The 57671-nt window shown below is 72.2% G+C and carries 52 protein-coding genes (1 of these 52 running past the window's edge); 26 read left to right on the top strand and 26 right to left on the bottom strand.

Annotation, left to right across the window (positions count from 1 at the left end):
- The 4 genes from ACNAW0_RS18065 to ACNAW0_RS18050 form a co-directional block, all read right to left on the bottom strand.
- On the bottom strand, positions 1-374 hold the 5' portion of the coding sequence (locus tag ACNAW0_RS18065) for a phosphatase PAP2 family protein (protein WP_416289066.1). Its footprint begins 178 nt before the window's first position; only the first 374 of its 552 coding nucleotides appear in the window; the start codon lies at positions 372-374; the stop codon falls past the left edge of the window.
- Between the two features lie 127 nt (positions 375-501).
- Entirely contained in the window at positions 502-1038 is a 537-nt protein-coding gene (locus ACNAW0_RS18060) for a hypothetical protein (protein WP_416289065.1), read from the bottom strand.
- A gap of 76 nt (positions 1039-1114) precedes the next feature.
- Entirely contained in the window at positions 1115-1831 is a 717-nt protein-coding gene (locus ACNAW0_RS18055) for a hypothetical protein (protein WP_416289064.1), read from the bottom strand.
- Complete coding sequence (locus ACNAW0_RS18050; protein WP_416289063.1) at positions 1824-2468, bottom strand: RNA polymerase sigma factor; 645 nt, start codon at positions 2466-2468, stop codon at positions 1824-1826. The genes ACNAW0_RS18055 and ACNAW0_RS18050 overlap by 8 nt, the downstream gene beginning before the upstream one ends.
- Before the next feature lie 9 nt (positions 2469-2477).
- On the opposite strand from ACNAW0_RS18050, the gene ACNAW0_RS18045 reads away from it, so the two are divergent.
- Complete coding sequence (locus tag ACNAW0_RS18045; protein ID WP_416289062.1) at positions 2478-3731, top strand: YncE family protein; 1254 nt, start codon at positions 2478-2480, stop codon at positions 3729-3731.
- Positions 3732-3752: 21 nt separating this feature from the next.
- On the opposite strand, the gene ACNAW0_RS18040 is transcribed toward ACNAW0_RS18045, so the two are convergent.
- The 3 genes from ACNAW0_RS18040 to ACNAW0_RS18030 form a co-directional block, all read right to left on the bottom strand.
- Positions 3753-4202, bottom strand: coding sequence for a VOC family protein (locus ACNAW0_RS18040; protein ID WP_416289061.1), 450 nt, complete (start codon positions 4200-4202; stop codon positions 3753-3755).
- Between the two features lie 97 nt (positions 4203-4299).
- Complete coding sequence (locus ACNAW0_RS18035) at positions 4300-5169, bottom strand: DMT family transporter (protein ID WP_416289060.1); 870 nt, start codon at positions 5167-5169, stop codon at positions 4300-4302.
- Positions 5170-5197: 28 nt separating this feature from the next.
- A complete protein-coding gene (locus ACNAW0_RS18030) occupies positions 5198-5935 on the bottom strand; it encodes a phosphatase PAP2 family protein (RefSeq protein WP_416289058.1) in 738 nt (245 codons plus the stop codon).
- Positions 5936-6077: 142 nt separating this feature from the next.
- Here ACNAW0_RS18030 and ACNAW0_RS18025 point away from each other — a divergent pair, with 142 nt between their 5' ends.
- From ACNAW0_RS18025 to ACNAW0_RS18010, 4 genes are all read left to right on the top strand, one after another.
- The gene (locus tag ACNAW0_RS18025) at positions 6078-8723 is read left to right on the top strand and encodes a wax ester/triacylglycerol synthase domain-containing protein (protein ID WP_416289057.1); all 2646 of its coding nucleotides are present in this window, start codon (positions 6078-6080) and stop codon (positions 8721-8723) included.
- Positions 8714-9463: an SDR family NAD(P)-dependent oxidoreductase gene (locus ACNAW0_RS18020; RefSeq protein WP_416289056.1), complete on the top strand. Its 750-nt coding sequence runs from the start codon at positions 8714-8716 to the stop codon at positions 9461-9463. Before ACNAW0_RS18025 ends, ACNAW0_RS18020 begins: the two co-directional genes overlap by 10 nt.
- A 160-nt stretch (positions 9464-9623) precedes the next feature.
- The gene (locus ACNAW0_RS18015) at positions 9624-10196 is read left to right on the top strand and encodes a TetR/AcrR family transcriptional regulator (RefSeq protein ID WP_416289055.1); all 573 of its coding nucleotides are present in this window, start codon (positions 9624-9626) and stop codon (positions 10194-10196) included.
- Between the two features lie 20 nt (positions 10197-10216).
- Positions 10217-11515 (top strand): FAD-dependent oxidoreductase, encoded by a 1299-nt coding sequence (locus tag ACNAW0_RS18010; protein ID WP_416289054.1) that lies wholly within the window; start codon positions 10217-10219, stop codon positions 11513-11515.
- Positions 11516-11660: 145 nt separating this feature from the next.
- Here the strand turns inward: ACNAW0_RS18010 and hpnH are convergent, their stop codons facing one another.
- The 8 genes from hpnH to ACNAW0_RS17970 all read right to left on the bottom strand — a co-directional run bounded on the left by hpnH (position 11661) and on the right by ACNAW0_RS17970 (position 22206).
- Positions 11661-12662 (bottom strand): adenosyl-hopene transferase HpnH, encoded by a 1002-nt coding sequence (hpnH, locus tag ACNAW0_RS18005; RefSeq protein WP_416289053.1) that lies wholly within the window; start codon positions 12660-12662, stop codon positions 11661-11663.
- Positions 12659-14212 carry a 4-hydroxy-3-methylbut-2-enyl diphosphate reductase gene (gene ispH / locus ACNAW0_RS18000; RefSeq protein ID WP_416289052.1) on the bottom strand — a complete coding sequence of 518 codons (1554 nt, stop codon included), beginning with the start codon at positions 14210-14212 and terminating at the stop codon, positions 12659-12661. The genes hpnH and ispH overlap by 4 nt, the downstream gene beginning before the upstream one ends.
- The gene (shc, locus tag ACNAW0_RS17995; RefSeq protein ID WP_416289051.1) at positions 14209-16161 is read right to left on the bottom strand and encodes a squalene--hopene cyclase; all 1953 of its coding nucleotides are present in this window, start codon (positions 16159-16161) and stop codon (positions 14209-14211) included. The genes ispH and shc overlap by 4 nt, the downstream gene beginning before the upstream one ends.
- Positions 16161-17165, bottom strand: coding sequence for a polyprenyl synthetase family protein (locus ACNAW0_RS17990; RefSeq protein ID WP_416289049.1), 1005 nt, complete (start codon positions 17163-17165; stop codon positions 16161-16163). The genes shc and ACNAW0_RS17990 overlap by 1 nt, the downstream gene beginning before the upstream one ends.
- Positions 17162-18529 carry a hydroxysqualene dehydroxylase HpnE gene (gene hpnE, locus ACNAW0_RS17985; RefSeq protein ID WP_416289048.1) on the bottom strand — a complete coding sequence of 456 codons (1368 nt, stop codon included), beginning with the start codon at positions 18527-18529 and terminating at the stop codon, positions 17162-17164. Before hpnE ends, ACNAW0_RS17990 begins: the two co-directional genes overlap by 4 nt.
- The gene (hpnD, locus tag ACNAW0_RS17980; protein ID WP_416289047.1) at positions 18526-19395 is read right to left on the bottom strand and encodes a presqualene diphosphate synthase HpnD; all 870 of its coding nucleotides are present in this window, start codon (positions 19393-19395) and stop codon (positions 18526-18528) included. The genes hpnE and hpnD overlap by 4 nt, the downstream gene beginning before the upstream one ends.
- Positions 19392-20249 carry a squalene synthase HpnC gene (hpnC, locus tag ACNAW0_RS17975; protein WP_416289046.1) on the bottom strand — a complete coding sequence of 286 codons (858 nt, stop codon included), beginning with the start codon at positions 20247-20249 and terminating at the stop codon, positions 19392-19394. The genes hpnD and hpnC overlap by 4 nt, the downstream gene beginning before the upstream one ends.
- A gap of 502 nt (positions 20250-20751) precedes the next feature.
- Positions 20752-22206 (bottom strand): RNA-guided endonuclease InsQ/TnpB family protein, encoded by a 1455-nt coding sequence (locus ACNAW0_RS17970; RefSeq protein WP_416289045.1) that lies wholly within the window; start codon positions 22204-22206, stop codon positions 20752-20754.
- 87 nt (positions 22207-22293) lie between these two features.
- On the opposite strand from ACNAW0_RS17970, the gene ACNAW0_RS17965 reads away from it, so the two are divergent.
- On the top strand, positions 22294-23139 hold the full coding sequence (locus ACNAW0_RS17965; RefSeq protein WP_416289044.1) for an SAM-dependent methyltransferase: 846 nt from the start codon (positions 22294-22296) through the stop codon (positions 23137-23139).
- Between the two features lie 108 nt (positions 23140-23247).
- Here ACNAW0_RS17965 and ACNAW0_RS17960 read toward each other — a convergent pair whose 3' ends face one another.
- Positions 23248-24192 carry an MBL fold metallo-hydrolase gene (locus ACNAW0_RS17960; protein ID WP_416289043.1) on the bottom strand — a complete coding sequence of 315 codons (945 nt, stop codon included), beginning with the start codon at positions 24190-24192 and terminating at the stop codon, positions 23248-23250.
- A gap of 237 nt (positions 24193-24429) precedes the next feature.
- On the opposite strand from ACNAW0_RS17960, the gene ACNAW0_RS17955 reads away from it, so the two are divergent.
- Together ACNAW0_RS17955 and ACNAW0_RS17950 are read left to right on the top strand one after the other, a co-directional pair.
- Entirely contained in the window at positions 24430-25407 is a 978-nt protein-coding gene (locus ACNAW0_RS17955; protein WP_416289042.1) for a helix-turn-helix domain-containing protein, read from the top strand.
- Positions 25408-25439: 32 nt separating this feature from the next.
- Positions 25440-26471, top strand: coding sequence for a hypothetical protein (locus ACNAW0_RS17950; RefSeq protein WP_416289041.1), 1032 nt, complete (start codon positions 25440-25442; stop codon positions 26469-26471).
- 13 nt (positions 26472-26484) lie between these two features.
- Here ACNAW0_RS17950 and ACNAW0_RS17945 read toward each other — a convergent pair whose 3' ends face one another.
- The 4 genes from ACNAW0_RS17945 to ACNAW0_RS17930 form a co-directional block, all read right to left on the bottom strand.
- On the bottom strand, positions 26485-29409 hold the full coding sequence (locus ACNAW0_RS17945; protein ID WP_416289040.1) for an FAD-binding and (Fe-S)-binding domain-containing protein: 2925 nt from the start codon (positions 29407-29409) through the stop codon (positions 26485-26487).
- A 138-nt stretch (positions 29410-29547) separates the two neighbouring features.
- Positions 29548-29958, bottom strand: a complete 411-nt coding sequence (locus tag ACNAW0_RS17940) for a hypothetical protein (protein WP_416289039.1) — start codon at positions 29956-29958, stop codon at positions 29548-29550.
- The gene (locus ACNAW0_RS17935) at positions 29955-30527 is read right to left on the bottom strand and encodes a hypothetical protein (RefSeq protein ID WP_416289038.1); all 573 of its coding nucleotides are present in this window, start codon (positions 30525-30527) and stop codon (positions 29955-29957) included. The genes ACNAW0_RS17940 and ACNAW0_RS17935 overlap by 4 nt, the downstream gene beginning before the upstream one ends.
- Positions 30528-30585: 58 nt before the next feature.
- Positions 30586-31761, bottom strand: a complete 1176-nt coding sequence (locus ACNAW0_RS17930; protein WP_416289037.1) for a beta-propeller fold lactonase family protein — start codon at positions 31759-31761, stop codon at positions 30586-30588.
- A 262-nt stretch (positions 31762-32023) separates the two neighbouring features.
- Here ACNAW0_RS17930 and ACNAW0_RS17925 point away from each other — a divergent pair, with 262 nt between their 5' ends.
- Positions 32024-34852 carry a M14 family zinc carboxypeptidase gene (locus tag ACNAW0_RS17925; RefSeq protein ID WP_416289036.1) on the top strand — a complete coding sequence of 943 codons (2829 nt, stop codon included), beginning with the start codon at positions 32024-32026 and terminating at the stop codon, positions 34850-34852.
- 73 nt (positions 34853-34925) lie between these two features.
- Here the strand turns inward: ACNAW0_RS17925 and ACNAW0_RS17920 are convergent, their stop codons facing one another.
- On the bottom strand, positions 34926-36113 hold the full coding sequence (locus tag ACNAW0_RS17920) for a D-alanyl-D-alanine carboxypeptidase family protein (RefSeq protein WP_416289035.1): 1188 nt from the start codon (positions 36111-36113) through the stop codon (positions 34926-34928).
- Between the two features lie 112 nt (positions 36114-36225).
- Between ACNAW0_RS17920 and ACNAW0_RS17915 the strand changes: the two genes are divergently transcribed.
- The 14 genes from ACNAW0_RS17915 to hypE all read left to right on the top strand — a co-directional run bounded on the left by ACNAW0_RS17915 (position 36226) and on the right by hypE (position 48631).
- A complete protein-coding gene (locus ACNAW0_RS17915; RefSeq protein ID WP_416289034.1) occupies positions 36226-38430 on the top strand; it encodes an ATP-dependent RecD-like DNA helicase in 2205 nt (734 codons plus the stop codon).
- A 222-nt stretch (positions 38431-38652) separates the two neighbouring features.
- On the top strand, positions 38653-40101 hold the full coding sequence (locus tag ACNAW0_RS17910) for a hypothetical protein (protein WP_416289032.1): 1449 nt from the start codon (positions 38653-38655) through the stop codon (positions 40099-40101).
- Positions 40098-40679, top strand: a complete 582-nt coding sequence (locus tag ACNAW0_RS17905; RefSeq protein WP_416289031.1) for a hydrogenase maturation protease — start codon at positions 40098-40100, stop codon at positions 40677-40679. The genes ACNAW0_RS17910 and ACNAW0_RS17905 overlap by 4 nt, the downstream gene beginning before the upstream one ends.
- On the top strand, positions 40672-41028 hold the full coding sequence (locus tag ACNAW0_RS17900) for a hydrogenase/urease maturation nickel metallochaperone HypA (protein WP_416289030.1): 357 nt from the start codon (positions 40672-40674) through the stop codon (positions 41026-41028). Before ACNAW0_RS17905 ends, ACNAW0_RS17900 begins: the two co-directional genes overlap by 8 nt.
- Positions 41028-41567, top strand: a complete 540-nt coding sequence (locus ACNAW0_RS17895; RefSeq protein ID WP_416289029.1) for a hemerythrin domain-containing protein — start codon at positions 41028-41030, stop codon at positions 41565-41567. The genes ACNAW0_RS17900 and ACNAW0_RS17895 overlap by 1 nt, the downstream gene beginning before the upstream one ends.
- Positions 41564-42685, top strand: a complete 1122-nt coding sequence (locus tag ACNAW0_RS17890; RefSeq protein WP_416289028.1) for a hydrogenase expression protein HypE — start codon at positions 41564-41566, stop codon at positions 42683-42685. The genes ACNAW0_RS17895 and ACNAW0_RS17890 overlap by 4 nt, the downstream gene beginning before the upstream one ends.
- Positions 42682-44481, top strand: a complete 1800-nt coding sequence (locus ACNAW0_RS17885) for a nickel-dependent hydrogenase large subunit (protein WP_416289027.1) — start codon at positions 42682-42684, stop codon at positions 44479-44481. The genes ACNAW0_RS17890 and ACNAW0_RS17885 overlap by 4 nt, the downstream gene beginning before the upstream one ends.
- Positions 44474-45088 (top strand): hypothetical protein, encoded by a 615-nt coding sequence (locus tag ACNAW0_RS17880; RefSeq protein ID WP_416289026.1) that lies wholly within the window; start codon positions 44474-44476, stop codon positions 45086-45088. Before ACNAW0_RS17885 ends, ACNAW0_RS17880 begins: the two co-directional genes overlap by 8 nt.
- On the top strand, positions 45085-45696 hold the full coding sequence (locus tag ACNAW0_RS17875) for a DUF5947 family protein (RefSeq protein WP_416289025.1): 612 nt from the start codon (positions 45085-45087) through the stop codon (positions 45694-45696). The genes ACNAW0_RS17880 and ACNAW0_RS17875 overlap by 4 nt, the downstream gene beginning before the upstream one ends.
- 14 nt (positions 45697-45710) lie before the next feature.
- Complete coding sequence (locus tag ACNAW0_RS17870) at positions 45711-45914, top strand: hypothetical protein (protein ID WP_357099919.1); 204 nt, start codon at positions 45711-45713, stop codon at positions 45912-45914.
- Between the two features lie 33 nt (positions 45915-45947).
- Positions 45948-46049 carry a DUF6893 family small protein gene (locus ACNAW0_RS17865; protein WP_416289024.1) on the top strand — a complete coding sequence of 34 codons (102 nt, stop codon included), beginning with the start codon at positions 45948-45950 and terminating at the stop codon, positions 46047-46049.
- Positions 46050-46070: 21 nt separating this feature from the next.
- A complete protein-coding gene (locus ACNAW0_RS17860) occupies positions 46071-46343 on the top strand; it encodes a HypC/HybG/HupF family hydrogenase formation chaperone (protein WP_416289023.1) in 273 nt (90 codons plus the stop codon).
- 12 nt (positions 46344-46355) lie between these two features.
- Positions 46356-47483, top strand: coding sequence for a hydrogenase formation protein HypD (gene hypD / locus ACNAW0_RS17855; protein WP_416289021.1), 1128 nt, complete (start codon positions 46356-46358; stop codon positions 47481-47483).
- Positions 47480-48631 carry a hydrogenase expression/formation protein HypE gene (gene hypE / locus ACNAW0_RS17850; RefSeq protein ID WP_416289020.1) on the top strand — a complete coding sequence of 384 codons (1152 nt, stop codon included), beginning with the start codon at positions 47480-47482 and terminating at the stop codon, positions 48629-48631. The genes hypD and hypE overlap by 4 nt, the downstream gene beginning before the upstream one ends.
- A 96-nt stretch (positions 48632-48727) precedes the next feature.
- On the opposite strand, the gene hypF is transcribed toward hypE, so the two are convergent.
- The 5 genes from hypF to ACNAW0_RS17825 are packed head-to-tail and all read right to left on the bottom strand — an operon-like array spanning position 48728 to position 52923.
- On the bottom strand, positions 48728-51013 hold the full coding sequence (gene hypF, locus ACNAW0_RS17845) for a carbamoyltransferase HypF (protein ID WP_416289019.1): 2286 nt from the start codon (positions 51011-51013) through the stop codon (positions 48728-48730).
- Between the two features lie 9 nt (positions 51014-51022).
- Positions 51023-51688, bottom strand: coding sequence for a D-sedoheptulose-7-phosphate isomerase (locus ACNAW0_RS17840; protein ID WP_416289018.1), 666 nt, complete (start codon positions 51686-51688; stop codon positions 51023-51025).
- Entirely contained in the window at positions 51685-51924 is a 240-nt protein-coding gene (locus ACNAW0_RS17835) for a HypC/HybG/HupF family hydrogenase formation chaperone (protein ID WP_416289017.1), read from the bottom strand. The genes ACNAW0_RS17840 and ACNAW0_RS17835 overlap by 4 nt, the downstream gene beginning before the upstream one ends.
- Positions 51921-52535, bottom strand: a complete 615-nt coding sequence (locus ACNAW0_RS17830; protein WP_416289016.1) for a D-sedoheptulose-7-phosphate isomerase — start codon at positions 52533-52535, stop codon at positions 51921-51923. The genes ACNAW0_RS17835 and ACNAW0_RS17830 overlap by 4 nt, the downstream gene beginning before the upstream one ends.
- A 10-nt stretch (positions 52536-52545) precedes the next feature.
- Complete coding sequence (locus ACNAW0_RS17825) at positions 52546-52923, bottom strand: helix-turn-helix transcriptional regulator (protein WP_416289015.1); 378 nt, start codon at positions 52921-52923, stop codon at positions 52546-52548.
- 148 nt (positions 52924-53071) lie between these two features.
- Here ACNAW0_RS17825 and ACNAW0_RS17820 point away from each other — a divergent pair, with 148 nt between their 5' ends.
- The 3 genes from ACNAW0_RS17820 (at position 53072) to ACNAW0_RS17810 (ending at position 57612) form a co-directional block, all read left to right on the top strand.
- Positions 53072-55348 (top strand): hypothetical protein, encoded by a 2277-nt coding sequence (locus ACNAW0_RS17820; protein WP_416289014.1) that lies wholly within the window; start codon positions 53072-53074, stop codon positions 55346-55348.
- 117 nt (positions 55349-55465) lie between these two features.
- Positions 55466-55852: an MmcQ/YjbR family DNA-binding protein gene (locus ACNAW0_RS17815; RefSeq protein WP_416289013.1), complete on the top strand. Its 387-nt coding sequence runs from the start codon at positions 55466-55468 to the stop codon at positions 55850-55852.
- 320 nt (positions 55853-56172) lie between these two features.
- On the top strand, positions 56173-57612 hold the full coding sequence (locus ACNAW0_RS17810; protein WP_416289011.1) for an RICIN domain-containing protein: 1440 nt from the start codon (positions 56173-56175) through the stop codon (positions 57610-57612).
- The last annotated feature ends 59 nt before the right edge of the window (positions 57613-57671 follow it).

The raw sequence follows: 57671 nt of genomic DNA, 5'->3' as shown, positions 1-57671 counted from the left end.
AGCGCCGCCCCCCAGCGCCAGGACAGAAACGCCCCGACCGCGAAAGCCACCGCGAACGCCGCCGTGGCGTGATCGCTGGGCAGTGACGACCCCGGGTCGTGCGAGATCAACTGGTGCACGGCATGGGTCTGGAACGGTCGCACCTCGGTGCTCACGGCCCCCACCACCTGCCCGGTCACGAACGCCACGCCGAGCACCGCCGCGACGCGTACCACCGCCGCCGCCCGCGCCTGGCGCAGACCGCCCAGCACGGGCACCGCCGCGGCGACGCCGAGCACGTAGATCAACCAGACGGCCGCCCATTCGAAGGCGTCGTCGACATGGTCGTTCTGTCCGGCTGCGGCGTTGATGAGCTGGAACAGGTGATAGTTCATCGCGTCGTCGGCTCCACGGCTGATCCGGCTCCCCCCATACGGCCGGCTGCCTCAAGCGTGCCCCCTGACAGCTGAGAGAAGCCTGAAACGGTGGATCCCATCGCGACGAGGGCCGCGGGCGGCCGGTTCAGGAGCCACCCGACGCGGTCCGGCCGTCGGCGTAGACCAGATCCATCGTGTCGGTACGCCCGGACCAGCGTAGGTCAAGGTGCCAGCAGCCCGCCTGCGGCAGATCGATGATCGACGGGCCCGGCCCCCCGGGGACCTCCCGGGTCACCCGCGTGTCGGTGCCGTCGAGGGTCGCGGTGATCAACAGGTCGGCCGCCGACGTCGGGTCGGACGGCGTCGGGGCGGGGCGGGAGACCCAGAGGATCTTGTTGTTGATGCCGTCGTTCCGCTCCCAAACCAGCGGATGCGCGAACAGCACCGCGACGATCTCGCCCTGCGCGCCGAAGACGTGCGGGATCGTGGCGGGCACGTTGCTGAACCCCTCGTCCGCCCAGTCGGGCAGGGCCCCCGTCTCGACCCGCGACGCACAGCCGGTCGCGGCGGGCACCGCCGGGCTCGCCGCGGTGGTGGTGGCCGGCGTCGCGGACGGGGCGGCCGTCGTGCACCCCGCCGCCAGGACCACCGACCCGAGCACCACCCTGCCCCATGTCCTCATCGCGCCCCCTCTACCTGCGTCCTGCGCCCACTGTCAGGACACCGGCCGGACGCCCAGGGATCCATCCGTCGTACGCCTAGTCCAGCGAGTTGGCGATCTCGATCGCCTCGGCCATGGTGAGGTCGCCCTCGAGCCGATAGCTCACGCCGGCGTCCTGCCAGATCAGGGTTGAGGCGGCGAGCCGGGCGGTCTCCACGCGGACGGTGCCCGTCCGGTCCACGTAGGCCACCGCGTGTGGACCGTCGATCCAGATGGCGAAGCCAGCGTCGACCTGGGCCCACTCCAGCCCCGGCCCGCTGGCCTGCTTGTGGAAGGCCGGGTCGAGACGACCGTCGAAGGCGTCGATGCGCAGCGCTCCCCCGCGATACAGCAGGGTGGCCACCCGGCAGGCGCCCGTGGAGTCGGGGTCGGCGACCAGCACCTGCTCGGGCGGGCCCAGCTTCGCCGGGAGCCGGATCGGGAAGAGCACCTTCCGCTGCGCCTCGGGCAGGGCGGCAGGTCGCTGCGACGGCAGCGGCGACGGTGCGCCGGTGGGCAGCGCCGGTTCGGACGACGTGGCGATGGTGATCCCGGCGAAGCGCAGCAGCCCCGCCACCGCGTCGGCGATGGCGGCCCGCCCCGGCGGCAGCACCGCCACCAGCAGGGCGACCAGCACCGCGACGAGGTAGCGCCACCGGCGTCGCCCGCGCCGGGGTACGGTGAGCCGGGCCCGTACCCGGGCGGCCACATCGGGCGGTTCGGGGGTCTGCAGCCAGCCGGCGAGGTCGCGCAGCTCCCGCTCGAGGTCATCCACGCCGCACCTCCTCGCGGTCGAGCAGGCCGCGGAGCTTCGCCAGCGCCCGGGAGGTCCGCGACTTCACCGTGCCCCGCGGCCAACCCAGCATCGACACGGTCTCGTCCTCGCTGAGGTCGAGGAAGAACCGGCAGACGATCACCTCACGGTCCCGTACCGGCAGCAGGCGCAGCGCCTGTACCAACGCGGCACGACGCTCCCCGGCGAGAACGGCCTCGACCGCGACGTCCCCGGCGGCCTCCGACATTGGGTCGGCCGCCACGGCGCGCAGCACGAGCCCGTCCCGCCGGCTGCGTGACCGGTGCAGGTTGCGGGTCTCGTTGGCCACGATCGCCAACAGCCACGAGCGGAAGGACGACTCTCCGCGATACCGGGAGAGGTTGCGGTGTCCCTTCACGAACGCCTCCTGGATGACGTCCTCCGCGTCCGGGCCCGCGCCGAGCAGCACCGCCGTCCGGTACGCGGACGCGGTGTGCCGGGCGACCAGGAGCTCGTAAGCCTCCAGGTCACCGGCCCGGGCGCGGATGACCAGCTCTTCGTCGTCCAGGACAACCTCCGATGGGGACGAACTCATGACACCGGCCGCGCCGCACGGGTTCCACCACCCGCGGAACCCCAGCCGTTCGACCGGTGTCACCCGGGCATGATGGCAGGACAGAGCATCTCGCGGCGTACCCTGCTGACCGCGCTCGCCGGCACCGGCGCCGCTGCGCTGATCGGCTGCGAGCCGGCCCGCAGCCGGCAACCGAACACGGCCACCGCGATCCCCGACGCGCTGCTCGTCCAGGTCGACGGCGGACTCGGCGTACTGAGCGGCGGCGAACGGCTGACGATCCCGCGCGGCGTCGCCACCGCCGACGGGCAGGCGGTCTACGCGACCGCACCCGACGGCGCGGGCACGGCCTTCTGGCGGATCGACACCGCCACGGGCCGCACCTCCACCCGGGTCACCCTGCCCGGACAATGGCTGCCGCAGGCGGTCTCCGCCGACGGTACGAAGGTCGCGCTCACCTCGAACGCCACGAATGCCACGAACGGACGCCCGCAGGGGCGGGACGTGAGCCCGGTGCTGATCGCCGATGTGACCGGGGTCCGGCACCGGCTCGAGCTACGGGGCAACTTCGTGCCGGAGGCGTTCACCGAGGACCTCGCCGGACTGTTCGTCCTCGAGTGGCTGCCGGCGCGGGCGCCGGACCGCTACCGGGTCCGCGTCGTCGATCTCGCCACGAGCGCGCCCGGCCCGCTGTCCACCCGGGCCAAGACACCCGTCCCGCCCGGCGCCGAGGAGGAGATGCGCGGCGACGGACGCCAGGCCGTGCTCGCGCCGAATCGCACCACCCTCTACACGCTGTACACGCATCAGCCCGACCACCGGCACACCCGCGACCTGGTCAGCGGCCGGCCGGGCAACGCGCACGCGTTCGTACACACCTTGAACCTCGTCGAACGATGGGCGTACTGCGTCGACCTGCCGCACCCGTTCGGGGCGGCGTCCGCGAGCGGACACGCCCTGGCGGTCAGCCCGGCCGGAGACCGGCTCTACGTCGTCGACGTCGCCTCGGGCAGCGTCGCGGAGATCTCCACGGAGGAACTCGCGGTGCGCCGGACCGTCACCCTGGCGCGGGCCACCGGCAGCGCCCACGCCGCCGCCGGCCACGACCGCCTCTTCGTCGGCGCCGGTACGGCGGTACGCGCGATGGACGGCGAGCGCCTCGGCGCCGCGACCGGCTGGTCGGTCCGCGAACCCGTCACCGGCCTCGTGCTCAGTCCCGACGGCAGGCGTCTCTACGTGGGCCAGACGGATGCCGTGAGCTGGCACGACTCGGCCACGGGCGAGCAACTCGGCCGCGCCGAGGTGCCCGGCCTGGTGGTCGTGCACGGACTCGCCGGGCGCAGCTGACCCTGCCTGGGCCGGCCGCGCTCAGCGGGCGGGCGCGCCCGCCATCTGGGCGAGGATGCCCGTGCCCTGACCGAGTTCGATCAGGTAGCCGTCCGGGTCCCGCAGGTAGCAGCGGATCTCGACCCCGTGGTCCTTGGGCTCGGTGAGGAACTGCCCGCCGCGGGAGCGCCACTGCTCGTAGACCGCCCACACGTCGGTGACCCGGATGTTCAGCGCACAGCTGAGCGAGTCCGGGTCCGCCGGCGCCTGGGCCCGTACGGTCGGCTTGTCGTCGGTGGGGCCGCCCTCGTTGTTGATCACAAGGTAGCCGTTGTGGAACCGGAGGATCGCCGGCTCGCGTTCGCGGATCACGGTGGCGCCCAGCACCTGCCGGTAGAACTCGCGGGACCGGTCCACGTCCCGCACGATCAGCAGGTGGGTGAGCACCATGCCGTGCTCCGGCCGGAAGTAGTCCGGTGCTTCGTGCGTCATCGGCGCCTCCCCTGGTCGGCACCCCCGGGTACCCGTGGCGGCCGGCTCCACACGTTCCGGCCCGCGCCGGCGTCACGTGGCGCGACGGCGTCAGCCGCTAGGCGTCGGCGACGTGCGGTGCGCGGCGGGCGAGGGAGAAGACCGCGGCGACCACCGCCACCAACGCGACCACCTCGCCCAGCACGACCCAGGGTCCCGTCATGATCCGCTCGTCCAGCCAGAGCAGCCCGACCGCGATGGACACCAGCGGGTCGGTGACGGTGATCGTGGCCAGGGCGGGTGCGCCCAGCGGGCCGGCCTGGTAGGCGTTCTGGCTCAGCAGCACGCCGAACGGACCAAGCACCGCGATGGCGTACAACTGCCACTGACCGAACACCGCCAGGGTGTTGGGTTCGGACTGCAGCCCGAGACTGCTGATCAACCCGGCTGTCACGCCGTAGCAGGTGCCGGCCGCGAGGGCCAGTGGAAGGGGGCGCCACTTGCGGGCCAGTTTCACGGCGCCGACCAGGCAGACGCTCACGGCGGCCACCAGCGCGACGCCGAGCAGGGCGGCCGACGTGAACGATTCGAGTCCCTTGCCCTGCCCACGGGTCGGCTGCGCGACCGCCAGAAAGGTGCCGAGCCCGAGCAGGCACAACCCCGATTCCAGGAGGATCCGCGGGTCCGGTCGGCGGTGGTGGGAAGCGGCGAACAGCAGGACGTACCAGACCAGGCCGGTCACCAGCAGCGGCTGCACGAGGATCAGCGGCACCAGGCTCAAGGCGGCGACCTGCATGGCGAAGGCGATCGCCGCGAGCACTGCCGACCAGCGCCAGCCGCGTACCTGGATCAGGCGCAACAGCAGCCGCGGCTGCCCGGCCCGCTCCTCGGGCACCTGGCGGGAGGCACGGAACTGCAGCAGCGAGGATGCCCCGAACGCCGCGGCGGCGCCGAGGGCCAACGGGGCGCCCGCCGCCAGCTGTCCCACGCCGTGCATCATGCGCTCGCCCGCCCGGTCATCTGGCCTCCCTCTTTGTATGGCGTGACGGCGGGCCTCGGTGCAGCCATCGCGGGAGTGGCATGGTTCGCCACGGCACCCGCAGGAGCAGCCGCGCGATCAGCAGTCCGAGCAGGTATCCACCGATGCTGTCGGTGAGCCAGTGGTAGCCCAGGTAGGTGGTGCCGATCAAGGTGAGCACGCCGGGCAGCCACTGCACCAGCCGGCGAACCGCAACGGCCAGATAGGGCGCGAGCAGCACGGCCAGCACAGTGAAGTAGACGATCGCGTTGCTGACGTGCCCGGACGGGTAGAACTCCTCCCAGCCGTGGCTGAACATGCGTACCGAGCCGTGGTGTGGTGCGCCCCGTGAGGTCCACCGTTTCAGCCCGACGATCAGCAGTGTACTAATGATCGGGGCCAGCCCGGTCAGGATGACGGGGCGCACCGTACGGTGGCGCCAGGCCAGCCAGCCGGTGACCAGCAGGGTGACGACGATCAGCGGTCCGCCCTGGCCCAGGTAGTCGAAGAAGAGCATCAGCACGGAGACCGGTGTCGGTCGGTGCGCATCGCACCAGTCCCGCACGGCGATGTCCACATCGAGCAGCGGCGACCACCAGACCAGAGCCGCGGTGAGCGCGGCGAAAGCGGCGACCAGCAGGCCGTCGAACCACCAACCGCGCGGGACCGGCGCCAGCACGGGTACGGCCAGTGGGCGGGGTCGCGCTCGCCCGCTCTCCGGTGTTCCCGCCGCCATGGTGCCTCCCCGGCATGCCGCCGTCCGGCGGTCTGATGTTCGAAGATATCCCATATCTGGGCAAAGCAGCAGTTAAGCTGATGAACGCCTCCGAGGGGCGCTCCTGGCGCCCCTCTCCGCGCATTGCCTGGGAGCATCCGACATGTCAGCGACCATGCGCCCCGTGCCGCCCCTGGCCGTCCGACAGTCGACCGCCACGGGCGGCGCCGAGGCCCCGAGTTCCGGGGCGCCGGGCGGCGGTGCCGAGCCGATCGCCCGGCGGGTGCTGGTCGTGTCGGCCGACATCGGCGGCGGGCACGACGCCACCGGGCGAGCCCTGGCCGAACGGGCGCTGACGCTGTGGCCGGGCAGCCGGGTGGGCTGGGTCGACACCCTCGACGTGATGGGCCCGGGGGTCGGGCGCTTGTTCCGGCGCACCTACCTGACCAACGTCGCGGCGACGCCGTGGCTCTACGAGTTCTTCTGGGCGTCGATCTGGCGGTACCGCTGGTTCGCCACCGCCTCCAAGTGGTTCACGGGAGCCTGGGCCGGCCGGCGGCTCGCCCCGGTCGTCGAGGGGTTCGACCCGGACCTGATCGTCTCCAGCTATCCGCTGGGCAGCGCCGGTCTCGCCTGGCTGCGCCGGCGTCGTGGCCTCGGCGTCCCGATCGGGGCCTGGGTCTGCGACTTCGCGCCGCACCCGTCCTGGGTCTACCCCGACCTGGACCTGGACCTGGTGGTCCATCCCGCGGCGCTGCCGGTGGCGGCGGTCGCCGCACCGGGCGTACGGCTGGGCGTGTGCGCGCCGCCGGTGCTCGACCGGTTCCACCCCGGTGACCGGGCCGAGGCCGGCCGGCGTTGCGGCCTCGACCCGACCCGGGAGGCGGTGGTGGTGGCCTGCGGCTCGTACGGCTTCGGGCACGTCGAGGAGGCCATCCGAGCGCTGGTCGGCATCGGCGACGCGATACAGGTGGTCGCCGTCTGCGGACGCAACGAGCGGCTGGTCGCCCAACTGGCGGCGCTGCGCCTGCCGTCCGACCGGCTGCTGGTCCGGCGGTGGGTCGACGACATGCCCACCCTGCTGCGGGCCGCCCGGTTGGTGGTGACCAACGCGGGCGGGGCCACCGCGCTCGAGGCGTGGGCCACCGGCACCCCCATCGTGATGTACCGGCCCATCGCCGCGCACGGCATGGCCAACGCCTCGCTGATGGCCGCCGCCGGCCTGGCCGAGACGGCCCGCAGCCCGAACGCCCTCGTCGCCTGCGTCCGCAGCCGGCTCTTCGGCCCGCAGGCCACCGAGCCGCTCGCCGCCGCACATCCGCACCTGCCGGACCTCGGGCTACCCGCGGTGGCCGACGCTCGGGGGCCGGCGGGCGACACCCATCCGGCGGTCGCCCGACCGGTCAGCTGGCCGCTGCGCCCGCAGGACGCGTTCTTCCTGCACGTACAGTCGCGCACGCTGCCGCAGCACATCGGCGCGGTGCTTGAACTCGGCCCCCGATCCGACGGCCGGGCGCTCACCGCGGCGGATCTCATCGCTCTGCTGGCCCGGCGGCTGCCCGCCATCTCCACCCTGCGCCGCCGGCTGGTCGACCGGGGCCGGTGGCGCCGGCCCGGCTGGGCGGTCGACCGGTACGTCGACCCCGCCGCCCACCTCGACGAGGTCTCGGTCGGCCCCGGCGACGACGGCAGCGCCGCCCTGGACCGGTTCTGGTCCCAACCGTTGCCCGAGGATGGTCCACTCTGGCGGGCGCTGCTGGTCGGCGGCCTGCCTGACGGGCGTACCCGGGTGGCGGTCAAGCTGCACCACTGCCTCGGGGACGGGATGTCCGTGATCGGCGTCCTGGGCCGGCTACTCGACAGTCCCGACAGCCGGACGGCCGGCGCGGCCCGGACGCGGCCCGCCACCCCCGAGCGGGTCGGAATCGGCACGGCCGAGCCCGGCGAGCTGGTCCGCCGGCTCCGACTCACCGCGCGCGGGCTGGCCCGGCTGGCCGCGCAGGGGCCGGCGCCGGCCACCGCGTTCAACCGCCCGGTCAGCTCGCCGGACCGCCGGCTGGTCACCGCCTCACTGCCGGCCGCCGAGGTGCTCGGCGCGGCGCGCGCCTGCCGGGCGCACGCCAGCGAACTGATGCTCGCGCTCACCGCGGCGGCGCTGGGCGCCGTCCAGCCGGCCGGTACGCCGCCGCGGCTGCGGGCGATGTTCGCGGTCTCCCAGAGCCCGCGGCGGCGGCCTCCCACCCAGGGCAACTGGACCGGGGCGGTCACCCTCGATCTTCCGCTGGGGCGGTCCTCGGCGCGGGACCGGGTCGCCGCCGTACGGCAGTCGCTGCGTACCGCGTTGGGCAGCGGGGAAGCCGAAGCGGCCGGCCTGGTCATGCGGGCGATGGGAGTTCTGCCCGCGCCGCTGCACGCCGCACTGGCCCGACGCGCCTACACCAGCCGGCACCTCAACGTGATCGTGTCCTACATGGCGCTGCCGTGGGGCGCCCGGCTGCTCGCCGACGCCCCGCTCCGGACGCCCACCCCGGTGGTCGCCCTGGCCGAGGGCGTACCCCTCGGAGTGGGGGTGCTGCGGTGCCGGAACACCTTCGAGATCGGCGTGCTGATGGACGAGTCGCTGGCCGACACCGCCGGCGCGTTCGTCGCTGCCCTGCGCGCCAGCCTGGCCGAGCTGCGCCGCGAGGTGGACGCCGAAGCGGACGACGGCACCGAGGCCGGCGGCGGGCCGGCCGACCGGGCACCGGACGGCGGTTCCGCCGGACGGCGGACGGGGTCGGCCCCGCCGGGGGTGCCGAGGTGCGCCTGACGGGCGCGGTTGTCCTGGTCACCGGCGCGTCCTCGGGCATCGGAGCGGCGGTGGTGCGGCGGCTCACCCGGGCGGGAAGCCAGGTGGTGGCCGTCGGCCGGGATCCGGGACGGCTCACCCGGCTCGCCGCCGAGACCGGCGCCGCCGCGGTGCCGGCCGATCTGGCCCGGCCGGACGCCGGACGGGATCTGGCCGAGCGGGTCCTGGCCCGGCATCCGCGGGTGGACGTGCTGGTCAACAATGCCGGAGTCGGCTGGGCGGGCCCGTTCGCCGAGATGCCGGACGGGGTCGCCGACGAGCTGGTCGCGGTGAACCTGCGGGTGCCGATCGAGCTGACCCGGGCGTTGCTGCCCGGGATGTGCCGCCACGGCGGTCATCTGGCCTTCGTGGGCTCGATCGCCGGCCGGCTCGGCGTGGGCGAGGAGGCCGTCTACGCGGCCAGTAAGGCCGGTCTGGACATCTTCGCGGAGAGCCTCCGGCTGGAAGTGGCCCGCCACCGGGTCACCGTCAGCGTGGTCGTCCCGGGGGTCGTGGACACGCCGTTCTTCGCCCGCCGGGGGCAGGCGTATCGCCGGCGCCGGCCGCGGCCGCTGCCGCCGGAGCGGGTGGCGGACGCGCTGGCCACCGCGATCGTCCGGGACCGGGCCGAGGTCTACGTGCCGGGCTGGCTGCGCCTGCCGGTGGCGGTGCGCGGGCTGCAGCCGGCGGTGTACCGACGCCTGGCGGCCCGGTTCGGTTGACCGGCGCCGAGCCTGGGCGGCATGGAGGGCCGGCTGCGGGGTTAAGGCCAGGGGCCACCCCAACACCTCGTTACGCCGGCAGCCGGCGTTCCGCGATTTGACGCGGTACCGGCATGCCTGCTATCAATCCACCAACCGGTTGGTTGATAGAGGAGCGCGGATGGCGGCAGCACGACAAGGCAGGCCGCCGGCTGGTCCGCAGCGCCGGGACGCCTTAGTGCGTGCGGCGTACCAGTGCCTGGCCGCGGCTGGGTTCGAGGGGCTGCGGATGCGGGACGTGGCCGGCCAGGTGGGCATCGACCATTCAACGATCCATCACCATTTCCCCACCAAACAGGACCTCGTGGTGGCAGTCGTGGACCACACGACCCGGCAGTTCTGGTCGACCACGCCGCGAAACGGCAGCCCGGTCGAACGCCTTCGCGGCCACCTCGCCATCCTTCGTCAGAAGATCGTCGACGAACCCGAGCTGCACGTGGTCTTGCGCGAACTGGACCTGCGGGCCCGGCGCGACCCCGTGCTGCGGGAGATCATCGCCAGCCGCGAGCAGGGCTGGCGGAACTCACTGCGGGCGCTGCTCGCCGGTGCCGCCGCAGACGGCGCGCTGACACCAGGTGTCGATCCGACCGTGGGGGCCGAGCTGATCATCGCCACGGTCAAGGGCGCGAGCTTGACCTCCGACGGCGCCGATGATGTCCTCGGGCTCCTCGACCTGCTGCTGACCCACGCCTGACTACCGGAAGGGACGTGCCAATGTCGACGAATCCGCTGCGGGTCATCATCGCCGGCGGTGGCATCGGCGGCCTGTGCCTCGCGCAGGGCCTGCACGCCGCCGGGATCAGCGTCGCGGTCTACGAACGTGATGCCGCGCCTGACGCGCGGCTGCAGGGGTACCGGCTCAACATCGAACCGGTGGGCAGCCGAGCGCTGCACGACTGCCTTCCCGCGCACCTGTGGGAGATCCTGGTGGCCACCGCCGGGGATCCCGGGCCCGGCATGGGGGTGTTCACCGAGCGGCTGCGGCTGCTGATGCGCGAGGACGACCTGCCCACGGGGCTCGGCCCGTCCCAGCGGACGCACGCGGTCAGCCGGATCACGTTGCGTCGGCTGCTGCTCGCCGGTCTGCACGGCATCGTCCAGTTCGGCAAGGAGTTCACCGGCTACCGACAGAACGCGGACGGCACTGTCACCGCCTTCTTCGCCGATGGCACCTGTGCCACCGGCGATCTGCTGGTCGGCGCGGATGGCTCCCGCTCACGAGTGCGGCGGCAGCTGCTGCCGCACGCCAAGCAGCGCAACGCACCCGGCGTCGGGATCGGCGGCAAGCTCCGGCTCGGCGATACGACGGCTTGGCTACCAGAGGAGATAACCAGCACCAAGAACGTGATCCTGCCGAAGCGGGACTTCCTGTTCACCGCAGTATTCCGCCGCCGAGAGGGTAGCGACGCCATCGTCGCGGGCGTCGGCGACCAACTGCGGGCCGCCGGTCTGGACCCGGATCTCGTCGTCCAGGACACGAAGGACGACGATTACGTCATGTGGGCTTACGTCGCTCACCGGCGGGTATTGCCAGCCGAGGCGACCGGCCAGCGCGGGCAGCGGCTGCGCGATCTGGTCATGTCCCGCCTGGCAGGCTGGCATCCCGATGTGCGGGAACTGATCGCCCAGACCCCCGAGGACACCATCGAGCAGTTCGACTTCTCCGCAGCGGCGCCCGTGAAACCCTGGCCCACCACCAACGTGACCCTGCTGGGCGACGCGATCCACTACATGCCACCGGTCGGTGGGCTCGGCGGCAACGCCGCGCTGCACGACGCCAACGCGTTGCGCCGTGCGTTGATCGCGGTCAGCCGGGGTGAACAGCCGTTGCTTCCCGCCATCGCCGAGTACGAGCGCGCGATGCTGACCAACGGCTTCGACGCGGTGCGAGCCGCGACCATGTACCTGCGCCTGGCCATCCTGCGCAGCCGCGCGATCCGGGCGGTCGCGCGGATGTTCTTCCGGCTCTGCGGCATAGTCCCGCCCCTGCGCCGCGCCGTCTTTTCGGACTGAGAGCGACGTTAGCGCGCAAAGGCGTCTGCTTGGGCTGCGGCGGTCGCGCCGCGCCTCGGCGAAGACCTCGGCGAGCAGCCCGCCACGCCGGCGCCGTACACCGTGGTCCGGTACACGCCGGAGCGGTCCGCCACGGCGTGCACGCTTAGTTTCGCATCGCGCGTAGCGACTGCCGCAGCGAGGACATGGTGGCCAGCACGGCGGTCGGCTCGTACCCGCAGTGCGCCATGCAGTTGGCGCACCGTGCGTCGCGTCCCCGGCCGTAGCTGTCCCAGTCGGTCGAGTCCAGCAGTTCCCGGTAGCTGGCGGCGTATCCGTCGTTCATCAGGTAGCAGGGCCGCTGCCACCCCAACAGCGAGTACGACGGGATGGCCCAGGCCGTGCAGGGGAAGTCCACCTTCCCCTCGAGGAAGTCGAGGAACAACGGCGAGTGGTTGAGCCGCCAGCGGCGTCGCCGGCCCCCGGCGAAGGCTTTGCGGAACAGCTCGCGGGTTTCCGTGACGCCCAGGAAGTGCTCCTGGTCCGGCGCCTTCTCGTACGCGTACGCCGGGGAGAGCATCATCTCGTCCACGCCAAGGTCGTCGTTGAGGTAGTCGAGCACCTCGATGACGGTCTGCGGGGTGTCGGTGTTGAAGAAGGTGGTGTTGGTGGTGACCCGGAAGCCGCGCCGCTGGGCGTCCCGGACGGCGGCCACCGCGGCGTCGAAGACCCCGTCCTTGCAGACCGCCGCGTCGTGCCGCTCCCGCAGCCCGTCGATGTGCACCGTGAAGGCGAAGTACGGCGAGGGGCGAAACTTGCCGATGTGCTTCGGCAGGAGGACGGCGTTGGTGCACAGGAAGACGAACTTCTTGCGCCGTACCAGCTCGGCGACGATGGTGTGGATCTCCGGGTGCATGAGCGGCTCGCCGCCGGCGATGGAGACCATCGGCGCACCGCACTCCTCCACGGCGGCGACAGCCTGCTCCACCGGCATCCGGCGCTTGAGCAGGTTCGCCGGCTGCTGGATCTTGCCGCAGCCCGCGCACGACAGGTTGCAGGCGAACAGCGGCTCCAGTTCCAGCAGCAGCGGGAACTGTTTGCGGCCACGTATCTTCTGTTCCATCAGGTAGCTGGCGATCCGCAGGCTCTGGCGCAACGGCATGCTCATGGCTGGCGTACCTCCTTCGGAAGGGTGAAAGCAACGTCCTCGACGATCGTGGTGTGCACGCTCACCTCCCTCGCCCCGAGCGCACCGAGCGCGGCGACGACCTCGTTGACCAGCGCGGGCGGCGCCGAGGCGCCGGCGGAGACGCCGATCGTCGCGGCCCCGGCGAGCCAGCGCAGGTCCACCCGACTCACGTCGTCGACCAGGTACGCCCGCGCGCCGGCCCGCTCGGCCACCTCCACCAGCCGACGCGAGTTCGAGGAGTTGTCCGAACCGACGACCAGGACGACGTCGGCCCGGGACGCGACCTCGGTGACGGCCCGCTGGCGATTGGTGGTGGCATAGCAGATGTCATCGGAGCCGGGGCCGCTCAGCGCCGGGAACCGGCGGCGCAGAGCATCGACGACCCCGGCCACCTCGTCGGTCGCGAGGGTCGTCTGCACCAGGTAGGACACCCGGTCCGGGTCGTCCACCCGCACCGCCTCGGCCGCGGCGGGATCGGGCACCAGGCGGATCCGCCCGGGAGCCTCGCCGAGCGTGCCGTCGGTCTCCTCGTGGCCGGCATGCCCGATCAGCAGCACGGTGTCGCCCCGGCCGGCGAACCGGCGCGCCTCGGTGTGCACCTTCGCCACCAGCGGACAGGTGGCGTCGATCACCGGCAACCGCCGCTCGGCGGCCTCCCGGCGCACCGCGGGCGCCACCCCATGGGCGGAGAAGACGGTCAGGCCGCCCTCCGGCACCTCGTCGAGTTCGTCCACGAAAATCGCACCGCGGGCTCGCAGGTCGGCCACGACCCGAGCGTTGTGCACGATCTGCTTGCGGACGTATACCGGCGGGCCGTGCTGTCGCAACGCCTGCTCCACCACGGCGATCGCCCGCTCCACGCCCGCGCAGAAGGAGCGGGGCGAGGCCAGCACGACCTGTCGCAGGCTGCTCGCCGCCGCCCACTCGGCCAACGCCGACGCCACGACGGGCAGCACGGCCAGCGCGGTACGGACCCGGCGGAGCGTGGCCGGCCGGTACAGCGACCCGGCCGCGGTGTCGGCGACCACCCGGACGCAGGCCGCCGGCCGGTCGCCGCGGCCGGCCAGCAGCCACGCCGATTCGCAGTCGGCGACCAACGCTCCGGTCGCGCCCAGCCGGGCCCGGGCCGCGCCGTCGACCAGCCGGTCGGTGGTGAGCACGGGGCCGACGTGCACCCGCAACCCGCGGCGGCGCAGGGCCGCGGCGAGCAGGGGGGCGTCCGGCAGGAGCAGCACGCGCGGCGGTCCGCCCTGGGCCAGCGGGTCGACGCGTACCTCGCTGGCCACCACTACGTCGCCGGCGGCCAGCCCGGCGGCCAGCCCGCCCCCGATCCCGGCGACGGCGACCGGGGCGCCGCCGGCCGGGCGACGGGCGGCGGCCGCCCGGGCGCGCCGCGGCCCGACGCCGGTACGGCGCAGCACCGGTCGTCCGGGCGAGGCGCGGTGGACCAGCCCACGCCGCAGCGCCGACGCTTCCACGCGCATCGGCGCGTACAGCGTCCAGGGCGGACTGCCGGCCGCTGCGGTCACGACAGCGCCTCGACGTCGAGGCCGGTGGCGCGCGCGTCCAGGATCCGACCGAGGGCGCTGATCGGGAAGACCAGCCGGTACAGGCCGTAGTTGATGTAGAAGTCGCCAGGGAAGCCGGTGCCGGTGTACTGCGGCTCGTCCCAGCCGCCGTCCGCGCGCTGGGTGTCGACCAGCCAGCGCACCCCCCGGGTGGCGGCCTCCCCCGATCCGTGGCCGGCGGCGTGCAGCGCTAGCAGCGCCCACGCGGTCTGCGACGCGGTGGACTCGCCGCGCCCGATCCAGGCCGGGTCCCGGTACGAGCGCAGGTCCTCGCCCCATCCGCCGTCGGGGTTCTGGTGCGCCAGCAGCCAGTCCACGGCGCGGCGGATCGCCGGGTGCATGGGCCGCAGGCCGGCGGCCACCAGGGCCGGCACCACCGCCCCGGTGCCGTAGACGTGGTTGGCCCCCCAGCGGCCGAACCAGGATCCGTCCGGCTCCTGTGCCCGCAGCAGCCAGGCCACGCCGCGGCGCACCGGCACCGTGTCGGCGAAGTTCTCCGCCGCCAGCGCCTCGACGATGTGCGCGGTCACGTCGGCGCTGGGCGGGTCGATGACCTCGCCGAAGTCGCAGAACGGCAGGTCAGCGACCATTTCCCGGGTGTTGTCGGCGTCGAAGGCGGCCCAGCCGCCGTCGCGGCACTGCATGCCGAGCATCCAGCGGTTGGCGCGCAGCACGGCCGCGTCGGCCGGCAGGTTGGTACGCCGCAACGCCATGATCACCTCGGCGGTGTCGTCGGTGTCGGCGTACCCGTCGTTCTCGAACTCGAAGGCCCAGCCGCCGGTCGGGATGTTCGGCCGGCGTACCGCCCAGTCGCCACGGACCCGGATCTCCTCACCGAGCAGCCAGGTGCCGGCCCGCGTCAGGGCGGGATGCCCGGCCGGCAGCCCGGCGTCGGAAAGCGCGATGACCGCCAGGGCGGTGTCCCAGACCGGCGACTGGCAGGCTTCCAGCCAACGCACCGGGCCGTCCGGGCTCGGCTGGCGCACCGTGAACCGGTCCAGCCCGGCCAGGCCGCTGCGCAGCACCGGATGGTCCAACGAATAGCCGAGCAGGTGCAGCGCCATCAGCGAGTACACCCAGGGCGGCTGGATCCCGCCCCACGATCCGTCGGCCTCCTGGCGGGCCACGATCCACTCGGCGGCCCGACGCAGCGCGTTGCGGCGCAGCGGGCCACGGGCGATCCGCTCGTAGCCGGCGGCGAGCCGGTCGAGGCGGTGCAGCACGCCGGGCCGGGACAGCAGCCGGGGCGGCCGCGGCGGCTCGGCGGCGGTGCGCAGTTCGTCGACGGTGAAGCCGAGGTCCCGCACCGGGCGCAACGCGCGGACGATGGACAGCGGGACGAGGGTCTGCCGGGCCCAGCAGGCGAAGTCGTAGATGTTGAACGGCATCCAGGGTGGCAGCAGCACCAGCTCGGGTGGCACGGCGGGCAGCCGGGACCAGGGCCAGTGGCCGAACAGGGCCAGCCAGAAGCGGGTGAAGACGCGGCTGGCGGCCAGCCCACCCTGCTCGCGGACGAACGCGGCGGCCCTCGCCATGTGCGGCGCTTCGGGCGCGTCACCGTCCAGCCGCAGCGCCAGATACGCCTCGATCGTGGTGGACAGGTCGCCCGGGCCGCCGTGGAAGTTGGCCCAGGAGCCGTCGGGCCGCTGCTGGGAGCGGATCCAACGCGCGGACTCGGCGGTCTGCTCGGCGGTACGGATGCCGAGGAACTGCCGCAGCAGGAGGTCCTCAGCGTCCATGGTGACGTTGGTGACCAGGTCGCCCTTCCACCAGCCGGCGTCGTCCTGCAGCCCGAGCAGGTGGTCGCGGGCGCGGCGCAGGGCTTCCCGGGCGACATCGGATGCGCCTTCGCCCGCCGGTGCGGCGGTGACGACGGACCCGGTGGGCTTCGGCGAGAGCAGTTCGGTCATCAGTGATCCCGTCCGGTGATGAAGGTGGTGATGTCGGCGAGCTCACGGCGTACGTGGTCGGGCAGGTCCAAGGCGGCCAGTTCCGCGCGGGCCCGCTCGGTTTCCCGCGCCGCCCGCTGCTGCGTCCACTCGCGAGCCCCGGTCGCCTCGATCAGTCCGGTGGCGCGGGTCACGTCGTCGTCCAGCGGTGCCGGCGACCGGTACAGCTCGGCCAGCGCCCGGCCGGCCCGGCCGCCGTCGGTCACCGCCCGCACGACGGGGATGGTGCGCTTGCGGGCACGCAGGTCGGAGCCGACCGGCTTGCCGGTGCGCCGGGGATCACCCCAGATGCCGAGCAGGTCGTCGACGAGTTGGAAGGCGAGCCCGAGGTGCAGGCCGAACCGGGACAGCCCGTCGACCAGCCCGGCGGGGCCGCCGCAGAGCAGCGCCCCGAGCGCGCACGAGCCGGACAGCAGGGCGGCGGTCTTGTCGCCGGCCATGGTCAGGCACTCGTCGAGGGAGACGTCGTCGCGGTGCTCGAAGGCCAGGTCGGCGGCCTGTCCGCGGATGAGGGCGCGCACGTCCAGAGCGAGCCGCCGCACCGCCGGACCGCCGCCGGCGACCTCGGCGAGGGCCTCGTACGCCAGCCCGATCAGGGCGTCCCCGGCGAGGATGGCACGGCTGACGCCGAACACGGTCCACGCGGTGGGCCGGTGGCGGCGTTCCGTGTCGCCGTCCATCACGTCGTCGTGCAACAGAGAAAAGTTGTGCGTCAGCTCGACCGCGGCGGCGGCCGGCACGCCGGCCTCGGGTTCGGCCCCGGTGGCCTGGGCGGACAGCAGGGCCAGCGCCGGGCGCAGTCCCTTGCCCCGGCAGACAGCGGGCGACCCGTCGGCGTTCCAGTAGCCCATCTGGTAGCCGGCGACCAGCCGGTTACCCGGGTCCAGCCGGTCCAGCAGCACCCGGATGGCGGGTTCCACGTGCGTGTGGAGCTGGCTGGTGCTGTGGCTGTGCGCGATGGTCATCGTACGGCCTCCGTGTGGTGTCGGGGCCGGGACGCGAGCTGGCGGGCGACGACGTCCGCGGCCTCCTGGCCGCTGAGCACCGCGCCCTCCATCGTGTCCGGCCAGCCCGTGTCGATCCATGCGCCGGCCAGCACCAGCCCGGGTAGGCAGGTCGTCGTGGCCGGCCGGTACGCGCGGGTGCCGGGTGCCTGCCGGAAGGTGGCCCGCGGCTCCCGGGTGACGAACGCGTCGCGTACCGGGGTGTGCCGCGCGGCGGGGAACAGCGCGGCGAGCGCCGCGCGCTGGGCCGCCACCAGGTCGGCGGCGGGCCGGTCGATCTCGGTGTCGGCGGCCGACAGGGACACCACCACCTGCTGCGCGTCGTCCGGCCCAGGCCGGGTGAAGATCCACTGTGCCGGGGACTCCACGGCGGCAGCCATGGTCAGCTCGGTGATCCGGCGGGCGTAGCGCAGGTGCACGTTGACGATCGGCGCCGCGCCGAGCCGGTGCCAGTCGCTGGCGCCGGGCGCGGCGACCGGCGGCACCAGCGCGGCGGCGACCTGGTGCGGCACGGCCAGGACGACGGCGTCGGCGGCGATCTCGCCGTCGTTCAGGCCGACCCGGAAGCCGTGGGACTCCGGGTGGATCCAGCGGACGCGGGAGCGGGTTTGCACTCGGGCGCCGAACTGCTGCAGCAGCCGCCGGGCCGGCACGGCGTGCAGGTCGGTCAGCGGGACCGTGGGCCGGCCGATGTCGCCGGCGTCGGCGGCGTCGAGCAGCCCGGTGCGGAAGACCCGGGCGGCCAGGGCCAGCGACGCGTGGGCGCTGGGCAGGTTCAGCGCGGCCACGGTGACCAGGTCCCAGAGTCGGCGTACGGCACGGTCGCTCTGGCCGTGTTCGGCGAGCCAGTCGCCGAAGCCGCGGGTGTCGGTCGCCGGCAGGTCGGGGTCGACGTGCCGCAGCGCGGCGGCGGCCCGCACGGCGGCGACCCGCTCCGCGGGGGCGAGCAGCCGGTAGGTGGCCAACGTGGGCAGCAGGTGCGCCGGCGCCGGCAACCGCCGGCGGGCCAGCAGGTGCGGGGCCCGCCCCGGAAGCAGCACCGGCACCGCGAACCGCGGTTGCACCTCGGTGTCGCCGGTGACGCCGAGCCGGTCGAGCAGGCCGCGGTAGGCGTGGTAGCAGCGCAGGAAGACGTGCTGGCCGGTGTCGACGGCCAGCCCGTCGCGGCGGAAGGAGTAGGTCGCTCCCCCGAGTTCGGACCGGCTCTCCAGCAGCGTCACCGGCAGTCCCTGGTCGGCGAGGCGAATCGCCGCGGCGATGCCGGCCAGGCCGCCGCCGATCACGCACACGCCGCCGGCTCCGCCCGGCACCTGCGGGGCGGTCATGCCGAGCGTCCGACGAGTGCGCGCGCGGCCACCCACGCCTTCTCCCGCCCGGGCAGCGACACCCGGCTGCGGGTGACCGCCAGCGGGTCCGCCTCGATCCGCAGGAGCAGGCGGCGGTAGATGCCAGCCATCGCGGCGGTGCAGGCCGCGCTGCGCCGGTCCAGCAGGGGCAGCAGCCGCAGCCCGGTGTCGTACCACTGGGCGGCCCGGCGCGCCTGGAAGCGGACGAGTGCGATCAGCCGCTCGGGCGGGTCGGCGAACCGGGCACCGTCCAGCCGCAGAGTGCAGCCGAACCGGTCCAGGTCCTCGATCGGCAGGTAGATCCGCCCGTCGAGGCGGTCCTCCACCAGGTCGCGCAGGATGTTGGTCAGTTGCAGCGCCACGCCCAGCGCGTCGGCCAGCGGTTCGGCCCGGCCCGGGTCGGCGGCACCGAACACCCCGAGGGAGAGCCGGCCGATCGAGCCGGCCACGCAGCGGCAGTACCAGTGCAGGTCGTCGAAGGTGGCGTACCCCCGGCCGGTCACGTCGGCGACGCACCCGTCAATGAGTTCGTCGAAGGCCGCCAGGGGGATCGGCAGCCGGACCGCGGCGTCGGCGAGCGCGGTGAGCACCGGGTCGCCGTCGTCGTTACCGGGCAGTTGGTGCAGCGCCTCCCGGGTACGCGCCAGGTGGTCCAGCTTGTCGTCCGGCGGCATGGTGCCGTCGCCGATGTCGTCGATGCGTCGGGCCGCGGCGTAGATGGCCGACAAGGCGCGGCGTTTCACCGGCGGCAGCAGCCGGATCCCGTACGCGAAGTTGGCGGCCTGGCTGCGGGTGATCTGCTCGCAGCGCCGGTAGGCCGTGTCGACGTCGCCGATCGTGGTCATCCAGCGCTCCTCACAGTGGCGGTCAGCCAGCGGTGCAGGATGCGCCGGCCCCTGGGGCGGACGGTGGCCGGCAGCGGATCGTGGTCAGCGGCGGCCAGCGCGTCGAGGGTCGCCCGGCCGCCGGCCAGGTAGCCACTCACCGCGAGCCGGGCCCAGCCGCGCAGGGCCGCCACGAGCGGCGCGCCGGCGTCGAGCCACGCGCAGGCCCGCTCCGCCTCGAACTCGATCAGGTCGCGTAGCTGGCGGCCGGCGGTGGGGCGGGCGAGGTCGGCCTCGGTCACCCCGAACCGGTCCATGTCCTCCGCCGGCAGGTAGATCCGGCCGCGGCGGTGGTCCTCGGCCACGTCCTGCAGGTGTTCGACGAGCTGCAACGCCGTGCAGACCCGGTCGGACAGCTCGACCCTGGCCTGCCCCACCTGCCCGAACACGTGCAGGACCAGCTCGCCGACCGGGTTGGCCGACAGGGTGCAGTACTCGACCAGTTGATCGAAGGTGGCGTACCGGGTCACCCGCTGGTCGACCCGGTTCGCCTCGATCAGCCGGACGAGCGCGTCGAGGGGCAGCCGGCACTCGACCACGGTGGGGGCGAGGGCGCGTACCACCGGGTGGGTCACCTCGTGGCCGGCGTAGAGTTTCCGCAGCTCGGCCTCGATGTCGTCGAGCGCGGCGAGCCGGTCGGCGGTGCCGGGCAGGGGTTCGTCCCCGATGTCGTCGATCTGGCGGGCGTAGGCGTAGACCGCGAGCAGATGACGGCGGTACCGGCCGGGCAGGACCCGCAGCGCGACCGGAAAGTTCTCCTGCGACCGGGCCTGCTCGACCCGGCGGACCGCCGCGACGGCCGTGCGTTGGCTCATCAGCATTCCTTCCTGGCCGGGCACGGGGCCGCCGGTGTCTGCTCGTCCGGGCAGGGCCCGGTGCGGACGCCGCCGGTGTCGTAGGGCGTCCCTGCCCGATGCGGGCTGGAGCGATCGGTGCAGGACCGCGCGCGGCGATGGGCGGCGCGGTGGCGCCGGGGAAACACCGATCCCCAGAGCCGTCGTGAATTCACCTTAACCATGCAGATCGGTGCCAATTCCCTGATTCCCGCCAAATCCCCTGAGGCGAGGCAGCCGCCGGGCGGCCTGGACTCAGGCGTGGCGGATGGCTGGGACGCGGCTGCCGCGGCCAGGCCGGCCGGGCTGCAGGCCGGATGAACTTTGGGGCAGAGCGGCACGAGCATGATCGCGGTCGCGCCGGGCGACGGTCGGCCCGCCCAGCGACGGCCGCAGCCGGTCGCGGACGCGCGGGGTCAGTGCTCGAGAGGGACCTGCGGGTGACGGGTCGGCCCGCTACAGCGTGTCTCATAAGTCTGTTGGGTCATGAGACACCGCCCTTCTCGGGCGTCCCTGCCGTCACGGATATTCGTGGCGGCAGGGTTCCTCCGTCATCGGGGCTGGTTTCACCGGCGCGTGGGCGCTGGCCAGAGCCGTCCCCTCGGGAGGCGTTGGTGACCGGGCCTCGTACTTCGGGGTCCCGGGTCTGGGCATGGTGGTGCTCGGCCCAGACAGCGAGGTTGACCGCCGCGTTGACGTCCCGGTCCGCCGTATGCCCACACTCCTGGCAGCGGAAGATGCGTACGGACAGGGGCAGTGCTGGGCCGATGGTGGCGCAGGCACTGCACATCTTGGTGGACGGGTACCAGCGGGGTGCCGGGGTGGTCTGCCCGCCGCGCCAGCGTTGCTGGTAGCCGATGATGCGGGCCAGGTCAGCCCAGCCCGGGTCGGAGATGGCGGCGGCCAGACGCCGGTTACGGAGCATGCCGGCGGTGTGCAGGTCTTCCAGGACCAGCCGGTCGTGGGTCTTGACCAGCCGATTGGCGACCTTGTGTAGGAAGTGTCGACGTATGTTGGCGACGCGGTGGTGAGCCTGGGCCAGCCGGGCGACGGCCTCAGCCCGATTACGTGAGCCTCGCCGTTTGCGGCTGACCTGGCGCGACAGACGTCGTAGTCGGGGCAGGGCGGTCCGCAGCGGCCGGGGCGCATCATCGACGCGCAGCACCTGCCGGCCGGTGGTGTCGGCGGCCACGACGAGAGCGGCAAGGCCCCGGTCGACGCCCACCCAACCACCACCGCCGTCGGGGCGGGGTGGGTGTTGGCGGGCGGGATGCAGGGCAGCTGCCTGCACCGTCACGGTGATGGTCCATCGGCCGGCCCGGGCAGAGACGGTGGCATACCGGATGTGGGCTCGGCCGGTGCGGATCATCCGCCGCAGGCGGCGGGTGTCCTCCCGTACCCTCAGGACCCCGATCCTCGGCAGACACACACTGCGCGGCCCCGCCGTGGGATCCCCGACCCGGATACTCGCCCGACCCGCCTTGGTGGTGCAGCGGATACGAAACGACGGCCGGGTGCGGGCCTTGCGTTTGAATGTCGGGAACCCCACCCGACGGCCCGACCGTTTCCCCCGCCGCGACTCGGCCCAGGCGGCCAGGCCACGACCCAGGTCGACAGCGGCTTCCTCACACACCTGCTGACACACCTGCGCCCGCCACGACAACCCCGTCACCACGACCTCGACCGAGCCGGCCGCATCGACCACGAACCGGCGACCCGCCCGCGCCGAACACTTCCACGAGTTGAACGCGTTGATCAGGTCAAAACCCGACCACGGCACCACCACCGGCACACCCCGACGCTTCACATCCAGAGCTTCCTTCACCAGAGCCAGGCACTGGTTGAACGCAAACCGGGACGCCCCCGCATGACGAGCCAACACCACCACCTGCGACGGCGACGCGTCGACGGTGAACCGGAACGCGGTAAACCTCCCCACAACCCCACACCATGCCCGCCACCTACGACACTTCCGAAACACAGCGTAGGATCTCGCAGGACGCCCACTATGGACGGGGAGGCCGCCGTGTCGGACACGACATCAGGGGTACACGCGGTACCGGAGCAGTCGCCGTCGGCGCGGATCGACCCGTCCGTGCCGCATCCCGCCCGCCGCTACGACTACTGGCTCGGCGGCAAGGACAACTTCGCGGCGGACCGGCGGTCCGGGGACGCGGTCGCCGCAGCCTACCCGGCGATCCGGACCACGGTGATCGAGAACCGGCGGTTCCTGCAGCGGGCCACCCGCTACCTGGCCGAGACGGCCGGCATCCGGCAGTTCCTCGACATCGGGACGGGCATCCCGACCAGCCCCAACATGCACGAGGTCGCCCAGCAGATCGGGGCCGACTCGCGGGTCGCCTACGTCGACAACGACCCGATCGTGCTCGCGCACGCACGCGCCCTGCTGACCAGCACACCGGAGGGCGCCACCGCGTACGTCGACGCCGACCTGCGCGACCCGGAGCGGATCCTGAGCCACCCCGACATCCGGGCCACGATCGATCTTGACCGGCCGGTCGGGCTGATGCTGGTGGCGATCCTGCACTTCCTGACCGACGACGACGATCCCTACGGGATCACCCGTCGGCTGGTCGAGGCCCTCCCGTCGAACAGCTACGTGGTGATCTCGCACGCCACCACCGACCTGGTATCGCGAGAGGTCGCCGCGACCGCGGCGCCGGTCACCACGACCAGCATGATCGACATGGCCTTCCGAGGCAGGGACGAGTTCGCCGCGTTCTTCGACGGCCTGGAACTCGTTCCGCCCGGCATCAGCCCGGTCACCGAGTGGCGCCCGGACACGCCGCCCGAGCACCGGACGCCCGCCGCGCAGGCCTCCATGTACGGGGCTGTCGCCCGCAAGCCCTGAACCTGGTACGCGCACACCGCCCGCACCAGCACCGGCCCGGGGCCAGGTGCCTCAGGCCGCCTCCCGGTCGTCGCGCCGCTCCGCCCCCGGTCGCGCGACGGCGTGGAGTCAACGCCGTCGTGCCGTCACCTCGGTCCATGGCTGCCTCAGGTGTGGGGTGGCCAGCACGGCGCCCCTGGCTTCGGCCTCCGCGAGGAGCCGCTGGCGGGTCCGGCGGGCGGCATCGGGATCGGCCTCGTACCGGTAGGCCACCTCGGGGTCGACGAGTTGGACCGCGTGGACCAGCACGTCACCGGTGATGATCACCTGGTCACGGCCGTCGTCGACCACGACCGACTGGTGACCGGACGTGTGTCCGGGCGTGGGGATGACGCGGATTGACCCGCCCGACCGGCCGGTGGCGGTGGCGAGGCGGGCAGCGCCGTCGACCTCGTCGAGCTGGCCGGTCGCGCGCAGTGGGTCGACGACGTACGCCCGGGCCGCGTCGCCGTCCGGCAGGCTGGCCACCTCGCGCCGCTGGACGACGTACCGGGCGTTGGGGAACATGGGCGTACCGTCCAGCCCGACGGACCAGCCGAAATGGTCCTCGTGCAGGTGCGTGAGCACCACCACGTCGACGTCCGCCGGGTCGATTCCGGCGCGCCCGAGCTCGGCCGGAAGCCGGCCCGGTGTCGGCGCCCATCCCCCGGCCGGGCTACCGTCGGGCCCCACCCCGGTGTCGACCAGCATCAGCCGGTCCCGTGGCCCGCGGATCGCGTAACAGCGGAAGTCCAGCTGCCAGGTCTCCCCGGGGCCGTACGCGTCGGGGTCGACGACCCGGGCGAGGTCCCAGTCGTGCGGCGTCGCCTGGGGGAACGCCGCCTGCCGGTCGAGAAAGAACGGCCCGGCGGCGTCGAGCAGCGGGATCACCTCGAACGCACCGACCGACCGTGGCGCCACCATTTGCCACCCTCTCGTCCGGGTCGGGTCGGCGCTCGCCGGATCGGCGGCGCCCGTCGGGCCGGCCACCGTCACGGCCGTGGCGGCGAGCAGGAACGTGCGTCGTCCGATCACGCCGGGAGTCTCGTTCACGGTAGCGGCCTCTCGTCCGGGCCCGGCCGGTGCACCCGGCGGGTCAGGGACCGACGGTAGAACCGGGAGCGATGCCGTGGCGGACGGGCGACCTGATCCTGGCGATACGTGACCGGATATCACCGCGGGCCTCACCCGCTCCACTTCCTAGGATCGGGGGCACGGACCCGATCCCGTCCAGGGCGGCGGGAGCACCGTGCAGGCGGAGGAGGTCGCCGGATGCCGCTGGACGGACCCGACGTGGCCGTGCTGGCCTACGCCGGCGCGGGCAGCTTCGACTACGTGACAGTCAACGAGATCTTCGGCGTGGACTACTCCGACCGGTTCGGATCGTGGTACCGGACCCGGACGTGCGGTCTGGTACCAGGCCCGGTCGACCTCGACGGCGGGGTCACCGTCCAGGCGCCGCACGGGCTCGACGAAGCGGAACGGGCCGACCTGCTGATCGTGCCGGGGTGGACGAAGGAACGGGAGGTTCCGCCGCAGGCGTTGCTCACGACCCTGCGGCGGGCGTATCGGCGAGGGGCGCGGATCATGTCGATCTGCACCGGAGCGTTCGTGCTCGGTCACGCCGGCCTTCTCGATAAGCGACGGGTCACGACGCACTGGGCGCAGGCCCCGCTGCTCGCCTCGCTGTTCCCGGCCGCAGCCGTGGACCCGCGTGCTCTGTTCATCGACGACGGCCGCATTCTCACCGCCGCGGGCATGTCGGCGGGGATCGATCTTGCGCTGCACGTCGTACGCGGCGACTTCGGCGCGGATGCCGCCGCCGCCCTCGCCCGCCGGCTGGTACTGGCCGGTTACCGCAGCGGAGGCCAAGCGCAGTTCGTCGACACGCCACTCAACCCCGACCCGGGTGATCCGCTGCCGGACCTGCTCGACTGGCTACGCCAGCACCTGGCGCAGCGGTGGTCGCTGCACTCGCTGGCAGCCCGGGTGCACATGAGTCCGCGGACCCTGGCCAGGCGTTTTCAGCGTCTCACCGGAATGAGCCCGCACCAGTGGCTGGCGCGGGAGCGGATACTGGCCGCGCAACGGTTGCTCGAGACCGGCGACGAGTCGGTCGAACAGATCGCCGCCCGGACCGGCATCGGCTCGGCCAGCAACCTGCGGTACAGCTTCCGCCGCGAACTCGGGATCTCGCCCCAGGCGTACCGGGCGAGGTTCCGCTCCCGCCGAAACCTCGCAGGCCATTGACGATCGTCACTGGGTAACTTAGGTTCGGCATCATGATTATCAATGGTCGACGCCTTCTGGCGATGCTCGCCGCCGTCGTGACGGTCACCGCCGTCGGCATACCCGATGCGGCCGCCGCAACCGTGCTCCCCATCAACGACCTCGGCAGTGGCAGCTACCTCGGCTTCCAGGGCGGGCTGTACCCCGCCGGCAGGAACACCATGCCCGACGCCCACCGCACGGCCGGCGTCAACCGAGCCCTCCGGGTACGCCCGCTCGACACCGCCGGCACGCCGAGCCCCAACGGCAGGTACGTGCTGCTCTCCATCGGCATGTCCAACACCACCCAGGAGTTCTGCTCCGGGGACACCGGCGGGCAGTGCGCGCCGTACTCATTCATCGGTCAGGCTGCCGCGGACCCGCAGGTCAACCATGACAAGCTGGTCATCGTCGACGGCGCCGCGGGTGGCCAGACCGCCGACACCTGGGACGCGCCGACCGACGCCAACTACGACCGGGTCCGGGACACCAGACTGGCACCCCTCGGCTTGTCCGAGCGACAGGTCCAGGTCGCCTGGGTCAAGGTCGCCAACGCCAACCCGTCGGTGTCGCTGCCCGCGACCAACGCCGACGCGTACCAGCTCGTGAGGCAACAGGGCAACATCCTCCGCGCGCTGAAGCAGCGCTACCCCAACCTGCAGCAGGTCTTCTTCTCCAGCCGGATCTACGCCGGCTACGCCACCACCACCCTGAACCCCGAGCCGTACGCCTACGAGACGGGATTCGGCGTCAAGTGGGTGATCCAGGCGCAGATCACCCAGATGTCGGGCGGCGGCACCGACCCCCGGGCCGGCAACCTGGACTACAACAGCGCCGCATCGTGGACGGCCTGGGGCCCGTACCTCTGGGCCAACGGTCTGCAGCCCCGCTCCGACGGGCTCATCTGGGAACGGTCGGACTTCGGCTCCGACGGGACGCATCCGTCCACGTCAGGGCGGCGGAAGGTGGCGAGCATGCTGCTCCGCTTCTTCAAGACCTCACCCCACACCGCCTGCTGGTTCACCGTCGGCGGCACCTGCGCCTAGTGCCTCCGGATCTTCACCGGCCCGTGCGACGCCCGGGCGACGTTGGCGAGTCGCCCGGCGGCAGGTGGCGGGCGAGCAGCTGGGCGAGGTGCTCCCCGGGCCGGTCGGCGAGCGCGTCGAGCTGGGTACGACAGCTGAATCCGTCGGCGAGCACGACGGCATCGGATGCCGCACCGCGTACCGCGGGCAGCAGGTCGTGCTCCGCGACGGCGACGGAGACCTCGTGGTGGCCCCGCTCGACGCCGAAGTTGCCGGCGAGACCGCAGCAGCCGCCGAGTCGCCGGACCTCGACGCCGGCCCGCTTCAGCAGCGCCGCGTCGGCGTCCCAGCCCAGCACCGCGTGCTGGTGACAGTGTGGCTGGGCGACGGCGGTGGCCCCGGCCAGGTCCGGCGGCGCCCAGCCGGGAGTGGCGGTCAGCAGCTCGGCCAGCGTACGGGTGGCGGCCGCCACCTCCGCGGCGACGTCCGCGTCCGCGCCGTCGAGCAGCTCGAGCGCGTCGGAACGCAGCACCGCGGTGCAGGACGGTTCCAGGCCGACCACCGTCGCGCCGGCCCGCACGTGTGGGGCCAGCGCGGCCACGGTGGCCCGGACCTGCCGGCGGGCGCCGTCGAGCTGGCCGGTGGAGATCCAGGTCAACCCGCAGCAGACCGGCCTGTCGGTCACGCGTACCTGGTAGCCCGCCTGTTCCAGCACCGCCACGGCGGCCCGCCCGACCTCAGGTGCGAAGGAGTCGGTGAAGGAGTCGACGAACAGGATCACGTCACCGTGCCGCCCGGGCGGGGACGGCCGGCCGCGCCGGGCGTACCAGCGCCGGAACGTCGTGGTGGCGAGGCTCGGCAGGGTACGCCGGGCGTCGACCCCGGCGGACCAGGTGATGAGCGGGTGCAGCACGGTCGAGCGCAGCATCGCGTTGAGCACGCGGGTCACCGCCGGCACTCGGCCCACCAGCCGCGCCCAGCGCGGCAGCCAGCCGAGGACGTAGTGCGAGCGGGGGCGGACCCGCCCGCGGTAGCGCTGGTGCAGCGCCTCGGCCTTGTAGGCGGCCATGTCGACCCCGGTGGGGCAGTCGGCGGAGCAGCCTTTGCAGGACAGGCAGAGGTCCAGCACGTCGTGCAATGCGGCGGACCGCCAACCGTCCGGCCCGAGCCGTCCGGAGACCACGTCCTGCAGCACCCGGGCCCGGCCCCGGGTGGAGTCCTTCTCGTCCCAGGTGGCCAGGAACGACGGGCACATCACGCCGCCGGATCCGGTGGTGTCGGCGCGGCACTTGCCGACGCCGGTGCAGCGGTGGGCGGCCATCGACAGGTCGCCCCGGTCATGCCGGTAGGCGAGCGCGAGGGTGGGCAGCTCGGCGCGGCGCAGCGGCGGCGCGGCGGCGACCCGCACGTCGGCGTCCAGGGGCGCCGGCCGGACGATGACGCCCGGGTTGAGCACGTCGTGCGGGTCGAATACCGCCTTGACCCGCCCGAAGAGGTCGATTGCGTCGGGCGAGTACATCAACGGCAGCAGCTCGCCGCGGGCCCGCCCGTCGCCGTGCTCGCCGGACATCGACCCGCCGTGCCGGGCGGCCAGCTCACCGGCCGCGTAGAGGAAGTCCTTGAAGACCTTCGTGCCGTCGGCGTCGGTCAGGGGGAAGTCGATGCGGATGTGCAGGCAGCCGTCGCCGAAGTGCCCGTACGGCACCCCGGTCAGTCGGTGGTCGGCAAGCAGCGCCTCGAACTCGCGCAGGTTCGCGCCGAGTTTCTCGGGCGGTACGGCCGCGTCCTCCCACCCGGCGTGGGCGGGCGCGCCGGCGGGCGTACGGGCGGACAGCCCGGCCCCGTCCTCCCGGATGCGCCACAGGGCCGCCGCGTGGGCGGGGTCGGTGACCACCATCGCGTCGAGCGCGCCCGCGCCGCTGGTCAGGCGCTGCGCCGTGTCCAGCACCGCGGGCCGCTCGTCGCCCGCCAGCTCCACCAGCAGCCAGCCGTCCCCCCAGGGCAGGTCGGGCACCGCCGCGGCACCCCGGCGGGCGCGTACGACGTCCACGATCCGCCCGTCCAGTCCCTCGCAGGCGATCGGGGCGTACGGCAGGATGGCCGGCACCGCGTCCGCGGCCTCCGCCATCGACGGGTAACCGAGCGCCACCAGGACGCGTACGGGGGCGTCGCGGACCAGGCGGACGCGGGCCGCGAGGGTGAGCGCCAGGGTGCCCTCGGAGCCGACGAGTGCCCGGGCCACGTCGAAGCCCCGCTCGGGCAGCAGATGTTCGAGGGAGTATCCGGAGACCTGACGGCCGAACCGGCCGAGTTCCGTCCTGATGGTGGCCAGGTTTCCCCGGACCAACTGCCGGAGGTCGGCCAGCAGCGGCGATTCCTCGGTCGCGCCGTCGATCGCGCCGAGGCGCAGGCGCTCGCCGGTGCCGGCCACCACGTCGAGGCCGAGGACGTTGTCGCTGGTGCGGCCGTACCCCAGGGCCCGCGACCCGCAGGCGTTGTTGCCGATCATCCCGCCCAGGGTGGCGCGGTTGTGGGTCGACGGGTCGGGACCGAACCGCAGGCCGTACGGCGCCGCCGCCCGTTGCAGACGCGACTGCACGACACCCGGTTCGACCAGCGCGCTGCGCGTCTCCGGGTCGATCTCCAGCACCCGGTCGAGGTGCCGACTGGTGTCCACCACGATGCCGGGCCCGACCGCGTTGCCGGCGATCGAGGTGCCGGCGCCGCGCATCGTGATCGGGACCTCGTGCTCCGTGGCGACGGCGAGCACGGCGAGCACCTCGTCGACGTCCCGGGGCAGGACGACCACCTGCGGCGGGATCCGGTAGAGCGACGCGTCGGAGGAGTAGAGCGAACGGCCCAACGGCGAGTCGTCGACCTCCGCGACGCCGGCGCGGCGCAGCGCGCCGACGAGGTCGCGGGTGGCCGCCGCGCCCGGTGTCCGGCGCGTCACGCCCATCGAACCCATCATCACCCCCGTTCGTTGCCACGGACAGGGCCTTAGCTTTGCGGATGGCCGGAAGCCGGCAGCAACTGGGCGGCGAACTGGACCTCTACCGGGGCACCCGGGGGGGGTTCCGTAGCCCCGACGACGGCATCACGGGCGACGCCGGGGGCGGTCGCGTCCGCGCCGCTCCTCCTCCGTCACGACCGCCTGTATCCGGCGCACGGTCGCCCCCGGCGCCATGATCACCTCCCGCCATCGTTCCAGCGTCCTTGTCAGTTCCCACACCGTCGTCCGCAACTCCTGCAGTTCCCGCTGGGAGGACGTCAACTGCTCGCGGACGGCCAGCGCCTCGGTCTCCAGTTCGGTGACCCGGGTCCGGAGCGGCTGTACCAGGGCCAGCGCCGCGTCGGTCAGCGCGCCGGCCGTGTCGGCCTTCAGCTTCCGTCGTTGCACGGCGATGGTGGCGAGCACGCCGAGCCCGCTGGCGCCGCCGAAGAGCCCGAGGGTGGAGATCAGGACCTGCGCCCAGTAGGGAGAGCCGGCGCCCTGCGTGGTGATCATGTCTGCGCCTTCGGGTACGGATCGACGCCTGCGTGATGCAGGCGGATGAGCCAGCGCAAGGACCGCACGATCTCGACGGAGCGCAGCCAGGAGCCGAGCGCCACCGCGCTGACGAACAACGCTGCCACCACCGCCTGCTCACCGGCGACCGCCAGGACGGCGACGACGTACATCGCGGCGATCGCGCCCAGCATCAGCACCGCGGCGAGTTCGATGCCGAGCCCGGTGCCGAGTTGCCCCGGCCAGAACATGCCGAGCAGGCCCGCGACGCCGGCCACGATGAGGCCGAACTCCCAGCACACCCGGATGACGTGGGGCATGGCCAGTTCCACCGACTGGGGCCGGACCTGCAGCACGGTCAGCAGGACACCACACACCGGTGCGGTGATGAGGACGGCGAACTCGAACACCCGCTGGCTCGTTCGATCCTGGAAGCTCCCCACGACCCGCTCCTCTCCCCCACGGCGCTCCGGCTGATGCCGGGACAGCACACCATGGATCCAACATATGCCCAGGTCAGAGGCATATCGACGGCCCGAAGGGGGGAAGTCGATCACCAGCGCGCTCACCGCGACAACTGTCGGAATATCGACACTCGCTGGACGGGCGGCGGTCGAGTGGCCGCCGTCAGCGGATGTTGGCGGTGTGGCCGAGGGAGTAGCGGCCCGGCTGGGGCCAGATGGTCAGACCGTGCGGGCCATTGCCGACCGGGATACGGGCGAGCAGCTTGCCGTCGCTGGTGCGGAGGACGTAGACCTCGTTGTGGTAGCGCCCGGAGAGCCACAGCGTGCTGCCGTCGGCGGACAGACCGCCCATGTCGGGGCTGCCGCCGCCGGGGATCTTCCAGGTGGTGGTCGGTTTCAGGGTGGCCAGGTCGAGCACGGTGATGCTGCCGGCGTCCCGGTTGGTGACGTAGGCGAGTTTGCCGTCGCGGCTGAAGTAGATGCCGTGCGCGCCCTTGCCGGTGCGGATGAACCCGGTCTGCCGGGTCGCCTGCCCGTCGAAGACGTAGACGCCGTCGGCGTGCATGTCGGCGACCAGGAAGTGCTGCCCGTCCGGGGTGAGGCGGGTGTCCTGCGGCATCCCGTCGACCGTCTCGGGCAGGGTGAACTCGCGCAGCTTGCGGAAGCTGGCCGTGTCGAGCACGAGCATCCGGTTGGCGAACTCGCAACTGAACATCATGATCTTGCCGTCGGCGGAGTAGTCCATGTGGTTCACGCCCTTGCACTCGGGAAAATGCACCGAGCGCACCCGCTGCCAGTTGGCCAGGTCGTAGAAGTCCAGCCGCTGGTAGGCCTCGGCGACCACGATGGCCTGTCTGCCGTCCGGCGTGAAGTAGAGGTTGTAGACGTCCTCCAGCTTCCGGAACGCGCCCGGTTTGCCGGTGCGCGGATCGATCGGGATGAGCCCGCCGTTGGGGATCTCGTCGGAGGCGACGTACAGCGTCCGCAGGTCGTACGACGGCACGACGTGCTGCGGCTCGGGGCCGCCCGGGAACGTGTCCACGACCCGGTAGGTGTTCGGGTCGATGACCGACACGTCGTTGCTGTTGGTGTTCGGCACGTAGACCAACGTCTTGTCGCCCCGTACCGGCTCGGCCAGCATGTTCGGCCCCGCGCCCGCGTACACGTTGCCCGGGGTCGGGTATGCGGGCATCCCGGCGACCAACGGCCCGAACGACGTCCCCGCCGCCGTCTTCGACGGGGTCGGCCGTGGCCGCTGCCGGTCGGCGTCAGCAGTGGTGCAGGCCGTACTGAGCAGCAGCGCCCCCACCAGAAGCCCGCTCCGCCGCCAAGTCGTCACTCTCGGCATCCTAATTGTCGCGTTGTTGCAGATCGGCCAGTTCGTCAGGAGGCCGGGCGAGGACCCACCCGGCCGGGTGACGGCACGTCGTCCGATCCCGCCCGTCGCCGTTTCGGCCTGCGCCCCCGGTGAGAGGCGCGTGGGCAAATACGCGTTGACGTGCGGTCATATCTAACGCGAATGAATCTTGACCACTGGAAAGCACCCGCCATAGGCTCCGGTTTCACTGCGTCGCAACCCCCAGTGGAAAACAGGTACCGACATGCCCCTGTCGAAGCAACCGCCAGGATCGATCCTCACGCGACGGCTAGCCGGCGCCGCCGCGATCCTCCTCTTGTCCGGCACGGCACCGCTCGCGATCAGCGCCCCCGCCGGCGCCACCACCCCGGCCCCCACCTGCAGCAACGACCCCTCCGCCCGACTGTCCACGGTGCCCAGCCCGGAGTCCGCGCTGGGCTTCCCGCTCGGCGCCGGCCAGGAACGGGTCGTCACCAACGACGAGGTCCGCAGCTACCTGAAGACCGTTGACGACGCCTCCGACCGCGTGGTCACCGGCGTCATGGCGACCAGCGGGCTCGGCCAGCCGCTGCCGTACGCCATCGTCTCCAACGAGCGGCACGTCCAGCAGGGCACCCTCCAGCAGATCGCCAGGGACATCCGCGACCTGCGGGACCCGCGCCGCATCACGGCGAAGAAGGCCGCCGAGACCGCGACCGACCGCCCGGCCCTCGTCTGGGTGACCGCGAACGTACACGGCGGCGAGAAGAGCGGCACCGACGCGGCCCTCAAGACGCTGTACGAGCTGGCCTCCGGCCTGTCCTGCGCAGTGCAGGAGCGCAACGACAACCTGATCACGGTCATCGTGCCGACGCAGAACCCGGACGGCCGCGACGCCAGCCGCCGGCAGAACGAGTACGGCTTCGACATGAACCGGGACTGGTTCGCGCGCACCCAGCAGGAGACCGACGGCAAGATCGAACTCATGCGGCAGTTCCCTCCGCAGGTCTTCATCGACGCCCACGAGATGGGCGGGCGGCAGTACTTCTTCCCGCCCAACGCCGACCCGATCCACCACGAGATCGCCAGCGAGAACGTCGACTGGATCAACCGGATCGGCGAGGCCAACAAGGCCGGCTTCGGCTTCAACGGCGCCTGCGGCGGAGCCGTCGACACGGAGTGCTACTTCAACTACGCACGCTACGACCTGTTCTTCATGGGCTACGGCGACACGGTGCCGTCTGCCGGCTTCGGCGCCGCCGGCATGACCTTCGAGAAGGGCAGCTCGTCGGCGGTCGCCGACCGGGTCCAGCAGCAGTTCAACACCCAGTGGTCGACCCTCGGCTGGGCCGCCGCGAACAAGCACGAGGTGCTGAGCGGCTACTTCAAGATCTGGACGGACGCGCTCGCCGAGGGCAAGGCCGGGACGCTGGAGCCGAACGAGGTGGTCGAGCCGACCAACACGGTCCAGTTCCCGGTGCCGGACGTCAAGATCCGGTCGTACTTCCTGCTGCCCGACCGCCAGCTCGGCGACGTACGCCAGCTGGTCGAGCGGCTGCGCCGGATGGACGTCGAGGTCTACGAGGTGACCAAGCCGACCAAGGTGCCCACCGCCCGGATCTTCGGCGGCCGCACCGCCACCGAACTCACCGTGCCCGAGGGCGCGTACTGGATCCCGATGGACCAGCCGCAGAAGCACTGGATCCAGGCGATCATGGGCGAGGACCCGTACGTCCCGTTCGCCTACTTCTACGACGTGTCGTCGTGGAGCAACCCGCTGCTGATGGGCGTGAACGCCATCTACACCGGCGACGACGTCCGCCCGCCGGCCCAGCTGGTCCGGGGGATCTCCGGCGGCAAGCCGTCGGCGGCGGGGGCGAAGGGCTCGTACGCGTACCCGCTCGACTCGGCCGCGGCGGCCGAACTCACCTTCCGGCTGCTCGGCCAGGGCGTGCCGCTCGTGCGTGACCTCGAGACCAGCGTGGTCGGCTTCCCCGCGAAGAGCCTGACCCCGGAGATCGACCAGCTCGCCCGGTCGCTCGGGGTGACCTTGAACCCGAACGACGCGGCGGCCAGCGGGACCCCGGTGGACCTGCCGGACGTCGGGCTGTTCCAGGGCACCGGCATCTCCACCACCTCCGGCTCCCACGGCGAAGCCCGGTACGTGCTCGGCAAGCGGTGGGGGCTGGACCTGAAGCCGGTGACCACCGCCGACATCAACGACAACACCCCGGCGTTCACCGAGCGCACCGTGCTGCTGGTGCCGGACGGCAGCAACGCGACCGGCGGCCTCACCGCGACCGGCCAGGCCAACCTGCGCAACTGGATCGCCCAGGGCCACACCTACCTCGGGCTGCGCAACGAGGGCACCCGGATGGCCCGGGCGGCCGGCCTCACCTCCACCACCGAGACGACGCCAAAGCCGGCCGACGGGTACAAGATGCCGGGTTCGCACCTGCGGGTCGACGTCAACGGCAGTAGCCCGGTCGCGCTGGGTCGCCCGGCGGAGGACTTCGCGTTCAACAACAGCGACCCGATCTTGAAGCCGAGCACCACCGGCACCAACGTGCTCAGCTACCCGTCGGGGGACACCTTCTGGTCGAACGGCTACAGCGAGCGCGCCGACCTGCTGAAGGGGACGGTGGCGCTGGTGGACGAGCCGACCGGCGCGGGTCGGGCGGTGCTGTTCGCGTTCAACCCGCTGTTCCGGGCGTACAACGAGAACGCTCTGCACCTGGTGGCCAACGCGCTGCTCTACCCGAGCGCGGGCGGCCCGGCGGCGCGTAGCCTCGCGCCGCAGCGTGCGGACGCCGTCGCTCCGGCCCGCGCCGCCGCGGCCGCCGCCCCGGTCCAGGAGAACCTGGGCGGCGAGTGGCGGCCGATCACCATCGAGGTGGCGGCCGGTGACCTGGCCCGTACCCGGCAGGTGGTGGCCGGCTTCACCGACACCGCCCGGACGTCCGTGGCCAACTCCTCCGCCTACCTGGTGATCCCGAACCCGGACGGGCTGCAGGTCGACGAGCACCCGTTCCTGGCTGACCTGGTACGCGCCCTGCGGGACGCGGGGATCCCGCTGCGGTCCGTGGTGGCCTAATCCGCGACCCGGGGTCCGGCCGGCCTGGCTCGTAGGCCGGCCGGACCCCGGAATCCCGTCGGCCGCGGCGCGGCTACCGTTGGCCGGCTCGCCGTCGCGCGCCGACGCGTCGCCAGGCGATCGCCACCAGGACGGCCACCACTCCAGCGCCGAGGCCGAGGCCAATCGGTAGCGACAACCATTCCACCGCCCGGCCGTGCCGCTCGCCTCGCACCGCCCCGACCTGGTGGTCGTCCTTCTTCTCCTCGGAGGTGACGAGACGGCCGACGGACGCGTCGGGAGCAAGGCTGAAGCCCCAGTTGAGCAGGGCCGCCGCCTCGCCGAGACTGCCCAGCGGCGCGGTCTCCGCGCCGAGCAGGGTCACCGCGAGCCGCCGCCCGTCACGTTCGGCGACACCGACGTACGTCTGCCGGGCCAGATCGGTGAAGCCGGTCTTGCCGCCGAGCGTCCCCGGGTAGTTGTCCAGCAGTGTCGCGTCGTGGGTGAGTGCGAGCGCCGGCGTTCCCAGCTCGCCCGGTATCTGCGCCACTCGGGTGGCGACGTACCGTCGGAAGTCCTCTCGCGCGAACGCGGCCCGCGCGATCAGCGCGAGATCGTACGCGCTGGTGTACTGGCCGGGGCCGTCCAGGCCGGAGGGCGTGGCGGCATGGGTCTGGTTCGCGCGCAGCCGGTGCGCCTCGTCGTTCATCGCCTGCACGCCGCCCTGCCGGCCGGCGCTGCCGCCGCCGAGGCGGGCCAGCACGTTGGCCGCGTCGTTGCCCGACTTGAGGAGCAGCCCCAGCCACAGGCTCTCGATCGAGTAGTGGCCGCCCTCGACCACCCCCATCAGGGAGCTGGTCGGGTCGAGGTCGCGCAGGTCATCCCGGCTCACCTCGACGATCTGGGCCGGATCGAGGCGGGGCATCAGGGTCGCCGCCAGCAGCAGCTTCTGCACGCTGGCCGGCGCCCGGTGCTCGTGGGAGCCGCACCCGCCCAGGACCACACCACTGTCGAGGTCCGCCACCAGCCAGGAGGTGGCGGTCACGGCCGGCGCCGTCGGCGCACCCGCGGGAATGGCCAGCCCGGAGGTCGCCAACGCCTCGCCGCCGACCGCCGCCTGGACGGGATCGACCGGTGGCGGGGACGGCGCGGTGGGCGGGGGCACCGGCGGTTTCACGGCGGGGCAGGCCACGTACGGCGCAGCCGCGGCCGGCGCCGCTGGCACGACCACCGCAGCGGGAACGGCGAGAACCGCGCCGAGCGTCACACGAAAGATGGTCACGTAAACGTACGGTAATCGTCGGCGAGGCGGGCGTGGTCCAATTGGCGAAAGCGCGGAAACCGCCGGGTGCCCACTGTGGCGGCCACGATGAGGCGACCGGCACGATAGGCCGGTGACTGCCTCTGCTCGGCCGCCGTTGGCGGTGCTGGACGCGGTGTTGGAGCGGCTGACCTACGTCAACGAGGAGACCGGGTACACCGTCGCCCGCGTCGCCACCGAGCGCGGCAGCGACCTGTTGACGGTGGTCGGCGCGCTGCTGGGGGCGCAGCCCGGGGAGAGCCTGCGCCTGCACGGGCGGTGGTCGTCCCACCCGAGGTACGGGCGGCAGTTCGAGGTCGACTCCTACACCACGGTGCTGCCGGCCACGATCCAGGGCATCCAGCGCTATCTCGGCTCCGGCCTGGTCAAGGGCATCGGCCCGGTGTTCGCCGAGCGGATCGTGGCCCACTTCGGCCTGGACACCCTGCGGGTGATCGAGGAGGAGCCGGCCCGCCTGGTCGAGGTGCCCGGCCTGGGGCCGAAGCGCACGGCCAAGATCAGCGCCGCGTGGGCGGAGCAGCAGGCCATCAAGGAGGTGATGGTCTTCCTGCAGGGCGTCGGGGTGTCGACGTCGCTGGCGGTACGGATCTACAAGCAGTACGGCGACGCCTCCGTCGACGTGGTGACGAAGGAGCCGTACCGGCTGGCCGCGGACGTGTGGGGCATCGGCTTCAAGACCGCCGACACCATCGCCCAGGCCGTCGGCATCCCCCACGACAGCCCGCAGCGGGTTATGGCCGGCCTGCGGTACACCCTGTCCGAGGCCACCGACGACGGCCACTGCTATCTCCCCGCACCCGACCTGGTCACCGACGCCACGAAGATCCTCGACGTGCCGGGCGACCTCGTCACCCGCTGCCTCGACGACCTGGTCGCCGACGAGGGTGTCGTCCGCGAGACGCTGCCCGGCGGGGCGGGCGGACCGGCACAGGCGATATACCTGGTGCCGTTCCACCGCGCCGAGCAGTCCCTCGCCGCGTCGTTGTTGCGCCTGCTGCACGACCGGACCGACCGCCTGCCCCACTTCGCCGACGTCGACTGGGGCCGGGCCCTGGCCTGGCTGAGGGCGCGCACCGGCGCGGACCTGGCCCCGGAGCAGGAACAGGCGGTCCGCCTCGCCCTGACGTCGAAGGTGGCGGTGCTGACCGGCGGGCCGGGCTGCGGCAAGAGTTTCACCGTCCGCTCGATCGTCGAACTCGCCGCCGCGAAGAAGGCCAAGGTCACCCTCGTCGCGCCGACCGGCCGCGCCGCCAAACGGCTGTCCGAGCTGACCGGCCAGCCCGCCGCCACGGTGCACCGGCTGCTGCAGCTACGCCCCGGCGGCGAGGCCTCCTACGATCGCGACAACCCGCTCGACGTCGACCTGCTCGTCGTCGACGAGTCCTCCATGCTCGACCTGATCCTGGCCAACAAGCTCGTCAAGGCCGTCCCGCCCGGGGCGCACCTGCTCCTCGTCGGCGACGTCGACCAGCTCCCCTCCGTCGGCGCGGGTGAGGTCCTGCGCGACCTGCTGGCCGCCCCGGCGATCCCGAGGGTGCGGCTGACACAGATCTTCCGCCAGGCCGCCGAGTCGGGCGTGGTCACCAATGCCCACCGCATCAACGCCGGCCGGCCACCCCTGCTGCACGGCCTGCCCGACTTCTTCCTGTTCTCCTGCGACGACACCGAGGCCGCCGCCGCGCTGACCGTCGACGTCGCCTGCGCCCGGGTACCGGCGAAGTTCCGGCTCGACCCCCGCCGGGACGTGCAGGTGCTCGCCCCGATGCACCGCGGCCCCGCCGGCGCCGCCGCCCTCAACACCCTGCTCCAGCAGCGCCTCACCCCGCACCGCGAAGGGCAGCCCGAGCGGCGGATGGGCGGGCGGGTGTTCCGCGTCGGCGACAAGGTCACCCAGATCCGCAACAACTACGACAAGGGACGGGCCGGCGTCTTCAACGGCACGCTCGGCATCGTCACCACCCTCTCCCCCGAGGAACAGACCCTCACCGTGCGCACCGACGAGGACGAGAGCATCGAGTACGACTTCGACGAGCTCGACGAGCTGTCCCACGCGTACGCCATGACCATCCACCGCTCCCAGGGCTCCGAATACCCCGCGGTCGTCATCCCCCTGACCACCAGCGCGTGGATGATGCTGCAGCGCAACCTGCTCTACACCGCCGTCACCCGCGCCCGGCAGCTCGTCGTCCTCGTCGGCTCCCGCCGCGCCCTCGCCGCCGCCGTGCGTACCGTCGGCGCCGGGCGTCGCCACACCGCCCTCGACCACCGCCTGGCCTGATGCTCCCGCCGCGAGGTCACGCTCAGCCGGCCGGCCGCCGCGGGGTCACGCTCAGCCGGCCGGTCGCCGCCGGTGCGCCGGCCTCGGCATGAGCGCCGCACGTCACGGCAGCACTCACCCGGTCCGGTGAGTGCCTTCGTCGCCTAGGAACGCCGCGCACTTACGGACCCCCTCCGCGCCGGGCTACACCAGGGTGACGGCTCGCACGAGGGGGTTGACGGCATGGATCCGCGCTGTTCGAGCGTCGGCTTCGGCAGCGCCGAGGCGGTCGCGGAGGCGATCCTGTACGAGGGCTACCTGCTCTATCCCTACCGCCGGTCGTCGGGCAAGAACCGGGTGCGCTGGCAGTTCGGTGTCCTCGTACCTCCGGCCTGGGCAGCGGCCCACGGCCTGGTCGACAGCGGCGTGGCCGGTTCGGCCGAGTCGCCGTGGCAGCGGACCGAATGCCTGGTCGAGGCCCCCGACGACGCGGTCGTCCGGATCCGGCTGCGCTTCCTGCACCTGCAACGCAAGACGGTCGAGGAACGGACGGCCGACGGCGACCACCGGCCCGTCGACCGGATCGACGCCGGCGACCGCACCGAGCTCAGCTTCGACGAGGCCGTACCCCAGGAGTTCGACGTCGAGGCGCCGGTCAGCGACCTGGCGAGCGGGCGCCGCCTCGACCTGCGGGTGCCGGGCGGCGAGGACGTCGAACCGCTGGTCGACGGCCGGGGTGAGCCGGTGGGCCGGGTGGTGCGCCGGCGGTGGCCACTGACCGCGTCGGTCAGCATCTCCGCCGAGGAGTGCCGGACTCCCTTCCGGTTGCGGCGCCTCACCGTACGCGTGGAGAACATCGATCGAACGACCCCCGCGAACAGCCGGCGTGCCGAGGCGCTGCGCCGCTGCCTGCTCGCGGCGCACACCCTGGTCGCCGTCGACCAGGGTCGGTTCCTGTCGCTGCTCGATCCGCCGGAATGGGCGGCGGACGCGGCCCGGGAGTGCCGGAACGTGCACACCTTTCCGGTGCTCGCCGGCGAGCCGGGCACGTCCGACATTCTCCTGTCGTCGCCCGTCATCCTCTACGACCATCCGCAGATCGCCCCGGAGAGCCCGGGCGACCTGCACGATGCGACCGAGATCGACGAGATCCTGTCGCTGCGCACGCTCACCCTCTCCGACACCGAGAAGCGCGAGGTCCGGGCCACCGATCCCCGCGCCGCGGCCATCCTCGACCGGGTCGAGGGGATGCCGCCCGAGGTCCTCGAACGGCTGCACGGCGCCATCCGGGCCCTGGCTCCCGTACGCCCGCCCGGCGAGGCCACCGAACAGACGCCCTGGTGGGAGCCCGGGGCCGAACCGGCGGCCGCACCGGAGGTTGAAACGGTTCTGGTCGCCGGGGCCCTGCTGTCGCGCGGCAGCCGGGTCCGGCTACGACCGCGCCGGCGGGGCACCGACGCGCACGACATGTTCCTGGCCGGCCGTACGGCCCGGGTGGAGCAGGTGCTGCTGGATGTGGACGGCACGCGGTTCCTGGCCGTGACGGTGGACGACGACCCGGGCGCCGAGCTGCACCAGTGGTACGGCCGGCTGCGTCATTTCCGCCCGGAGGAGGTCGAGCCGCTCCCCGAAGGGATCGACGTGCCGCCCGGTGCGGCCGGGGCGCTGCCCGGAGAGGTCGAGGCGCGGTGAACGGCGACGGTGGTGGTCGGGTGCTGGTCGCCGGCATCGGCAACATCTTCCTCGGCGACGACGCCTTCGGCGTGGAGGTCGTCCGGCGCCTGCGGGACACCGTCCTCCCGACGGGGGTGGAGGTGTCCGATTACGGCATCCGGGGCATGCATCTGGCCTACGATCTGCTGGACGCCCGACACGACGTGCTGGTCATGGTGGACGCGTTGCCGTTGGACGAGCCGCCGGGGACGTTGGCCGTCCTGCAGGTGGATCTCGACGACCCCGGCTGGACCCTGCGGCCGGCGGACGTGCTGGAAGCACCGGCCGCCGACGGGCACGGCATGGATCCCGAGTCGGTGCTGCGTCTGTTGCGGAGCCTGGGCGGCAGGGTCGACCGCGTCCTCGTGGTGGGCTGCCAGCCCGCCGTCCTCGACGAGCGGATGGAGCTGTCGGCGCCGGTCGCCGGCGCGGTCGACGAGGCCGTTCGGACGGTGGTCGGGATCGCGCGGGAGGAAGCCGCGCGGCTGGCCACCGCGGGCAAGCAGGAGATTTCGAGACGTTCGGCAGCCGAGAGGGGGGTGACCGCCGATGCATGAGACAGGTCTGTCCGAGGCGATCGTGGCGGCGGCGGTACGCAGGGCCGCCGGGCGCCGGATCACCGGCCTGCGGGTACGGATCGGCGGCCACTCGGTCGACCCCGATGTCGTCACGCAGGGCATCCAGGTGGCCGCGGTCGGCACGGTAGTCGCGGACGCCGTCGTGGATCTGGTGCTGGAACCGATGACGGTGTGCTGCCACGACTGCGGCCGCGACGCACCGATCACCGATCACCTCGCGATGGTGGCCTGCCCACAGTGTGGGGGCGTCGACATCGACGTCACCGGCAGCGACGACGTCGTGCTGGAGTCCGTCACCGTGGCCAGCGTCGAGATGGGGGCGGTCTGATGGACGCCACCGAGCTGCTGCGGCACGACCACCGCGTGGTGGAACAGCTGTTCCGGGACTACCGGGCGGCGGAATCGGACGCGCAGCGCCGGGGCGTCGTGGAGATCATGGTCCGCGAGCTGTCGAAGCACGCCGCGCTCGAGGAAGTTCTCTTCTACCCGTTCGCCGCGAAGGTGCTGGCCGACGGGCAGGTGGACAGACATCTCGCCGGACATCGGCCGATCAAGGAGTTGCTCCTCGAACTGGACCACTGCCGGGCCGGCGACCCCGCACAGGACGGGCTGATGGATCGGCTCGCGTCCGCCGTTTCGCGGCATGTCCAGGACGACGAGAACGAACTCATGCCGCTGCTGTGCTCCCGGGCAGACGAGCAAGCGCTGCACGAGCTGGGCCAGGAGATCGACCAGGGCAAGCAACGGGCCCCGACGCGCCCGCACCCGCACGCGCCGGACAAACCACCGGCGCTGGCCCTCGCGGCGCCGTTGGCGGCCATCTACGACCGGCTGCGGGATCGGATGCAAGGAAGGCCACCCACATGACACAGGGCGTACGCGACACCGCGGTGATCCCGCAGGAGAACGGGTTCGACGAGATCACGATCCTCTGGATCTCCGAGGGCATGAGTTGTGACGGCGATTCCGTGTCGATGACGGCCTCCGCTCAGCCGGCGATCGAGGACATCGTTCTCGGGCTCGTCCCCGGTCTGCCAAAGGTCAACCTGCACAACAAGGTGTTGTCGCCGGCGGCCGGCGGCGAGGAGTTCCTGGCGCCGTACCGGAGGGCGGCCCGCGGGGAGATGCGCGAGCCGTTCATTCTCGTGATCGAGGGATCGATCCCGAACGAGAACATCAACGGCGACGGGTACTGGACGTCGTTCGGCAACAACGAGAAGACCGGTGAGCCACTGACCGTGAACTGGTGGATCGACCAGCTGGCGCCGAAGGCGTGGGCGGTCGTCGCCGCCGGGACCTGCGCGACGTACGGCGGCATCCACGCCATGGCGGGCAACCCGACGGGGTGCATGGGCCTGGCCGACTACCTCGGGTGGGACTTCCGGTCCCAGGGCGGTCTGCCGATCGTGAACGTGCCCGGCTGCCCGATCCAGCCGGAGAACTTCATGGAGACCCTGACCTGGGTGCTCTACCACGCCGCCGGCTCCGCGCCGCCCCCGCCGCTGGATCACATGCTGCGCCCACAGTGGCTGTTCGGCAAGACCGTGCACGAGGGCTGCGACCGGGCCGCCTACTACGAGCAGGCGGACTTCGCCAAGGACTACAACTCGCCCAAGTGCCAGGTGAGGATCGGCTGCTGGGGGCCGGTCATCAACTGCAACGTCCCGAAGCGCGGGTGGATGGGCGGTGTGGGCGGCTGTCCCAACGTCGGCGGCATCTGCATCGGCTGCACCATGCCGGGCTTCCCCGACAAGTTCATGCCATTCATGGACATGCCGCCCGGTAGCAGCCTGTCCACGTTGCTCATCAAGCCGTACGGCGCGCTGATCCGCCGCCTGCGCGGCATTACCAACGTCACCGCCAACCGGGAACCGAAGTGGCACCACAACGGTCCGGAGCTCACCAGCGGCTACAACCCCCGGTGGCGTCCCTACGCTCCGGCAGATCCGCGTCGACAGGCGGCAATGGAGAGGAACAAACCGTGACCGCGACGAAACCGAAGCCGGCCGCCGGCAAGAAACCCGGCGAACTGGTGGAGATGGCGTGGGATCCGATCACCCGGATCATCGGCAATCTCGGCGTCTACACGAAGATCGATTTCGCGAACCGCGTGGTCGCCGAGTGTCACACCACGTCGTCGCTGTTCCGCGGCTACTCGGTGTTCATGAAGGGCAAGGATCCGCGCGACGCCGGCTTCATCACCAGCCGGATCTGCGGCATCTGCGGCGACAACCACACGACCTGCTCGGTCTACGCGCAGAACATGGCCTACGGCGTCAAGACCCCGCCGCTGGCCGAGTGGATCATCAATCTCGGCGAGGCCGCCGAGTACATGTTCGACCACACGCTGTTCCAGGACAACCTCGTCTTCGTCGACTTCTGCGAGGCGATGGTCAAGCAGACCAACCCGAGTGTGCTCGCCCGCGCGGAGAGCACCGCGGCACCGGGCCGCGACATCCACGGCTACCGGACGATCGCCGACATCATGCGGGCATACAACCCGTTCGAGGGCGAGGTCTACAAGGAGGCGCTGAAGGTCAGCCGGACGACCCGGGAGATGTTCTGCCTCATGGAGGGCCGGCACGTCCACCCGTCGACGGTGTACCCCGGCGGCGTCGGCACCATGCCACAGCCGACGCTGTTCACCGACTACCTGAGCCGGCTGATCAGCATCCTGGATTTCGTCAAGAAGACCGTCGCCATGAACGACGACATCTTCGACTTCTGGTACGAGGCGCTGCCGGGCTACGAGGAGGTCGGCCGGCGCCGGGTGTTGCTCGGCTGCTGGGGCTCGTTCCAGGACCCCGACGTCGTCGACTACCGGTACGAAACCATGACGAACTGGGGGCGGGCGATGCACGTCACGCCCGGCATCGTCGTCGACGGCAAACTGCTCACCACGGACCTGGTCGACATCAACCTCGGCATGCGGATCCTGCTCGGCAGCTCGTACTACAAGGACTGGGCTGGCCAGGAGGAGCCGTTCGTCGAGTACGACCCGCTCGGCAACCCGGTCGACATCCGCCATCCCTGGAACCAGACCACGCTCCCGGATCCCGGCAAGCGCGACTTCAACGACAAGTACAGCTGGGTGATGAGCCCCCGCTGGTTCGACAAGAGCAGCGGGCAGCATCTCGCGCTGGACACCGGTGGCGGCTGCTTCGCCCGGCTCTACACCACGGCGCTGGCGAAGATGGTCGACACCCCGTACGTCAAGTCGACCGGGCGCAGCGTGCAGATCTCGCTGCCGAAGAGCCGGACCCTGCCCGAGACGACGTTGGAGTGGAAGATCCCGAAGTGGTCGAACGCGCTGGAGCGGGACCGCTCGCGGGCCTACTTCATCGCGTACGCCGCGGCGATGGCGCTGTACTTCCTGGAGCGGGCGATGGAGCGGGTGCGAGGCGGCGACATGCGGGTCTTCGCCGAGTTCGACGTGCCAGACGAGGCCATCGGCTGTGGCTTCCACGAGGCGGTCCGGGGCATCCTGTCGCACCACATCGTGATCAGGGACCGCAAGATCGCCAACTACCATCCGTATCCGCCGACGCCGTGGAACGGCAGCCCCCGTGACAGCTACGGCACCCCGGGGCCGTACGAGGACGCGATCCAGAACACGCCCATCTTCGAGGAGAACGGCCCGGACAACTTCAAGGGCGTGGACATCATGCGGGCGGTACGCAGCTTCGATCCCTGCCTGCCGTGCGGGGTGCACATGTACGTCGGCGGCGGCCGTACCCTCAAGAAGATCCACTCGCCGATGTTCGGCGCGTCGCATGGGTGAGCAGCCGGACGTCCAGCGGCTCGACGACGCGGCGGTCGAGCCGCGGCTGGCCCGCCTGGAGGCCGTGCTCGGCCAACTCGAGCAGACCCCCGGCCGCACCGCCGAGCTGGCGCTGGAGGCCGTCGAGCTGCTGACCGCGGTGTACGGCGAGGCGCTGGCCCGGGTCACCGACCTCGCCGCCGACAGCTCTCGCGCGCTCGACCGGCTCACCGGCGACGACCTGCTGCGGCACCTGCTGCTGTTGCACCACATCCACCCGGACGCGCTGGAACGGCGCGTGGCCCGTGCCGTCGACGACCTGCGGCCGCAGTTGCGCGCGCAGGGCGCCGAGATCACGCTCGTCGGCGTCCAGGACGAGGTGGCGAGGATCAGCCTGTCGGCGAGTTCGTGCGGCGCCACGGCCCTGCGTGACCTCGTACGGGAGCAGGTGTTGACGTTCGCCCCGGAGCTGTCCACGGTCGACGTGGTGGCGCCCGCGGCGGCTCCGGCGCTGATCCCGGTCGCCACGCTGTGGCGGCGGCCGGACGGGACCTCGGCCGGTCGGGCGGCGGTGGGCGACCGGACGCCGCAGGTCGCGGGACCACTGACACCCGGGGGTACGGCGTGACGGCCGGCGCCCTGCAGCGGGCGATCCACCGGGCCGGGCAGCGCGCCTCGGTCGAACGCTGTGGCATGTGCGCCGGGCCGGTCGGCCCGGAGCACCGGCACGTGTGGGACGAGCAGGACGCGGAGCTGATCTGCGCCTGCCTGCCGTGCTCGCTGCTGTTCGAACGCGAGACGGCCGGCGGCGACCGGTACCAGCTCGTCCCCAGCCGGGGCAGCTGGTTGGCGGGCCCGCCCGCCGACAAGCTCGGCGTGCCGGTCGGTCTGGCGTTCTTCGTGAAGCGGCCCGACGGCCGGGTGCTCGGGCACTACCCGAGCCCGCTCGGCACGACCGAGTCGGAGATCGACGCCGACGCCTGGCGGGCCGCCGAGGCGAGCTCACCCGCGCTCGCCGAGCTGCGGCCACGGGTCGAGGCGCTCCTGGTGTGGACGGGCACGCCCCGCGCCGGCGGCCAGCAGTGGGTGGTGCCGGTCGACGACTGCTTCCGACTGGTGGCGCTCATCCGCCGGCACTGGACGGGCATGTCCGGGGGCAGCGTGATGTGGCGGGAGATCGACCGGTTCTTCGACGACCTCGGCCGACGACACGGCCGGCCGGCCGGCAACGACTGATGGAGGAGGCGGGAATGGGCGAGATCCGGGTGGGCGATCCCGATGTCGAACTCGACGCTCCGGCGCACACCAAGGGTGTGGAAGAAGGCAACTCGCGGAGAAGGAAGCAGGCAGGCCATCACGATGACGGGACGGTGGACGCCCGCCGCTCGACCGGCATCCGGCCCAAGAAGCACGGCCCGGTCCTGCCGATCATGCCGAACCTGCCACCGGGCTGAGCGGCTCCGGGGCAGGCCCGAAGGAGGAGAGCCATGCGCAAGCTGTTCGTGCTGCTGGCCGGCGCGGCCGTCGTCGGAATGTTCTGGAAGGAGCTGCCCGCGCTGCGGCGCTACATCAAGATCGAGAAAATGTGAGCGGAAAGGGCGAACCAGCCGATGTGTCTAGGGATCCCGGGCGAGATCGTCGAACTCAAGGCCGGTCGCGACGACCTCGCCATCGTGGACGTCGTGGGCGTCCGGCGGGCGATCAACATCGGCCTGCTCGGCCAGGACCAGGTGGGCATCGGCGACTGGGTGCTCGTACACGTCGGGTTCGCCATGTCCAAGATCGACGAAGCCGAGGCCGCCGCCACGTTGACACTGTTGAACGGTCTCGGACAGGCGTACACCGACGAGCTCCAGGCGCTCGCCGAGTCCGACATCACCTAGGGAAACGACCACATGCGTTTCGTTGACGAATACCGCGACGCGGACCGGGCCCAGGCACTGGCCACCCAGATCGCCGCGTTGTGCGAGCCGGGCCGGCAGTACAAGTTCATGGAGGTCTGCGGCGGCCACACGCACACCATCTACAAGCACGGGCTCGAGGACTATCTGCCGGAGAACGTCTCGCTCGTGCACGGGCCGGGCTGCCCGGTGTGCGTGATCCCGATGGGCCGGGTGGACGACGCCATCGCGATCGCCCACGAGCCCGGGGTCATCATGACGGCGTTCGGGGACATGATGCGGGTTCCCGGCGGGAACGGGTCGTTCTTCGACGCCAAGGCGGCCGGCGCCGACATCCGGATGGTGTACTCGCCGTTGGACGCCTTGAAGATCGCCCGGAACAACCCGGACCGGCGGGTCGTGTTCATGGCGATCGGGTTCGAGACCACCTCGCCGTCGACGGCGATGACCGTGCTGCGGGCGGCCGCCGAGGGGATCGACAACTTCTCGGTCTTCTGCAACCACGTCACGATCCTGCCGGCGATCAAGGCGATCCTCGACTCACCGGACCTGCGCCTCGACGGCTTCCTCGGGCCGGGGCACGTCTCCACGGTCATCGGGTGCCGGCCGTACGAGTTCATCGCCCGCGACTACGGCAAGCCGCTGGTGTGTGCCGGCTTCGAGCCGCTGGACCTCCTGCAGTCGGTCTTCATGCTGCTCAAGCAGCTCGCCGAGGGCCGCTGCGAGGTGGAGAACCAGTACACGCGGGTGGTGCCCTGGGACGGCAACCTGCGCGCGCTCGAAGCCATCGGCCGGGTCATGCAGCTACGACCGTGGTTCGAGTGGCGCGGCCTCGGCTTCATCTCGCACTCCGCGCTGCGGATGCGCGACGAGTACGCGGCCTTCGACGCCGAACGACTCTTCGACGTGCCCGGGGTGCGGGTGGCGGACCCGAAGGCCTGCCAGTGCGGCGAGGTGCTCAAGGGAGTACTCAAGCCCTGGGAGTGCAAGGTGTTCGGCACCGCCTGCACGCCGGAGACGCCCATCGGCACGTGCATGGTCTCCTCGGAGGGCGCCTGCGCGGCCTACTACAACTTCGGCCGGTTCACCCGGCAGCGGCTCACGGAGGCGGTGCGGGCATGACGACCGAACGTACCGCGGAGTGGGCCGAGCGCGCCGTGGCCGAGGCCGAGGCCCTGGCGGAACGGGCACCTGGCCGGCTGTCGCCGGAGCAGCAGGTGCTGGAGCGCATCGAACGGGCCCGTCGGCGCAAGCCGAGGATCAGGGAGAGCCGGGTCACCCTCGCGCACGGCGCGGGCGGGAAGGCGACCCGGACGCTGGTCGAGGGGATCTTCGTCGAGGCGTTCCGCAACCCGACCCTGGAAACGCTGGACGACGCGGCGGTGCTCCGCCCGGGCGTCGACCGGCTGGCCCTCACCACCGACTCGTACGTGGTGTCGCCGCTGTTCTTCCCCGGCGGGGACATCGGCGACCTCGCGGTCAACGGCACGGTCAACGATCTCGCGGTCAGCGGCGCCCGTCCGTTGTACCTGGCGGCCGGCTTCATCCTCGAGGAAGGCTTTCCGGTCTCCGACCTGCAACGGATCACCGCCTCGATGGCCGCAGCGGCGCAGCGCGCCGGGGTCCAGGTGGTCACCGGCGACACGAAGGTGGTGCAGCGGGGCAAGGCGGACGGGTGCTACATCAACACCGCCGGGGTCGGCCTGCTGGAGCGGCCGGTGACGTTGGGCACCACGTACGTCCGGCCCGGTGACGCGGTCCTCGTCTCCGGGCCGATCGGCGACCACGGCGTCACCGTCATGCTCGCCCGCGGCGAACTGGACCTCGAGGCCGACCTCGTCTCGGACACCGCGCCCCTGCCCGGTCTCGTGGCGGCCCTGCTGGACGCGGCACCCGGCGTCCGGCTGCTGCGCGACGCCACCCGGGGTGGGGTGGCGACGATCCTCAACGAGGTGGCCCAGGCGGCGGGGATGGCCGTCGTCGTCGACGAGGCCGCGGTACCGGTGCGTCCCGCCGTCACCGGGGCCTGTGAACTGCTCGGCATCGACCCCCTCTACGTCGCCTGCGAGGGGCGTTTCGTCGCAGTGGTCGACGGCGCGCAGGCGCAGGCGGCCGTGGCGGCGCTACGGAGTCACCCGCTCGGCGAGGGCGCGAGCGTCATCGGCCACGTCGCCGCCGATCCGCCCGGCATCGTGCTGCTCAAGACCGCGTTCGGCGGCACCCGCGTCGTCGACATGCTCGTCGGGGACCCGCTGCCCCGCATCTGCTGACCCGGGCCGGCTGCCGGCCATATCGAGCGGTGACTGCCTGCCCGGGGAGCCGGTGCCGGTCGGCCTGCGCCGGCTCCGCGATGGGGCGCCGCTCGCTCAGCCGGCCAGATCGGGCCGCTGGCGGGCGGCGGCCACCACGGCCTGGCCCAGGGAGACGCCGCCGTCGTTCGGTGGCACCCGCGAGTGCACCAGCGGCCGGAACGCCGCCGCCTCCAGGCCGCCCACCACCCGTTCGAGCAGCAGCACATTCTGGAACACGCCGCCGGAGAGCGCGACGTCGGTCAGGCCCGTGCGTACCCGGACGGCCGCCGCCGCCCGCACCACGGCGTCGGCCAGGCCATGGTGGAAGCGCGCGGCGATCCGGCCGCGGTCCACGCCGGCGAGCAGGTCGTCGACCACGTACCGGACCAGCTGGCGTCCGACGCCGGCGAGCGGCACGGGGCCGGACACCTCGACCGGGTAGCCGCCACGCTCGGTGGGATCCGCCCGCTGTTCCAAGGCGACGGCGGCCTGCCCCTCGTAGGTGACGCGATCGCGCAGGCCGAGGATCGCCGAGACGGCGTCGAACAACCGGCCGGCGCTGGAGGTACGCGGTGAGTTCAGCCCGCTGCGCGCCAACGACACCACCGCGGGCCACCGCCGCTCGTGCCGCCGCAGCAACGGCAGCTCCGGCAGCGCGTCGCCATAGACCTCGTCGAGGTACGCCGCGGCCATCCGCCACGGCTCGCGGATCGCCGCCGGCCCACCGGGCATGGGCACCGCGTCGAGGTGACCGACCCGCTCGAACCCGACCAGGTCGGCGACGAGCAGCTCGCCGCCCCAGATGGTGCCGTCCGCCCCGAACCCGAGACCGTCGAACGCGACACCGATCACCGGGCCGGGCACGCCGTTGTCGGCCAGACAGGCGGCGATGTGGGCGTGGTGGTGCTGTACGCCCACCAGCTCGACGTCATCGCGCTGCAGCGCGTACTTCGTCGACAGGTACTCGGGATGCAGATCGTGGGCCACGACCTGCGGCCGGACGTCGAACAGTCGACCGAAGTGCTCGATGCCGTCGGTGAACGCGCACAGCGTCTCGTAGTTCTCCAGGTCGCCGATGTGGTGCGAGACGAAGGCGCGGCGTCCCTTCGCCAGGCAGAACGTGTTCTTCAGCTCGGCACCGCAGGCCAGCACCGGGCGGTCGAACCGCCACGGCACGGTCACCGGCGCAGGCACGTACCCCCGGGACCGCCGCACCGGGAGTTCCCGGCCCCGGAACACGCGTACCACCGAGTCGTCGGTGCGGACGTGGATGCGCCGGTCGTGCGTCAGGAAGCCGTCGGCGATGCCCGCCAGTCGCGCCCGGGCGTCGTCGTCGCGGTGGGCGATCGGTTCGTCGGAGATGTTGCCGCTGGTCAGCACGATCGGCATGCCGAGCCGGCCGATCAGCAGCTGGTGCAACGGCGTGTAGGGCAGCATGACGCCCAGGTCGCGGTTGTCCGGCGCCACCGACGCGGCGACCGGGGCGTCCGGGCGGCGGGGCAGCAGCACCACGGGACGGCGGACGCCGGTGAGCACCGGCACCGCCGCCGGTGCCACGTCGACCAGGGTGCGTGCCGCCGGCAGGTCGGCGGCCAGCACGGCGAACGGTTTCTCCTCGCGGCGCTTGCGGGCGCGCAGCGCGGAGACGGCCCGTTCGTCGTCGGCGCGGACGGCCAGGTGGTAGCCGCCGAGGCCTTTGACCGCGACGATCCGGCCGGCGCGCAGCCACCGCACCGCGGCGTCGAGGGGCTGGCCGTGGACCGGTTCTCCGGCCGCGGTGACGAGCCGCAGCGTGGGGCCGCACGCCGGGCAGCACACCGGCTCGGCGTGGAAGCGGCGGTTCGTCGGATCCGCGTACTCGGCGGCGCAGTCCGGGCAGAGCGGGAACTCGGCCATGGTGGTGGTACGCCGGTCGTACGGCACGTCCATGACGATGGTGAACCGCGGGCCGCAGTTGGTGCAGTTCGTGAACGGGTAGCCGTACCGACGGTCGGCCGGGTCGGCCAGCTCCTCGAGGCAGTCCGGGCAGGTGGCGGTGTCCGGGGAGATCAGGACGTCCCGGCCGGCGCCGGTGACGCTGGTGACGATGACGAAGCCGGGCTGCCCGATCGGCGCGAGCGTCTCGGTGGTGACCCGCTCCACCTGGGCCAGCACCGGTGCGCGCCGGCTGAGGTCCGCGACGAAGGCGGCCAGGGTCTGCCCGTCCCCTTCGACCTCGACGAAGACGCCGCCGGTGTCGTTGCCGACGAACCCCGCGAGGCGGTATTCCGTCGCGAGCGCGTGCACGAACGGGCGGAAGCCGACGCCCTGCACGATGCCCTCGACGCGGACGTGCAGCCGCGCCACGCTGACCAGGCCCATGGCTGCCGGTCAGAGTTCGCCGGCCAGGGCCTGCTGGGTGAGCTCCCAGAGCACGTGGTAGAGCGTGGTCTGCGCCTCCTGCACCCGGTGCACGGATGCGGACGGCACCACGAACAGGTGGTCGACGAGCCCGGGTTCGGCCATCCGGCCGCCGTCGTAGCCGGCGATGCCGACCGTCACCATGCCCCGCTGGGCCGCCTCCGCGAGCCCCCGCACGACGTTGGCCGATCCCCCGCTCGTGGACAGGCCCATCGCGATGTCCCCGGCGCGGCCGAACGCCGCCACCTGCCGGGCGAAGACCACGTCGAACCCCACGTCGTTGGAGAGTGCCGTGATCAGGGCGACGTCGTGGGTCAGCGAGATGGCCGGAAGGGGGCGGGCGGCCGTCGGCGGGTGCAGGAACAGCTGTGCGACGTCCTGGGCGTCCGTGCTGCTCCCGCCGTTGCCGAAGGTGTAGAGCGTGCCGCCGGCCGCGAAGGCGGCGGCGCACCGTGCGACGCAGTCGACCAACCGCTGCCCGTGCTCGGCGACCAGCGACCCGCGCAGCGCCACGATCTCCGCCGCCTTCTCGACGGTGGACGCCGCGACCGCGGCGAGTACCGCGTCCACGTCGGCCGGACGGGCGTCGAGGAACGGATAGAGCGCACCGATGGCGCCCTCGACCCGGGTACTCATCGAACTTTGTCCACCACTGCGATGGCCTCCTTGGCGTGCACCAGCACGATGTCGCCCGGCACCACCTCGACCAGGGCGACGCTGACCTCCTCCGGGCCGCCGTCGGTGTCGACCACCGCCAGGCCGTCGCCCGCCAGTTCGCGAACCCGAACGGCCACCGCCGCGTCCGAGCAGGTGATGCAGCGGTCGTCGCCGTGGCATTCCGGCGTGGTCGTCGGGCCGGTCGGTGGGCTCACCGGGTCGCCTCCCGGTCCAGCAGGCCCGGCTGCTCGAAGAACACGTGTACCAACTCCCACAGGACGTGATAGGTCGTCACGTGCACTTCCTTGACGATGCACGGGTCGTCGGAGCGGGCGATGACGACGTGGTCGGCCAGCGCGTCACGAGCAATGTCACCGCCGTCGCCGCCGAGCAGGCCGACGGTGAGCAGGCCCAGGTCGCGGGCCGCCGCGAGGCCGGCGCGTACGTTGGCGCAGCGGCCGTCGGCCGACAGGCCGAGCGCGATGTCCTCCGGCGCGGCGAGCAGCCGCAGCTGCGCGGCGAACACCTCGTCGAAGCCGTCCGCACGGGCGATCCCGGTGAGGGTCGCGGCGTCGTTCGTCAGCGAGATCGCCGGCAGGGCCCGCTTGCCCACGATGACCGGGTGGACGAACTCGACCACGACGTGCTGGGCATCGGTCGCCGGCCCGCCGTTGCCGAACACGATCAGTTTGCCGCCGCGGTGGAAGCGCGCGGCCATCTCGTAGCAGGTCCGCGCGATCCGCTCCGCATCGGCGGCGAGCGCTTCCCCGGGTTGCTGCCGGCGGGCGAACGCGTGGTCAACCGCCGGGATCACGGACGATGGCATGGTCCTCCAGTCAGCTTCGCACGGCGGCGTACGGCTCACGGCGCGCGCCACGGGCCCGCTCGACGGCGTCCGCCGAGCGCTGCAGGCAGGCACCGATGACCTGGTTGAGGTACGCCAGGTGGGTGACCCACGAGCGGAGGTCGTCGCGACCCTTGGCCGTCAGCGTGTAGCGCCGGCGTGCCGGCCCCGCGCCGTCGGTCTCCCAGGTCGAGGTCACCGACCGGTCGCCTTCAAGACCGCGGAGCACCCGGTAGACCTGGCCCGGCTCGACGTCGGACACCCCCATTCCGTCGAGTCGCTCGATCAGGTCGTACCCGTGGCCGGGCCGCTCGAGGATCAGCAGCAGGAGGAACGGGTGCAGCAGACCGCGCAGCTCACGTCCCGGCATGCTCGATCCCTCCCCCAGCACTGGTCACCGCCACTTTGTGCAGCTAAACACAGAGATGCGGCCTATACACCTGGTTCTCCTATTCCGGGTGCGGGCGAATCAACAGATTCAGCAGCGGACGACGTCGCCGGTCTGTGACCCTGACCGCGTGGGCGAAGCACCCGGGGGCGAGGCCGTCGAGTTGCGCGTGCACGGGGCGTCGGGCGCCTCGGCGGACAAGATCCTCGATCACCCGATCGTGGTGCGCGTCGCCGGGGACCGGTACGCCGGGTTCTACCGCCCCCGGCCGGGGACCGGCGCGGCCGGCGGCGCCGCCACCGGGATCACCGTCGAGGCGTACCGCTGGGGTTCCCTGACCGCCGGCGCCGCCGTGCGTACCGCGTCCATGCTGCTGCTGTTGCCGTTCATGCTGGGCAACCTCGCGATCTGGCTACGCCCGAAGCCCGCCGACCGGTTCGGGCTGCTCGGCGCGCTGTGCCGGCTGCTCGCCGGCAGCCTCACGGTCGCCCTCATGCTCGCGATCATCGGGGCCACGGTGGACCTCGTCGGCTGGCAGTGCGTGCCGTACGCCCACTGCCGCGCCGGCCGTTCCTACCTGTCCTGGCTCGTCGAGCTGCCGATGGGTCCACGCCTGGCCCTGCTGTCCCTGATCCCGCTGCTCGCGCTGCGCCTGACCTGGGCGATCGGCGCCCGCTCCGCGCGGGCCTTCGAAGGCTTCGGGCTGACGTCACCGGAGCCGCAGCCCTCGGAGCTGACCGAGAGTCTCGCCACGCCCGGGTTCTGGGACGACGAGCGGATCACCTCCTGGCTGCGCCAGATCCACGTCGGGCTCGGCGCCGGCACGGTCGACCTCAGCCTCCTCGCCGGTCTCGCCAACGCCGAGCAGAGCATGATCCGTATGCTGCTGCTCGACGCCGCCGCCGCCCTGTTGGGGTTCTGCGCGGTGCTGCTCTGCCTGCCCGTACCGGCCAGCCCGGCATACGCGCGTCGCCTGCTGCGCCCGCTGTGGGTGTTCACTGCCGTGGTGACCAGCCTGAGCCTCGCCTACGCCGCGATGACCCGCTCGGTTCATCCCGTGGTCGGGCAGTTGCCGGGCTACGAGGGCACCGCGGGCGGCCTGATCGCGGCGCAGGGGGTTTTGCTGGTGGCGATCGCCGTGGTCAGCCTCGTCCGGCAGGAGGCAAATCCGACCGGAAGCCGGCCGTTACTGCGCGGGCTCGGTACCCCGGTCGTGGCGGCGTTGTCGGTCAGCATCGCCGCCGCCTTCACCGCCACCCTGGTCTTCCGCATCGCCGACCAACTCGACCGCGGCTACATCCCCGATCCGATCCGGCCCAGCCCACCCTCGTACGGGCCTCTGGAACCGCCGGTCGCGTACTGGTGGGCGGCACTCGCCGGATTCACCGCGCTGGTGATCGTCGCCGTGTCCGCCGCCGCCACCTTCGGACTCTCCCGCTGGCGGCGACGCGCCCTGGCCGCACGCATCGTCAAGCAGGACTACCCGAACGCGCCCTCGACCGCGATGGCCCAGATACGCCTGGTGCGAAAGACCATCGCCAGGTCGGAGGTGACCGAGGAACTGGGCCCCATGCTCGTCGTGTTCTTCGTGGTCGCCGCACTGGGTCTGGCCACCGTCGCGCTCGACCTGCTCGGGATCGGTCCCACCGAGCTCGCGGCCCGGCTCGGCAGGCACGGCGGAGCCGGGCTGCTCGCCGCGTACGTCACCGACGCCGGCATCTGGGTCATCAGCCTGCTCGTCGTCGGCCTCGTCCTCCTCGGCTACCGCGCGTACCGGTCGCGCGAGGCCCGACGCCTCGTGGCGGTCCTGTGGGACCTCGGCACCTTCTGGCCCCGTACGGTGCACCCCTTTGCGCCGCCCTGCTACGCCGCCCGGGCCGTGCCCGAACTGGCCAAGCGGGTCTCCGCGCTCGCCGCGCGGGGGCCGGTGGTCATCTCCGGACACAGCCACGGCTCGGTCCTGGCCGCGGCCACCATCCTGCAACTTCCTGAGGCCACCCTGCCCAGGGTCGCACTGCTGACCCACGGCTGCCCCCTGCGCCGCATCTACGCCCGCCTCTATCCCGCCTACCTCGGCGACCAACGGCTGTGCGAGCTGGGCGACCGGCTCGACTGGCGCTGGCACAACCTCTGGCGGGACACCGATCCGATCGGCGGCCCCCTCTTCGACCACACCCGGGGCGCCCAGCCGTCCGGCGATCCGGCAGCCAGGTCCGTCGACATCCGGCTCCGCGACCCGCGCGCCGTGACCATCGACTCGGACGACACCGTGCCACCGCCGGTCGAACGCCACTGGCCCTACCACACCCAGCCGGAATACCAGGCGGCTGTACGGGAACTGGCCGGCCGAGCCGGCCAGGCCGACACGGACAACCCGGCGGCGGGACCGGAGCCGCCGCCAGGCTGATCGTCCGCCGACACCCCGGCGATCATCCGGTCACGCACACCGTCTCACTCGGTCAGCCGCGCGGCCCCAGCCGGCATAGACTGCGGACACGTCGTCGTTCGACCGCCGGGAGACACCGTGGCCAGGGGAGATGAACTGCTGGACCGGGTACGGCGGATCTGCGCCGCGTTTCCGGACGTGGCGGAGCGCCCCAGCCACGGCACCCCGACGTGGTTCGTCAGCGGCAGGAAATCCTTCGTCCAGCTGTGGCCGGACGGGCACCACCGCGACGAGTTCCCACACCTGTGGTGCGCGGCGTCGCCGGGGGCGCAGGAGGAGCTGATCGCGACGAACTCGCGGGTCTTCTTCCGGCCCCCGTACGTCGGGCACCGCGGCTGGGTCGGCGTCCGGCTCGACCAGGATGCAAGTTGGGCGGAAGTGGCGGAGCTGTGCGAGGACGCGTACCGGGCGGTCGCCCCCAAACGGCTGCTCGCCCAGCTCGATACCGCACCGCAGACAAACTGAACTCGGGAAGTGCCCGGAATCGGAACGGCGCCGGCAAACCCGCGATGATCAAGATCTACCACCTGCCGAGGGCTAATCCGCGCGTCGTGCTGTGAGGCCGCGGCCACCCGATCCCTCAAGGGCCGTTCGCCAGGGCCGGCCATCGCCGCGAACCGCGCCGCACTGCGCACTGCCGCCGTGTCCCGGTGTCGCCTCTTTCCCGAGGTGATCGCGAAGGCTTAGACTGCCGTCGATATATGTCCGGCTATGCACGTACGGTCATGGCTCGTCGTCCACAGCCCCGACGGGCAGCAGCCACGTGCCTGCCCAAGGGAGCAGACATGTTGCACATCCTCGCTTCGTGGCAGCGCAGGCGCCGGGTGCCGCGGCAGATCTTCACGCTGAGCACCCTCGCCACCCTGCTCGCCGGCATGGTCGTCGTCGTGGTGGGCGCGACCGCCAGCCCCGCACTCGCCGGCACCAGTCAGTTCAAGGGGGTCAACTGGGCCGACCCGAGGGACAACTTCGCCGAGGACGCGGTCGTACCCTCGGGCCTGTCCGCCTCGGACAGCTACGACACGACGTACGCCAAGGCGACCGCGATCATCGGAGGGTTCCAGACCAACCTCGGCGCGAACACCGTCCGGCTGCCGATCAACCCGTACACCGTCAACGGGGCGTTCTGGGCCTCGTACACGGGTGCCATCGATGCCGCCGTCGCCAAGGGCTTCAAGGTCATCCTCAGCTATTGGGAGGGTTCCGCCCACAAGGACGGGCTGATCGACAACACCACCGCCTTCTGGAACATGTGGCAGACGGTCGTCAACAAGTACGGCGGCAACAGCCTGGTCTACTTCGAGCCGATGAACGAGCCCCACGGGTACAGCAAGACCGCATGGGCGGACGTCGCCGCCCAGTGGATCAGCAAGTACTCGTCGGTGCCCAAGGGCCGGATCTTCGTCAGCGGCACCGGGTACAACGACGACGTCACCAGCGTCTGCGCCGACAGCCGGTTGACCGGAACCCTGCTGTCCCTGCACCACTACGGGTTCTGGCACCCGAGCGAGACCAGCTACTGGACCTGGGCCAGTGAGCTGAGAAGCAAGATCGGTTCGTGCGCCTCCCGCACCGTCATGGACGAGTGGGGTGCGCCGATGACGACCGGGTTGAACTACAACGGACCGATCAACGGCAACGCCTACGTCGCCTACATCCAGGCCGACAGCGACACGCTGCGCCTGCTGGGCATGGGCTCGGTCTACTGGCCGGGACTGCGCAATGGGGACTCCTACAGCTTGACCACACTCGGCGGAAGCGGAACGAACCTGACCCTCACCAACAACAACGCCTCCGGGGTCAGCCGGCTGCAGTGGGCCTGGGGCCTCGGCAGCTCCACCTCCGCCATGGTCCGCGGGGTCCCCTCCAACCGTTGCCTCGACGTCCCCGGCGCCTCGACCACTTGGGGTACGAAGCTGCAGATCTGGGACTGCAACGGCGGCAGCAACCAGTCCTGGCTGCTGACCCCGTCGAAGACCCTGGTGGTGTACGGGAAGCTGTGCCTCGACATTCCGGGCAACAGCGTTACCGCCGGCACCCGGGTGGAGACCTGGGACTGCGCCGGCAGCGGGAACCAGCAGTGGAACGTCAACAGCAACGGCACGATCACCAACGTGCAGAGCGGGCTCTGCCTTGACGTGAACGGCGGCGGCACGGCCAACGGGACGGCGGTCATCGTGTGGTACTGCAACGGCGGCGCGAACCAGCAGTGGAAGCGCTCCTGAAAACTCGCCGACGTGCATGGACCGGAGGGAGCATCCCGAACACGGGATGCTCCCTCCGT

Source organism: Micromonospora sp. SL1-18, assembly GCF_047921505.1.
Classification (GTDB): Bacteria; Actinomycetota; Actinomycetes; order Mycobacteriales; family Micromonosporaceae; genus Micromonospora.
The sequence above is the reverse complement of the archived record's forward strand: the minus strand, read 5'-3'. Positions and strand labels throughout refer to the sequence as shown.

Coding starts and splice junctions, on each gene's coding strand:
- hpnH (WP_416289053.1), bottom strand. CDS start 12,662: ATGAGCATGCCGTTGCGCCAGAGCCTGCGGATCGCCAGCTACCTGATG.
- hpnE (WP_416289048.1), bottom strand. CDS start 18,529: ATGACCGCCCCGCAGGTGCCGGGCGGAGCCGGCGGCGTGTGCGTGATC.
- ACNAW0_RS18030 (WP_416289058.1), bottom strand. CDS start 5,935: ATGGCGGCGGGAACACCGGAGAGCGGGCGAGCGCGACCCCGCCCACTG.
- ACNAW0_RS17925 (WP_416289036.1), top strand. CDS start 32,024: ATGCCCCTGTCGAAGCAACCGCCAGGATCGATCCTCACGCGACGGCTA.
- ACNAW0_RS17810 (WP_416289011.1), top strand. CDS start 56,173: ATGTTGCACATCCTCGCTTCGTGGCAGCGCAGGCGCCGGGTGCCGCGG.
- ACNAW0_RS18010 (WP_416289054.1), top strand. CDS start 10,217: ATGTCGACGAATCCGCTGCGGGTCATCATCGCCGGCGGTGGCATCGGC.
- hypE (WP_416289020.1), top strand. CDS start 47,480: ATGACGACCGAACGTACCGCGGAGTGGGCCGAGCGCGCCGTGGCCGAG.
- hpnC (WP_416289046.1), bottom strand. CDS start 20,249: ATGAGCCAACGCACGGCCGTCGCGGCGGTCCGCCGGGTCGAGCAGGCC.
- shc (WP_416289051.1), bottom strand. CDS start 16,161: ATGACCGAACTGCTCTCGCCGAAGCCCACCGGGTCCGTCGTCACCGCC.
- hypF (WP_416289019.1), bottom strand. CDS start 51,013: ATGGGCCTGGTCAGCGTGGCGCGGCTGCACGTCCGCGTCGAGGGCATC.
- ACNAW0_RS17870 (WP_357099919.1), top strand. CDS start 45,711: ATGGGCGAGATCCGGGTGGGCGATCCCGATGTCGAACTCGACGCTCCG.
- ACNAW0_RS18025 (WP_416289057.1), top strand. CDS start 6,078: ATGTCAGCGACCATGCGCCCCGTGCCGCCCCTGGCCGTCCGACAGTCG.
- ACNAW0_RS17910 (WP_416289032.1), top strand. CDS start 38,653: ATGGATCCGCGCTGTTCGAGCGTCGGCTTCGGCAGCGCCGAGGCGGTC.
- ACNAW0_RS17950 (WP_416289041.1), top strand. CDS start 25,440: ATGATTATCAATGGTCGACGCCTTCTGGCGATGCTCGCCGCCGTCGTG.
- ACNAW0_RS18040 (WP_416289061.1), bottom strand. CDS start 4,202: ATGACGCACGAAGCACCGGACTACTTCCGGCCGGAGCACGGCATGGTG.
- ACNAW0_RS17830 (WP_416289016.1), bottom strand. CDS start 52,535: ATGCCATCGTCCGTGATCCCGGCGGTTGACCACGCGTTCGCCCGCCGG.
- hypD (WP_416289021.1), top strand. CDS start 46,356: ATGCGTTTCGTTGACGAATACCGCGACGCGGACCGGGCCCAGGCACTG.
- ACNAW0_RS17895 (WP_416289029.1), top strand. CDS start 41,028: ATGGACGCCACCGAGCTGCTGCGGCACGACCACCGCGTGGTGGAACAG.
- ACNAW0_RS17860 (WP_416289023.1), top strand. CDS start 46,071: ATGTGTCTAGGGATCCCGGGCGAGATCGTCGAACTCAAGGCCGGTCGC.
- ACNAW0_RS17955 (WP_416289042.1), top strand. CDS start 24,430: ATGCCGCTGGACGGACCCGACGTGGCCGTGCTGGCCTACGCCGGCGCG.
- ACNAW0_RS17990 (WP_416289049.1), bottom strand. CDS start 17,165: ATGACCATCGCGCACAGCCACAGCACCAGCCAGCTCCACACGCACGTG.
- hpnD (WP_416289047.1), bottom strand. CDS start 19,395: ATGACCACGATCGGCGACGTCGACACGGCCTACCGGCGCTGCGAGCAG.
- ACNAW0_RS17940 (WP_416289039.1), bottom strand. CDS start 29,958: ATGATCACCACGCAGGGCGCCGGCTCTCCCTACTGGGCGCAGGTCCTG.
- ACNAW0_RS17945 (WP_416289040.1), bottom strand. CDS start 29,409: ATGGGCGTGACGCGCCGGACACCGGGCGCGGCGGCCACCCGCGACCTC.
- ACNAW0_RS17825 (WP_416289015.1), bottom strand. CDS start 52,923: ATGCCGGGACGTGAGCTGCGCGGTCTGCTGCACCCGTTCCTCCTGCTG.
- ACNAW0_RS18045 (WP_416289062.1), top strand. CDS start 2,478: ATGGCAGGACAGAGCATCTCGCGGCGTACCCTGCTGACCGCGCTCGCC.
- ACNAW0_RS17840 (WP_416289018.1), bottom strand. CDS start 51,688: ATGAGTACCCGGGTCGAGGGCGCCATCGGTGCGCTCTATCCGTTCCTC.
- ACNAW0_RS17865 (WP_416289024.1), top strand. CDS start 45,948: ATGCGCAAGCTGTTCGTGCTGCTGGCCGGCGCGGCCGTCGTCGGAATG.
- ACNAW0_RS18060 (WP_416289065.1), bottom strand. CDS start 1,038: ATGAGGACATGGGGCAGGGTGGTGCTCGGGTCGGTGGTCCTGGCGGCG.
- ACNAW0_RS17900 (WP_416289030.1), top strand. CDS start 40,672: ATGCATGAGACAGGTCTGTCCGAGGCGATCGTGGCGGCGGCGGTACGC.
- ACNAW0_RS17890 (WP_416289028.1), top strand. CDS start 41,564: ATGACACAGGGCGTACGCGACACCGCGGTGATCCCGCAGGAGAACGGG.
- ACNAW0_RS18015 (WP_416289055.1), top strand. CDS start 9,624: ATGGCGGCAGCACGACAAGGCAGGCCGCCGGCTGGTCCGCAGCGCCGG.
- ACNAW0_RS17880 (WP_416289026.1), top strand. CDS start 44,474: ATGGGTGAGCAGCCGGACGTCCAGCGGCTCGACGACGCGGCGGTCGAG.